General features: G+C 67.4%; 50 protein-coding genes and 2 riboswitches (2 of these 52 cut by a window edge). Of the genes, 20 read left to right on the top strand and 30 right to left on the bottom strand.

Going from position 1 to position 55,886, the window contains the following annotated elements; all coding sequences use genetic code 11:
- Together AC07M7_RS07200 and AC07M7_RS07205 are read right to left on the bottom strand one after the other, a co-directional pair.
- Positions 1–413, bottom strand: the 5' portion of a protein-coding gene (locus AC07M7_RS07200) for a DUF3106 domain-containing protein (protein WP_495207026.1). 163 nt of this gene lie to the left of the window's left edge; only the first 413 of its 576 coding nucleotides appear in the window; it begins with the start codon at positions 411–413; the stop codon falls past the left edge of the window.
- Positions 406–1,410: a hypothetical protein gene (locus AC07M7_RS07205; RefSeq protein WP_495207027.1), complete on the bottom strand. Its 1,005-nt coding sequence runs from the start codon at positions 1,408–1,410 to the stop codon at positions 406–408. Before AC07M7_RS07205 ends, AC07M7_RS07200 begins: the two co-directional genes overlap by 8 nt.
- A gap of 413 nt (positions 1,411–1,823) precedes the next feature.
- Between AC07M7_RS07205 and AC07M7_RS07210 the strand changes: the two genes are divergently transcribed.
- Positions 1,824–4,001 carry a primosomal protein N' gene (locus AC07M7_RS07210; protein ID WP_495207130.1) on the top strand — a complete coding sequence of 726 codons (2,178 nt, stop codon included), beginning with the start codon at positions 1,824–1,826 and terminating at the stop codon, positions 3,999–4,001.
- Positions 4,002–4,089: 88 nt separating this feature from the next.
- On the opposite strand, the gene AC07M7_RS07215 is transcribed toward AC07M7_RS07210, so the two are convergent.
- Positions 4,090–4,710: a glutathione S-transferase family protein gene (locus AC07M7_RS07215; RefSeq protein WP_046984253.1), complete on the bottom strand. Its 621-nt coding sequence runs from the start codon at positions 4,708–4,710 to the stop codon at positions 4,090–4,092.
- A 79-nt stretch (positions 4,711–4,789) separates the two neighbouring features.
- Between AC07M7_RS07215 and AC07M7_RS07220 the strand changes: the two genes are divergently transcribed.
- On the top strand, positions 4,790–4,981 hold the full coding sequence (locus AC07M7_RS07220) for a hypothetical protein (protein ID WP_046984252.1): 192 nt from the start codon (positions 4,790–4,792) through the stop codon (positions 4,979–4,981).
- A gap of 34 nt (positions 4,982–5,015) precedes the next feature.
- Here AC07M7_RS07220 and AC07M7_RS07225 read toward each other — a convergent pair whose 3' ends face one another.
- Positions 5,016–5,795 (bottom strand): NYN domain-containing protein, encoded by a 780-nt coding sequence (locus AC07M7_RS07225; protein ID WP_046984251.1) that lies wholly within the window; start codon positions 5,793–5,795, stop codon positions 5,016–5,018.
- Between the two features lie 122 nt (positions 5,796–5,917).
- Here AC07M7_RS07225 and AC07M7_RS07230 point away from each other — a divergent pair, with 122 nt between their 5' ends.
- The gene (locus tag AC07M7_RS07230) at positions 5,918–7,198 is read left to right on the top strand and encodes an NAD(P)/FAD-dependent oxidoreductase (RefSeq protein ID WP_428709730.1); all 1,281 of its coding nucleotides are present in this window, start codon (positions 5,918–5,920) and stop codon (positions 7,196–7,198) included.
- 41 nt (positions 7,199–7,239) lie between these two features.
- Here AC07M7_RS07230 and AC07M7_RS07235 read toward each other — a convergent pair whose 3' ends face one another.
- Entirely contained in the window at positions 7,240–7,671 is a 432-nt protein-coding gene (locus AC07M7_RS07235; RefSeq protein WP_495207028.1) for a nuclear transport factor 2 family protein, read from the bottom strand.
- A 72-nt stretch (positions 7,672–7,743) separates the two neighbouring features.
- Positions 7,744–8,001 carry a GIY-YIG nuclease family protein gene (locus AC07M7_RS07240; RefSeq protein ID WP_295380731.1) on the bottom strand — a complete coding sequence of 86 codons (258 nt, stop codon included), beginning with the start codon at positions 7,999–8,001 and terminating at the stop codon, positions 7,744–7,746.
- A 40-nt stretch (positions 8,002–8,041) separates the two neighbouring features.
- A riboswitch (glycine riboswitch) is annotated at positions 8,042–8,131 on the top strand.
- Between the two features lie 13 nt (positions 8,132–8,144).
- Positions 8,145–8,250, top strand: a riboswitch (glycine riboswitch).
- 82 nt (positions 8,251–8,332) lie between these two features.
- Here AC07M7_RS07240 and AC07M7_RS07245 point away from each other — a divergent pair.
- From AC07M7_RS07245 to AC07M7_RS07260, 4 genes are all read left to right on the top strand, one after another.
- Entirely contained in the window at positions 8,333–8,950 is a 618-nt protein-coding gene (locus tag AC07M7_RS07245; RefSeq protein ID WP_005411215.1) for a trimeric intracellular cation channel family protein, read from the top strand.
- A gap of 284 nt (positions 8,951–9,234) precedes the next feature.
- Positions 9,235–10,401, top strand: coding sequence for an MdtA/MuxA family multidrug efflux RND transporter periplasmic adaptor subunit (locus AC07M7_RS07250; RefSeq protein WP_253077945.1), 1,167 nt, complete (start codon positions 9,235–9,237; stop codon positions 10,399–10,401).
- Positions 10,398–13,532, top strand: a complete 3,135-nt coding sequence (locus tag AC07M7_RS07255; protein ID WP_495207029.1) for a multidrug efflux RND transporter permease subunit — start codon at positions 10,398–10,400, stop codon at positions 13,530–13,532. The genes AC07M7_RS07250 and AC07M7_RS07255 overlap by 4 nt, the downstream gene beginning before the upstream one ends.
- On the top strand, positions 13,529–16,633 hold the full coding sequence (locus AC07M7_RS07260) for an efflux RND transporter permease subunit (protein WP_495207030.1): 3,105 nt from the start codon (positions 13,529–13,531) through the stop codon (positions 16,631–16,633). Before AC07M7_RS07255 ends, AC07M7_RS07260 begins: the two co-directional genes overlap by 4 nt.
- 51 nt (positions 16,634–16,684) lie before the next feature.
- Here the strand turns inward: AC07M7_RS07260 and AC07M7_RS07265 are convergent, their stop codons facing one another.
- From AC07M7_RS07265 to AC07M7_RS07295, 7 genes are all read right to left on the bottom strand, one after another.
- Complete coding sequence (locus AC07M7_RS07265) at positions 16,685–17,758, bottom strand: 3-deoxy-7-phosphoheptulonate synthase (RefSeq protein ID WP_046984245.1); 1,074 nt, start codon at positions 17,756–17,758, stop codon at positions 16,685–16,687.
- A 295-nt stretch (positions 17,759–18,053) separates the two neighbouring features.
- The gene (locus tag AC07M7_RS07270; protein ID WP_046984244.1) at positions 18,054–18,311 is read right to left on the bottom strand and encodes a hypothetical protein; all 258 of its coding nucleotides are present in this window, start codon (positions 18,309–18,311) and stop codon (positions 18,054–18,056) included.
- A 112-nt stretch (positions 18,312–18,423) separates the two neighbouring features.
- Positions 18,424–18,762: a DUF6616 family protein gene (locus AC07M7_RS07275; RefSeq protein WP_046984243.1), complete on the bottom strand. Its 339-nt coding sequence runs from the start codon at positions 18,760–18,762 to the stop codon at positions 18,424–18,426.
- A gap of 51 nt (positions 18,763–18,813) precedes the next feature.
- Positions 18,814–19,560, bottom strand: coding sequence for a DNA alkylation repair protein (locus tag AC07M7_RS07280; RefSeq protein ID WP_495207031.1), 747 nt, complete (start codon positions 19,558–19,560; stop codon positions 18,814–18,816).
- Positions 19,557–20,057: a MarR family winged helix-turn-helix transcriptional regulator gene (locus tag AC07M7_RS07285; protein ID WP_495207131.1), complete on the bottom strand. Its 501-nt coding sequence runs from the start codon at positions 20,055–20,057 to the stop codon at positions 19,557–19,559. Before AC07M7_RS07285 ends, AC07M7_RS07280 begins: the two co-directional genes overlap by 4 nt.
- A 72-nt stretch (positions 20,058–20,129) precedes the next feature.
- Entirely contained in the window at positions 20,130–21,428 is a 1,299-nt protein-coding gene (locus AC07M7_RS07290; protein ID WP_136638560.1) for a sensor histidine kinase, read from the bottom strand.
- 32 nt (positions 21,429–21,460) lie between these two features.
- The gene (locus tag AC07M7_RS07295) at positions 21,461–22,168 is read right to left on the bottom strand and encodes a response regulator (protein WP_046984240.1); all 708 of its coding nucleotides are present in this window, start codon (positions 22,166–22,168) and stop codon (positions 21,461–21,463) included.
- A gap of 74 nt (positions 22,169–22,242) precedes the next feature.
- On the opposite strand from AC07M7_RS07295, the gene AC07M7_RS07300 reads away from it, so the two are divergent.
- Positions 22,243–23,202, top strand: a complete 960-nt coding sequence (locus AC07M7_RS07300; protein WP_495207032.1) for a retropepsin-like aspartic protease — start codon at positions 22,243–22,245, stop codon at positions 23,200–23,202.
- Between the two features lie 27 nt (positions 23,203–23,229).
- Here the strand turns inward: AC07M7_RS07300 and AC07M7_RS07305 are convergent, their stop codons facing one another.
- Both AC07M7_RS07305 and AC07M7_RS07310 read right to left on the bottom strand, forming a co-directional pair.
- On the bottom strand, positions 23,230–24,258 hold the full coding sequence (locus AC07M7_RS07305; RefSeq protein ID WP_495207033.1) for an LLM class oxidoreductase: 1,029 nt from the start codon (positions 24,256–24,258) through the stop codon (positions 23,230–23,232).
- Positions 24,259–24,271: 13 nt separating this feature from the next.
- Positions 24,272–24,907: a glutathione S-transferase family protein gene (locus tag AC07M7_RS07310; protein ID WP_495207034.1), complete on the bottom strand. Its 636-nt coding sequence runs from the start codon at positions 24,905–24,907 to the stop codon at positions 24,272–24,274.
- 248 nt (positions 24,908–25,155) lie between these two features.
- Here AC07M7_RS07310 and AC07M7_RS07315 point away from each other — a divergent pair, with 248 nt between their 5' ends.
- On the top strand, positions 25,156–26,043 hold the full coding sequence (locus AC07M7_RS07315; protein ID WP_253077952.1) for a LysR substrate-binding domain-containing protein: 888 nt from the start codon (positions 25,156–25,158) through the stop codon (positions 26,041–26,043).
- Between the two features lie 30 nt (positions 26,044–26,073).
- On the opposite strand, the gene AC07M7_RS07320 is transcribed toward AC07M7_RS07315, so the two are convergent.
- From AC07M7_RS07320 to AC07M7_RS07330, 3 genes are all read right to left on the bottom strand, one after another.
- A complete protein-coding gene (locus AC07M7_RS07320) occupies positions 26,074–26,685 on the bottom strand; it encodes a DUF6445 family protein (RefSeq protein ID WP_495207035.1) in 612 nt (203 codons plus the stop codon).
- A 134-nt stretch (positions 26,686–26,819) separates the two neighbouring features.
- Positions 26,820–28,469, bottom strand: coding sequence for a chaperonin GroEL (gene groL / locus AC07M7_RS07325; RefSeq protein WP_495207036.1), 1,650 nt, complete (start codon positions 28,467–28,469; stop codon positions 26,820–26,822).
- A gap of 83 nt (positions 28,470–28,552) precedes the next feature.
- Entirely contained in the window at positions 28,553–28,840 is a 288-nt protein-coding gene (locus AC07M7_RS07330) for a co-chaperone GroES (RefSeq protein WP_006396661.1), read from the bottom strand.
- 357 nt (positions 28,841–29,197) lie between these two features.
- On the opposite strand from AC07M7_RS07330, the gene AC07M7_RS07335 reads away from it, so the two are divergent.
- The 5 genes from AC07M7_RS07335 to AC07M7_RS07355 all read left to right on the top strand — a co-directional run bounded on the left by AC07M7_RS07335 (position 29,198) and on the right by AC07M7_RS07355 (position 37,092).
- Positions 29,198–30,988, top strand: a complete 1,791-nt coding sequence (locus tag AC07M7_RS07335; protein WP_495207037.1) for an endonuclease — start codon at positions 29,198–29,200, stop codon at positions 30,986–30,988.
- A gap of 68 nt (positions 30,989–31,056) precedes the next feature.
- Positions 31,057–31,395, top strand: coding sequence for a divalent-cation tolerance protein CutA (gene cutA, locus AC07M7_RS07340; protein WP_495207038.1), 339 nt, complete (start codon positions 31,057–31,059; stop codon positions 31,393–31,395).
- Positions 31,392–33,776, top strand: a complete 2,385-nt coding sequence (locus tag AC07M7_RS07345; protein WP_136638565.1) for a protein-disulfide reductase DsbD family protein — start codon at positions 31,392–31,394, stop codon at positions 33,774–33,776. Before cutA ends, AC07M7_RS07345 begins: the two co-directional genes overlap by 4 nt.
- Positions 33,773–34,336, top strand: coding sequence for a TlpA family protein disulfide reductase (locus AC07M7_RS07350; protein WP_495207039.1), 564 nt, complete (start codon positions 33,773–33,775; stop codon positions 34,334–34,336). Before AC07M7_RS07345 ends, AC07M7_RS07350 begins: the two co-directional genes overlap by 4 nt.
- A 233-nt stretch (positions 34,337–34,569) precedes the next feature.
- The gene (locus AC07M7_RS07355) at positions 34,570–37,092 is read left to right on the top strand and encodes a PepSY domain-containing protein (protein WP_495207040.1); all 2,523 of its coding nucleotides are present in this window, start codon (positions 34,570–34,572) and stop codon (positions 37,090–37,092) included.
- Positions 37,093–37,213: 121 nt separating this feature from the next.
- Here AC07M7_RS07355 and AC07M7_RS07360 read toward each other — a convergent pair whose 3' ends face one another.
- Positions 37,214–39,754 carry a methyl-accepting chemotaxis protein gene (locus AC07M7_RS07360; protein ID WP_495207041.1) on the bottom strand — a complete coding sequence of 847 codons (2,541 nt, stop codon included), beginning with the start codon at positions 39,752–39,754 and terminating at the stop codon, positions 37,214–37,216.
- Between the two features lie 205 nt (positions 39,755–39,959).
- Between AC07M7_RS07360 and AC07M7_RS07365 the strand changes: the two genes are divergently transcribed.
- Positions 39,960–40,802: an arylamine N-acetyltransferase family protein gene (locus tag AC07M7_RS07365; RefSeq protein ID WP_495207042.1), complete on the top strand. Its 843-nt coding sequence runs from the start codon at positions 39,960–39,962 to the stop codon at positions 40,800–40,802.
- A 64-nt stretch (positions 40,803–40,866) separates the two neighbouring features.
- Here AC07M7_RS07365 and AC07M7_RS07370 read toward each other — a convergent pair whose 3' ends face one another.
- Entirely contained in the window at positions 40,867–41,238 is a 372-nt protein-coding gene (locus AC07M7_RS07370; RefSeq protein WP_495207043.1) for a VOC family protein, read from the bottom strand.
- Positions 41,239–41,321: 83 nt separating this feature from the next.
- On the opposite strand from AC07M7_RS07370, the gene AC07M7_RS07375 reads away from it, so the two are divergent.
- Complete coding sequence (locus tag AC07M7_RS07375) at positions 41,322–42,038, top strand: transporter substrate-binding domain-containing protein (protein ID WP_495207044.1); 717 nt, start codon at positions 41,322–41,324, stop codon at positions 42,036–42,038.
- Between the two features lie 54 nt (positions 42,039–42,092).
- On the opposite strand, the gene AC07M7_RS07380 is transcribed toward AC07M7_RS07375, so the two are convergent.
- Together AC07M7_RS07380 and AC07M7_RS07385 are read right to left on the bottom strand one after the other, a co-directional pair.
- On the bottom strand, positions 42,093–44,705 hold the full coding sequence (locus AC07M7_RS07380; RefSeq protein WP_495207045.1) for a TonB-dependent receptor: 2,613 nt from the start codon (positions 44,703–44,705) through the stop codon (positions 42,093–42,095).
- A gap of 138 nt (positions 44,706–44,843) precedes the next feature.
- Entirely contained in the window at positions 44,844–45,986 is a 1,143-nt protein-coding gene (locus tag AC07M7_RS07385; protein ID WP_495207046.1) for an alpha-D-ribose 1-methylphosphonate 5-triphosphate diphosphatase, read from the bottom strand.
- A 100-nt stretch (positions 45,987–46,086) separates the two neighbouring features.
- On the opposite strand from AC07M7_RS07385, the gene phnF reads away from it, so the two are divergent.
- Positions 46,087–46,833, top strand: coding sequence for a phosphonate metabolism transcriptional regulator PhnF (gene phnF / locus AC07M7_RS07390; RefSeq protein ID WP_169050354.1), 747 nt, complete (start codon positions 46,087–46,089; stop codon positions 46,831–46,833).
- A gap of 40 nt (positions 46,834–46,873) precedes the next feature.
- Here phnF and AC07M7_RS07395 read toward each other — a convergent pair whose 3' ends face one another.
- The 4 genes from AC07M7_RS07395 to AC07M7_RS07410 form a co-directional block, all read right to left on the bottom strand.
- The gene (locus AC07M7_RS07395) at positions 46,874–48,028 is read right to left on the bottom strand and encodes a TIGR03364 family FAD-dependent oxidoreductase (protein ID WP_495207047.1); all 1,155 of its coding nucleotides are present in this window, start codon (positions 48,026–48,028) and stop codon (positions 46,874–46,876) included.
- An 11-nt stretch (positions 48,029–48,039) separates the two neighbouring features.
- A complete protein-coding gene (locus AC07M7_RS07400; protein ID WP_136639393.1) occupies positions 48,040–49,335 on the bottom strand; it encodes a DUF5690 family protein in 1,296 nt (431 codons plus the stop codon).
- The gene (locus AC07M7_RS07405; protein WP_495207048.1) at positions 49,332–50,021 is read right to left on the bottom strand and encodes an HAD family hydrolase; all 690 of its coding nucleotides are present in this window, start codon (positions 50,019–50,021) and stop codon (positions 49,332–49,334) included. The genes AC07M7_RS07400 and AC07M7_RS07405 overlap by 4 nt, the downstream gene beginning before the upstream one ends.
- Positions 50,022–50,110: 89 nt before the next feature.
- Complete coding sequence (locus tag AC07M7_RS07410) at positions 50,111–51,016, bottom strand: LysR substrate-binding domain-containing protein (RefSeq protein ID WP_495207049.1); 906 nt, start codon at positions 51,014–51,016, stop codon at positions 50,111–50,113.
- A 98-nt stretch (positions 51,017–51,114) separates the two neighbouring features.
- Here AC07M7_RS07410 and AC07M7_RS07415 point away from each other — a divergent pair, with 98 nt between their 5' ends.
- Positions 51,115–51,306 carry a hypothetical protein gene (locus tag AC07M7_RS07415; RefSeq protein WP_046986035.1) on the top strand — a complete coding sequence of 64 codons (192 nt, stop codon included), beginning with the start codon at positions 51,115–51,117 and terminating at the stop codon, positions 51,304–51,306.
- Here AC07M7_RS07415 and AC07M7_RS07420 read toward each other — a convergent pair.
- Positions 51,303–52,856, bottom strand: coding sequence for an alkaline phosphatase (locus AC07M7_RS07420; RefSeq protein ID WP_495207050.1), 1,554 nt, complete (start codon positions 52,854–52,856; stop codon positions 51,303–51,305). The genes AC07M7_RS07415 and AC07M7_RS07420 overlap by 4 nt on opposite strands.
- A gap of 120 nt (positions 52,857–52,976) precedes the next feature.
- On the opposite strand from AC07M7_RS07420, the gene AC07M7_RS07425 reads away from it, so the two are divergent.
- Positions 52,977–53,771, top strand: coding sequence for a D-alanyl-D-alanine carboxypeptidase family protein (locus tag AC07M7_RS07425; protein ID WP_495207051.1), 795 nt, complete (start codon positions 52,977–52,979; stop codon positions 53,769–53,771).
- A 5-nt stretch (positions 53,772–53,776) separates the two neighbouring features.
- On the opposite strand, the gene AC07M7_RS07430 is transcribed toward AC07M7_RS07425, so the two are convergent.
- Both AC07M7_RS07430 and AC07M7_RS07435 read right to left on the bottom strand, forming a co-directional pair.
- The gene (locus AC07M7_RS07430) at positions 53,777–54,370 is read right to left on the bottom strand and encodes a TetR/AcrR family transcriptional regulator (protein WP_495207052.1); all 594 of its coding nucleotides are present in this window, start codon (positions 54,368–54,370) and stop codon (positions 53,777–53,779) included.
- 16 nt (positions 54,371–54,386) lie between these two features.
- Positions 54,387–54,983, bottom strand: a complete 597-nt coding sequence (locus AC07M7_RS07435; RefSeq protein WP_046986038.1) for an NAD(P)H-dependent oxidoreductase — start codon at positions 54,981–54,983, stop codon at positions 54,387–54,389.
- A gap of 128 nt (positions 54,984–55,111) precedes the next feature.
- Between AC07M7_RS07435 and AC07M7_RS07440 the strand changes: the two genes are divergently transcribed.
- Entirely contained in the window at positions 55,112–55,642 is a 531-nt protein-coding gene (locus AC07M7_RS07440; RefSeq protein ID WP_046986039.1) for a hypothetical protein, read from the top strand.
- A gap of 75 nt (positions 55,643–55,717) precedes the next feature.
- Here the strand turns inward: AC07M7_RS07440 and AC07M7_RS07445 are convergent, their stop codons facing one another.
- Positions 55,718–55,886, bottom strand: partial view of an isocitrate lyase/PEP mutase family protein gene (locus AC07M7_RS07445; protein WP_495207053.1) — the final stretch only. The gene runs 659 nt beyond the window's last position; the window shows 169 of its 828 coding nt (coding positions 660–828); its start codon lies beyond the right edge, outside the window; its stop codon occupies positions 55,718–55,720.

Below are 55,886 nucleotides of genomic sequence, written 5' to 3' on the forward strand. Positions count from 1 at the left end.
GCCTCGCGCTGTTCCGGCGGCACGAAGCCGAACAGGCCGTGCAGCTTGGGGAATTCCAGGCCCAGCTGCGGGCCCAGCCGCCAGCCTTCGCGAAACGCCTGGTCCTGCGCCTGGAACTGCTGGCGCAGGCGCTGCTGCTGATCGGCCGGCAGTGCATTGAAACGCGCCGCAGCCTGGCGGACGCGTTCACGCTCGCCTTCCGGCAACGCCCGCCACGTGGCGTAGTCGGCACGGCGCTGGCGCTGCTGCTGCGCATCCAGGTGGGCAAACGTCGAAGGTGCCGCGGCCGGCGCCGGTGGCGCCGTCGTGGTTCCGGGCGAGGGCGGTGGCAGCGGCACGTTCACGGTCTGCGGCGTGGCCGACAGCGACAACGGCAGGGCCAGCAGCAGGCTGGCGAACACAGTCTTATTCATCGGCAGCAGCGGTTTCCAGCGTGGCGCTGGCCGGCTCCGGCCGGCTCGGCTTGGATTGCGATTCGTCCACCGGCAGCGGGCCGCCAGCGGCCGTCCACGCATACAGGTCGGCATCGGCCACCAGCGGATAGTCGCGGTCGGCCAGCATCATGGCGTCGTCGGCAGCCTGGGCCGGGGTCGCATCCGGCGCGGCTTCAACCTTGCTCGGCGGCAGCGCCTCCACCGTGACCGGACCGGCATCGCCCACCACCCCTTCCGGCAGCGGCGCATCGCTGCCGAGCACACGGCCCTGCCAATGGCGCCAGCCCAGCGCGGCGGCCAGCAGCACCGCCACGGTCAGCAACAGGATCAGCGGACCGCGCCAGCGCGGCTTGGCATTCACACGGCGGCGCTTGCCGTTGGCGGCCGCGCGCTCGTCACGCTGCGGTGCACGCCAGCTGGAGGTCGGGGTTTCATTGTTGGCGGCCGGTGCGGCCGGTTGTTGCAGCTGCTGCAGGCGCTTGGCCGGCAGGTCACGGATGCGCAGCTGCACCTGCTCGGCCAGCTGCCGCCAGGCCGAGGCATCAGGCTGGCCATGGGTATCGCGCGGGCAGGCATCGGCCAGCAATTGCTGGTAGCCGGCCTCGTCCTGGTCGAGCACGCGCATGGCAATGCCTTCATCCAGACTACCGCCTACCCGCAGCAACAGCGCCAGGCGCGGCAGCGGCCCCATCTCACCCAGCGCAGCCAATGGCGGTGCCCACTGGCCGCCCAGCGGTTCGCGTAGCGCCTGGCGCTGGCCCAGCAGGGTCCAGAAGCGGGTCGGCCATTGCGCCATGGGCAGGTCGCTGGCGACGGCGGCAAAGGCGCGCATCACCGCCACCAGGGTCTGTTCGGCACGGGCGGCTTCACCGCACTGCAGTTCAGCCACCACCAGGGCACGGCGTTCGACGCCACGCAGGAACGCCGACAGCGCGCCGGCCGCGGTCGAGGGAACAGGGGCGGGCACAGCCGTCATCGGTTACTCCAAAGGTCTGCCGGCATGATAGCGGCAGGCCATCGGCGCCCGGCAGGACTTGCGCCCGCAGGTACTTCGTGCTGCAGGTTGTGCACAGCACCACGGCCCTCGCACGGGAAACTGCGGCATCCAGCTGAATTCACTCTGTTTCAGCAATGTTTCACACTTAAGTCATTGATTTTGATTGTTTTTAAAGTATGGCGATTTTTTGACCAACCCAAGCGTGAGGCCGTCGCCATCGGCCTCCCGCGCGCCCGCCGACCGTTAACGCACAGTCTTATCCACAGAACATGTGGATAAGACTGAATCTCCAATGGACACCGATATTTAGGTGACATTTATGATTCAACGGGCGTCGCCCGGGCGCCTTCGCGCCTGCCATCCGCGTGCGCATGGCCCGTTACACTGGCCCGATGCTTTCACCGATTCCGACCCTGCAGGTCGCCCTGCCCGTCCCCCTGCCCCGCCTGTTCGACTACCTGTCGCCGGAGGGTGAGGCTCCCGCGGTGGCGGTTGGCTGCCGCCTGAAGGTGCCATTCGGCAACCGCGAGCTGGTCGGCGTGGTGGCCGGCCACGGCCAGACCGACGATGGCCAGGGCCTGCGCCAGGCGCTGGCGTGGTGCGACCCGCAGCCGCTGCTGCAGGGCGAGCTGTGGCAGAGCCTGCAGTGGCTGTCGCGCTATACCCATGCGCCGCTGGGCGAGGTGCTTAGCACCGCCCTGCCTGGCCCGCTGCGCCACGGTGAAGCCCTGCCCGACACCCATCACTGGGGCTGGCAGCTGACCGCCGAAGGACGCCTGCAGCGCGGGAAGCTGCGCGCTGGCAGCCGCCCCCGGCAACTGGCCGAGCTGCTGGCCGAGGCCACAGTGGACGAAGACGTGCTGGGTGAACGCATGCAGGACTGGCGCACCGCTGCGCGCAGCCTGGCCAAGCGTGAGCTGGCCGAGCGCGTCGCCCTGAGTGTGGCCCCGCAACACGCGCAACCGCTGCCCGGCCCCACCCTCAATCCGGACCAGGCCGAGGCCGTGGCCGCGATCAACGCCACCGAGGGTTTCCAGCCGTTCCTGCTGGATGGCGTGACCGGCAGCGGCAAGACCGAGGTGTACCTGCAGGCGATCATCCATTGCCTGGCACAGGGCAAGCAGGCGCTGGTGCTGGTGCCGGAAATCGGCCTGACTCCGCAGACCCTGGCACGCTTTCGCGGCCGTCTCGGCATCGCCGTGCACGAGCTGCATTCGGGCTTGAACGACAACGAGCGCGCACGCGTCTGGGCGGCCGCCTCTCGCGGTGAAGCTCGGGTCATCGTCGGCACCCGCTCGGCAGTGTTCACGCCGCTGCCGCAGGCCGGTCTGCTGATCGTCGACGAGGAACACGACGGCAGCTACAAGCAGCAGGACGGCATCCGCTACCACGCGCGCGATTTCGCCCTGGTGCGGGCCAAGGCATTGGGCATCCCGGTGCTGCTGGGCAGCGCCACGCCGTCGCTGGAAACCCTGCACAACGCCTATGCCGGGCGCTACACCCACCTGCGCCTGAAGCAGCGTGCCGGCGACGCACGGCCACCGCGCGTGCGCATCCTGGATGTACGCAAACGGCCGCTGCATGACGGTTTGTCGGCCGACGTACTGGCCGGCATCGGCGAGCATCTCAAGCGCGGCCAGCAGGTGCTGGTATTCAAGAACCGCCGCGGTTACGCGCCGGTGCTGCTGTGCCATGACTGCGGCTGGACCGCGCCCTGCAACCGCTGCGATGCTCCGATGACCGTGCATGGTGGCGGTCGTCGCCTGCAATGCCACCACTGCGGTGCGCGGCAACCGGCACCGCTGGCCTGCCCGGCCTGCGGCAGCCTGGCGCTGCAGCCGCAGGGTATCGGCACCGAACGCCTGGAAGAGCACCTCACTGCGGCCTTCGCCGAATTCCCGGTGGTGCGCATCGACCGCGGCACCACGTCGCGACGCGACGCGCTGGAACAGCAGCTGGCGAAACTGGGGGATCAGCCCGGCATCCTGGTCGGCACGCAGATCCTGGCCAAGGGCCACGACCTGCCCAAGCTGACTCTGGTGGTGGTGGTGGGCATCGACGAAGGGCTGTTCTCGGCCGACTTCCGTGCCAGTGAAAAACTGGCACAGCAGCTGATCCAGGTCGCTGGCCGCGCCGGCCGCGCACGCGATCCCGGCGAAGTCTGGCTGCAGACCCACCATCCCGGGCATCCGTTGCTGGAAACGCTGGTGAGCGGCGGCTACCACCCGTTCGCGCAGGCCGAGTTGAACCAGCGCGAGGCGGCTGGATTCCCACCGTTCGCGCACCTGGCGTTGATGCGCGCCGAAGCCCAGCAGGTGGAGCACGCCAATGCCTTCCTGCTGGCCGCGCGGCAGTTGCTGGGAGAACAGAACGTGGTCGAGGCCTATGGGCCGATGCCGGCGCCGATGCCGCGCCGCGCCGGCTACCAGCGCACCCAGCTGCTGCTGTCTGCGCTGCAGCGGCCGCCGTTGCACGGTGTGCTTTCGCACTTGGTGCCGCAGTTGTACGCGCTGCCGGAAGCACGCAAGGTGCGCTGGTCGCTGGATGTGGACCCGACGGATCTGTATTGAGGGCACGCGGACGGTAGCGCCGGGCCATGCCCGGCGGATTCTGCGCGCACCGCGTCCGCCGGGCATGGCCCGGCGCTACCGTTTCCGCTTACGTCAGCGGCGACATCACGCCGCGCTGGTACGCCGGGCGTTCGCGCAGGCGCGCGTACCAGTCGGCCAGGTGCGGCAGTTCCGGGCGCTGGATCGGCAGTTCGAACCACGCGTAGATCAGCGAGCCGAGTGGGATGTCACCCATCGCGAACGTCTCGCCCGACAGCCACGGCTGCCTGGCCAGCGTGGCGTCGGCCATCGCCAGGTAGTCACCGGCACGCACGATGGCGGCGTTGATCCGTGCTTCGTCGCGGTCCGCCGGGGCGGTGCGCATGATGCCCCAGATCAGGTCGGTGTACAGCGGCGCCATCCGCGAAGTGCTCCAGTCCATCCACTTCTCGGCCTGGGCGCGTTCCATCGGGTCCTCGGCGTACAGCGTGCCCAGCGCGTAACGCGCGCTCAGGTAGCGCACGATGGCGTTCGATTCCCACAGCGGCAGGCCGTGGTCCTCGATCACCGGCACCAGGCTGTTGGGATTCATCGCCTGGTATTCCGGCGTCTGCGTGCCGCCGTGGCTGCCACCGACTTCGATGGACTCATACGGCAGGCCGATCTCCTCGGCGCACCACAGCACCTTGCGGACGTTGCTGGAATTGCGACGGCCCCAGATCTTCAACATTTCGGATTTCCTTGCCAGCAGCGGTGCGCCACGGTGGCGCGGAAACGCTACGATACGCCGATCCACAGGGAGAGACGACGTGACGGGATGGGATGCTCTGAACTATGTTCTGCTGGCTGCAGGGCTGGTGATGCTGGTGCTGGGCTACCGCCGTTCCAGCCGCAACCAGTTGCTGTGCGCCGGGCTGTTGCTGCTGGCCTTCAACGGCGTCGAGGATTTCGCCGCAGGGTTCGCCGAGGGCTATTCGAATTCCGATGCGCGTGAGATCTGACCGGCGGTATTGATTCGCCGGGCAAGGCCCGGCGCTACCGGTTCTTCTTCGGCAGCGCGCGCACGTAGGAGGACTTGCCGTCCTTTTTCAGCTCGAACAGGCCAATCGCGGCCAGCAGGTCGCTGAGCTTGCCGTAACCGTAGTTGCGCGGGTCGAACGAGGCCTGGTTGCCGATCTGGCTGCCGACCGGGCCCAGGTGCGACCAGCCATCCTCGCCCTCGGCCGAGGACACCGCGCGTCGCAGCATCTTCACCAGACGCGTATCGCTGCGCATTTCCGCGCCGCTCTTGCGCGGACGCGCATCGTCGTTGGCCACCGGCTCGTTCGGTGCCTGTTCGTTCGATGACTGTTCCGCATCCTGCACGCTGGCATGAGTCTGCCCCAACGCCTCCAGATAGGTGAACTTCGAGCAGGCGTTGACGAACGGCTCCGGCGTCTTCTTTTCGCCGAAGCCATAGACCTTCACACCATCGGTCAGCAGGCGCATCACCATCGGGGTGAAATCGGCATCGCTGGACACGATGGCGAAGCCATCCAGATTGCGCGCGTACAGCAGGTCCATGGCATCGATCACCATCGCCATGTCCGAAGCATTCTTGCCCTTGCTGTAGGCGAACTGCTGGATCGGACGGATCGCGTACTCGTGCAGCACCGCCTCCCATCCCTTCAACCGTGGGCTCTTCCAGTTGCCATAGGCACGGCGAACGTTGGCCACGCCGTAGCGGGCGACTTCGGCCAGGACCTCGTCGATTTTCGATGCCGGCGCATTGTCGGCGTCGATCAACAGGGCGATGCGCTTTTCCGGTTCGCTCATGGATTCCTCGCGGGCGGTTGCCTGAACCCGAGTATCGCCGATCCGCGCGGGCGCTGACGTGACAACCGCCTGCCGTGCGAAGATGCCAAGCGCTTCCCCCATGCCCCCACTGGAGTGAGTCGATGAGTCGCGAGCGCGTTCCCCACCTGGTTGTTGTCGGCGGCGGTTTTGCCGGTCTCTGGGCCACCCGTGCCTTGGCCCGCGAGCGCATACGCATCACCCTGGTCGACCGCCGCAACCACCATCTGTTCCAGCCGCTGCTGTACCAGGTGGCCACCGCCGGCCTGTCCGCGCCGGATATCGCCGCACCGCTGCGCCACATCCTCGGCCACCAGCGCAATGTGGAAGTCCGTCTCGGCGAAGTGGTCACCATCGACAAGCAGGCCCGACAGATCCGCATGGCCGATGGCAGCACGCTGGACTACGACACCCTGCTGCTGGCCACGGGCGCCACCCACGCCTACTTCGGCAACGACCAGTGGGCCGATGATGCCCCCGGCCTGAAGACCCTGGACGATGCCATCGCGCTGCGCCGCAAGCTGTTGCTGGCGTTCGAACGTGCCGAGGCCGAACCGGACCCGGCGAAGAAGGCGGCGTGGCTGAGCTTCGCCGTAGTCGGCGGTGGCCCCACCGGTGTTGAATTGGCCGGCACCCTGGCAGAAATCGCGCGGCATACGCTGCGCAACGAGTTCCGCCATATCGATCCGGCCAGCGCCAAGGTGCGGCTGGTCGAAGCTGGCCCACGCGTGTTGTCTTCGTTCCCGGAAGTGCTTTCGCTGAAGGCGCGCCGGCAGCTGGAAAAACTGGGCGTGGAAGTGTTGACCGGTACCCCGGTGAGCGACATCGACAGCCAGGGCTTCAAGCTCGGTGATCAGTTCGTGCCGGCGCGCACCGTGGTCTGGGCCGCCGGCGTGGCCGCCTCACCGCTGGCGCGCACGTTGGACGTGCCGCTGGACCGCGCCGGACGCGTACAGGTGCAACCCGACCTGACACTGCCTGGCCATCCGGAACTGTTCGTGGCCGGCGATCTGGCCGCACTGAACCAGGCCAACGGCAAGCCGGTACCCGGCGTTGCGCCCGCCGCCAAGCAGATGGGCAAGTACGTGGCCGAGGTGCTCCGCGCGCGCCTGCACGACAAGCCGGCGCCCGGTCCCTTCAAGTACGCCGACTTCGGCAACCTCGCCACCATCGGCCGCATGGCCGCGATCGTGCACCTGGGCCGGCTGCAGCTGTCCGGCGTGCTTGCCTGGTGGTTCTGGCTGGCCGCGCACGTCTTCTTCCTGATCGGTTTCCGCAACCGCATCGTGGTGCTGCTGAACTGGGCCGTGGCGTACTGGAGCTACCAGCGCAGCGCGCGCATCATCTTCGGTGATGACCAGGAAGACCGGCGGCCGAGGCGCTAGGGCCGCACGCATGTTCCTGTAGAGCCGAGCCCATGCTCGGCTCACGGCGCCTTCGGCTTCGGGTACCACAGCGCGTTGACGATCACCCAGCGCTGGTCGAAGCGCCCCATGTGGAAGTAGTCGACGAACCACGGCGTTTCCAGCCGCACCGAGGCCGCGTTGCCGGTCACGTCCAGCACGGTGCAGCGGCGGTCCCATTGATCCTTCGTGGTCTTCAGCGCGCCCTGCTTCGTCAGCGAGACCAGTTCTTCCTTCGACATCCGGCGCAGGCCCAGGCGTTCGTCCGGTGTATCACCGAGCACCGCACGTTTGGCCAGGTCCGGGTGCAGGGAACGGGCGACACGCTGCGGGTCGGCCTCCAGCTGGCCATCCACATAGTCATGGCAGGTGGCTTCGATGGCTGCGATCGTGGCGGCGTCGGCGGCAGGGCTTGCTGCTGCGGAAAGTGCGAACAACAGGGCAACGGTGGACATCCGGGTCTCCAGCGCTGAAGGCTGGGCGATCATGGCATGGCCTGATGCGCCCCATCCACGCATGGCGTGGATCTACTGCAACAGCCAGGCCAGTTTGCGTTCGCGCGGCTGCCGCTTGAGCTCCCATTCGGCACGTGAGGCCGCTGCTCGGTCCGGGTACTCGCGCACCGCCAGGACCCGCAGTGGTGGCCGCGACCGGGTGTAACGCGCGCCCTTTCCGGCCTGGTGGGCAGCGAAACGCGCGTCCACGTCGGTGCTGATGCCGGCGTAGTAGCTGCCATCGCGGCATTCGAGCAGGTACAGGAACCACGGGCGGAGGGACGGTGCCATGCCCGGATTATGCCGTGCTGCACTGCAGCGGATATACTGGCGCCCGAATGCAGGAGAGAGGCGCCGCGCTGGCGCCCGCCGAAGGCGCAGGCTCCCATGATCGCTCAGGCCGGTGGGCTGGAATCCCACCAACCATGCATTCGACTCGCCGAGCTGGAGAGAGGTCACCGGGCACGCCCGGGACGATCCGCCGAAGGGGCACGCGGCCCATGCCGCTGAACTCTCAGGTAAAAGGACAGCGGGAGCGGCACCGGTCATCGTCATCCCGTCATTGCGCAGGCAATGGCGATAGTGGCGCATGGCCGGCCCCACCGCGCCCGGAGCCTGTACCATGCTGTTGTCCATCATCTACCTGATCGCCATTTCCGCCGAAGCCATGACCGGCGCGCTGTCCGCCGGCCGCCGCCGCATGGACCTGTTCGGTGTGGTCATGATCGCCTGCGTCACCGCCCTCGGCGGCGGATCACTGCGCGATATCCTGCTCGGCCACTATCCGCTGGGCTGGGTGAAGCATCCCGAGTACCTGGGCTTCACCGTGTGTGCGGCGCTGATCGCCACCTGGGTCGCACGCTGGATGCACCACTTCCGCCGCACCTTCCTGGTGCTCGATGGCCTGGGCCTGATCGCCTTCACCCTGATCGGCTGCTCGATCGCACGTGAGGCCGGCCATGCCATGCCGATCGTGCTGATTGCCGGCATGCTGACAGGCGCCTTCGGCGGCGTGCTGCGCGACATCCTCTGCAACGAGGTACCGCTGATCTTCCAGAAAGAGCTGTACGCGATCATCGCGCTGCTGACCGGCGCGGCCTACCTGTTGCTGCTGCACTGGGGCGTGGCCGACGCTACCGCGATCCTGTGCTGCCTGGGCGGCGGCTTCGCGCTGCGCCTGCTGGCGATCCACTACCGCTGGGAAATGCCGAAGTTCGTCTATCACGACGAAGTGCATTGATTGCTTGACGGTAGTGCCGGCCGCTGGCCGGAAACACGGCACACGCCCGCAGATTCCAGCCGGTTGCCGGCCAGCGGCCGGCACTACCGATTGCGTTGCATGACGATGGTCATGCGGCATTGGCCAGGGTGATTGGCTACCATTGTCGCCCCGTCGCTGCCGCGACGGCATCCAGCCACGCCGCGCCCGCGGCCCCGCCAGACACTCCCTCCCCGCTGCCCGTGGTGCCGTGAACGCACCGACGGGCCCGCATGTCCCTGCGCGCGCAGGGCGCAGGATGCCCCATGTCTGTCGCCGAAAACTCCCGCTTCCGTCGTGCCCGCCCGTTGCTGATCGTGCTGGGCGTTGCCCTTGCCGGCGGCCTGCTGTGGGGGTTCTGGCCACGCACGGAGGCCGGTGCCGGCGACGATGCACCCGGCAAGACGGTACCCGTGCGCATCGCCCGCGCCAGCGCCGAGCCGCTGGTGCTGCGCCTGAAGGCGGTCGGTACGGTCACGCCGCTGCACAGCGTGGTGGTACGCAGCCGCGTGGATGGCGAACTGCTGCGACTGCATTTCCAGGAAGGCCAGCAGGTGAAGGCCGGCGATCTGCTGGCGCAGATCGACCCGCGCCCGTATGAAGTGAAGCTGGCGCAGGCCAAGGGCACCCAGCAACAGAACCTGGCCGAGCTGGAGAACGCCGAGCGCCAGCTGCAGCGCTACCGCGAACTGCAGAAGCAGAACTACGTGTCCGGGCAGGAACTGAGCGACCAGCAGAGCAAGGTGCGCCAGCTGCAGGGCCGCCGCCTCAGCGATCAGGCGTCTGTTGACGAGGCACGCCTGCAGCTGCAGTACACCCGCATCACCGCACCGGTCAGTGGCCGCGTCGGGCTGCGCCGGTTGGACGTGGGCAACCTGGTACGCGCCAGCGATGCCGAAGGCCTGGTGACGCTGGCACAGACCGCACCGATCAGCGTTCTGTTCACCGTGCCCGAACCCGAGCTGCCGGCGCTGCTCGATGCCGTGCAGGTGCAACCGGCGCTGGCAGTGGAAACCTGGGACCGCGAAGAAGGCCGGCAGCTTGCCAGTGGCGCGCTGTCCAGTGTCGACAACCGCATCGATACCGCCACTGGCACGCTGAAACTGCGTGCGCACTTCGACAACCACGATCTGGCGCTGTTCCCCAACCAGTTCGTCAACGTCCGCCTGCAACTGGGCGAGCAGCGCGCGCTGCTGATTCCCGATGCCGCCGTGCAGTTCGGCAGCCAGGGCAACTACGTGCATATCGTCGACAAGGACAACAAGGCACAGCGCCGCAACGTGGTGCTCGGTCCGGCCGACGATGGACGCGTGGCCGTGCGCTCCGGACTGGTGGCCGGCGACCAGGTGGTGATCGAAGGCATCGACGGGCTGGAAGACGGCACGGCGGTGGAGATCATCACCGAGGAGGCCGCGATCAAGGCCGGCGCATGAATCTCTCGCGCCCGTTCATCCTGCGCCCGGTCGCAACGACTCTCCTGATGGTGGCGTTGCTGCTGTCCGGTGTACTGGCCTACCGCCTGCTGCCGGTGGCCGCACTGCCGCAGGTCGACTATCCGATCATCCAGATCACAACGCTGTATCCGGGGGCCAGCCCGGAACTGACCACACGCACCATCACCGCGCCGCTGGAACGCCAGCTCGGGCAGATTCCCGGTCTGAAACAACTGTCGTCGACCAGTTCCGGCGGCGCCTCGGTCATTACCCTGCAGTTCGGGCTGGAGGTGTCGCTGGGCGTGGCCGAGCAGGACGTGCAGGCCGCCATCAACGCGGCAGGCAGCTTCCTTCCCGGAGACCTGCCGGTACCGCCGGTGTACCGCAAGGTCAACCCGGCCGACACACCGATCCTGACATTGGCGGTGACCTCGCAGGGACTGTCGCTGCCGCAGGCGCACGATCTGGTCGATACGCGCATTGCCCAGCGTCTGGCGCAGCTGCCCGGCGTCGGGCTGGTCAGCCTGGCCGGCGGCCAGCGCCCTGCGGTGCGCATCCAGGTCAATCCAGCGGCACTGGCCGCCAACGGCCTGGGCATGGACCACATCCGTACCGCGATTGCTGCGGCCAACGTCAACCTGCCCAAGGGCAGCTTCGATGGCCCGATCCGAGCGGTGATGCTCGACGCCAACGATCAGATGCGCAGCGTGGCCGAATACCGCGCGCTGGTACTGGCCTGGCGTGACGGCGCGCCACTACGGCTGGGCGATGTGGCCACCATCAGCGATGGCGCTGAGAACCGGCAGCTGGCCGCCTGGAGCGGCACTACGCCGGCAGTTCTGGTGAACATCCAGCGCCAGCCCGGTGCCAACGTGATCGCCGTGGTCGAGCAGGTGCGAGCATTGCTGCCGCAGCTGCAGGCCACGCTGCCGGCCGGCGTGCAGATGGACGTGCTGAGTGACCGCACCGAATCGATCCGCGCGTCGGTGCGCGGCGTGCAGAAGGAACTGGTGCTGGCCATCGCGCTGGTGGTGCTGGTCACCTGGGTGTTCCTGCGCAATCTGCCGGCCACACTGATTCCCAGCGTTGCAGTGCCGCTGTCGCTGGTCGGCACCTTCTCGGTGATGCTGCTGGCCGGCTATTCGCTCAACAACCTCACGCTGATGGCACTGACCATCGCCACCGGCTTCGTGGTGGACGACGCCATCGTGATGCTGGAGAACATCGCCCGCCATCTGGAGGACGGCGAAAGCCCCCGCGAGGCGGCGCTCAAGGGTGCAGCGGAAATCGGCTTCACTCTGGTCTCCTTGACGGTCTCGCTGATCGCGGTACTGATCCCGCTGCTGTTCATGGCCGACCTGGTGGGCGCGCTGTTCCATGAGTTCGCGGTGACGCTGGCGGTAGCCATCGGCATCTCGCTGCTGGTCTCGCTGACGCTGACGCCGATGCTGTGCGCGCGCTTCCTGAAGCCGCATGCGAAGGGGTCAGAGCCCCACGGGGATCTGACCCCGGTCCAGGGGTCGGATCCAGCCAGGGCTCCGACCCCAAAACAAGATGTCTTCGACCGCGTCATCACCCTTTACGACCGCCAGCTGCGCTGGGTGCTGCAGCGCCAGCCGCTGATGCTGCTGGCCACGGTGGCGACGCTGGCACTGACCGTAGCGCTGTACTTCGCCGTGCCCAAGGGTTTCTTCCCGGTGCAGGATGCCGGCCTGGTGCAAGGCATCAGCGAGGCACCACAGGCTATCTCGTTCCAGGCCATGCGCGAGCGCCAGCAGGCGCTGGCGGCGGCCATCGAAGCCGACGAGGCAGTGGCCAGCGTCTCGTCCTACATCGGCGTGGACGGCAACAACGCCACGCTCAACACCGGCCGCCTGCTGATCGAACTGAAACCGCATGGCGACCGCGACGGTGCCGCCGTCGTGATGGAACGGCTGCAGCAGCGCGTGGCGAAGATTCCCGGCATCACCCTGTACCTGCAACCGGTGCAGGAACTGGGCATCGAAGACCGCATCAGCCGCAACCAGTACCAGTTCACCCTGACCACGCCGGATCTGGAAGCGCTGGAAAGCTGGACACCGAAGCTTCTGCAGGCCTTGCGCCAGTCGCCGGCGCTGCGTGATGTGGCCAGCGATCTGCAGATGCAGGGGCGGCAGGCGCGCGTGGCGATCGACCGCGATGCGGCGGCGCGCCTGGGCGTAAGCGTGGAAGCGGTAGCCGATGCCCTGTACGACGCCTATGGGCAGCGCCAGATTTCAACCATCTTCACCCAGGCCAGCCAATACCGGGTGGTGCTGGAAGCCGATCCGTCGCGCCAGCCGGGACCGGAAGCCATCACCGGCCTGCGCGTGCGCAACAGCGCCGGGCAGACCGTGCCGCTGGGTTCGGTAGCGCGTGTAGAGGTGGGTCCGTCCGCGCTGCTGCGTAATCACGTGGGCCAGTTCCCGGCGGCTACGCTTTCGTTCAATCTTGCCCCGGGCGCTTCGCTGGGCGAAGCGGTGGATGCCGTGCTCGCCGCGCGCGCGCAGGTGAATCTGCCGCAGAGCATCGAACTTCGCCTGCAGGGCGCGGCGGCCGCCTTCAGCAGCTCGCTATCGTCCACGTTGTGGCTGATCCTGGCGGCCGTGGTAGTGATGTACATAGTGCTGGGCGTGCTCTACGAGAGCTTCATCCATCCCATCACCATCCTGTCCACCCTGCCCTCGGCCACCGTGGGTGCATTGGCCGCACTGTGGCTGAGCGGACGCAGCCTGGATCTGATCGCGGTGATCGGCATCGTGCTGCTGATCGGGCTGGTGAAGAAGAACGCGATCATGATGATCGACTTCGCGCTGGACGCGCAGCGCACACGCAGCATGTCACCACGCGAGGCGATCCATCAGGCCGCGCTGCTGCGCTTCCGGCCGATCCTGATGACCACGCTGGCCGCACTGTTCGGCGCGGTACCGCTGATGCTGGCCAGCGGTTCCGGCGCCGAGCTGCGGCAGCCACTGGGCTGGGTGATGGTGGGCGGACTGCTGGTCAGCCAGGTATTGACGCTGTTCACCACGCCGGTGATCTACCTGGCCTTCGACCGCCTGCAGCGTGGCCGTGCAGCGGCCCCGACGGGCGCTGACGAGGCACGCGCGTGACCCCCATCGCGCGCCTGGCCCAGGCCTGCGTGCAGCGCCCGGTAGCAACGATCCTGCTGGCGGTGGCACTGGTGCTGGCCGGCCTGCTGGCGCTGCGGCTGTTGCCGGTGGCGCCGCTGCCACAGGTGGACTACCCAGCCATTGAAGTCAGTGCCAGCCTGCCCGGCGCCTCGCCCGAATCGATGGCCGCCACCGTGGCCACGCCGTTGGAGCGTGCGCTGGGCAGCCTGCCCGGCATCTCGCGCATCGATTCGGCCAGCACCCAGGGCCAGACCCAGATCGAACTGAAGTTCGTGCTCGGCCGTGATATCGATGAGGCCGCACGTGAAGTGCAGGCCGCGATCAACCTCGCTCGCGGCCAGCTGCCCAGTGGCATGCCGGGCATGCCGCAGTACCGCAAGGTGAATCCTTCGCAGGCACCAATTCTGGCACTGGCACTGACTTCGGACACGCGCTCGCCAGGCCAGCTGTATGACCTGGCCTCCACCGTGCTGGCGCAGAAGCTGTCGCAGGTACCAGGCGTGGGCGAAGTGCAGGTGGGCGGCAGTGCCTTGCCGGCAGTGCGTGTGTCGCTGGATCCGAACGCACTGAACCACGCCGGGCTGGCGCTGGAAGACGTAGCCCAGGTCATCGCCCGCGCCAATGCGGTGCGCCCGTTGGGTGCGGTGGGGGATGCGCACCAGCAGTGGCAGCTGGAAGCGCCACTGCAGCTGCGCCAGGCCGCGCAGTATCGCGAGTTGGCTCTTAAGGTAAGCGACGACCGCACGCTGCGGCTGGGCGATGTAGCCGCCGTTGCCGATGGCGTGGAGGACCGCTATGCCAGCGGCTTCCACAACGAACGCCCGGCCGTGCTGCTGATCGTCAGCCGCCAACCCGGCGCCAACATCATCGCTACCGTCGATGCCATCCAGGCGCAGCTGCCCCAGCTGCATGCACTGCTGCCCTCCGGCGTGGACATGCGGCTGGTGATGGACCGCTCACCGGTAATCCGCGCCACCCTGCATGAGGCAGAGGTCACCCTGGTGCTGGCGATCGTATTGGTGGTGCTGGTGGTGCTGGCCTTCCTCGGCCACTGGCGTGCTGCACTGGTGCCCAGCGTGGCGATCCCGGTGGTGCTGTTCGGTACGCTGGCGCTGATCGCGCTGATGGGCTTCTCGCTCAACACGCTCTCGCTGATGGCGTTGATTGTCGCGGCGGTGCTGGTGGTGGACGATGCCATCGTGGTGCTGGAGAACATCGCCCGCCATCGCGAACTCGGCGCGGACCGCTGGCAGGCGGCGGTGCGTGGCGCATCGGAAGTCGGTGCCACGCTGCTGTCGATGAACGTTGCACTGGCCGTGGTGTTCGTCGCCATCCTGTTCCTGGATGACTTCGTCGAACGCCTGTTCCGCGAATTCTCGCTGACTCTGGTGGCGGCAATGACGGTCTCCGTGCTGGTCGCGCTGAGCCTGGTTCCGATGCTGTGTGCACGATTGTTCGTGGATGCCGCGCAGCAACCCTCGCGTTGGCAGCGCGGCAGCAATGCACTGTTCGAGCGCGTGCGCGGCGCTTACCTGCGCACGCTGCAGGCCAGCCTGCGCCGGCTGCGCTGGCCGTTGCTGGCCTTCGTTGCAGTCATCGCGCTCAACACGTGGCTGTTCCAGCAGGTGCCCAAGGGCATCGTGCCCAAGCAGGACACCGCGCAGCTGCGCGGCTTCGCCCGTGGCGATGACGGCCTGTCCTTTCAGGCCATGCAACCGAAGATCGATGCGTACAGGAAGCTGTTGCTGTCCGACCCGGCCATCGAGGACATCATCGGCTACATCGGTGGCAGCAACGGGGTCAACAACGCCTTCATCATGATCAAGATGAAGCCTCTGGCCGAGCGAAAGGTCTCCAGCCAAGAGGTGATTGACCGCCTGCGCGCGCGGCTGCCCAAGCTGCCCGGCGGCAATCTCTATCTGTGGGTGGACCAGGACATTCGCCTGGAGGGCGCAGGCAGCAGTGGCAAGTACGAGTTCCAGCTGCTGTCGGCCGATACAGCACCGCTGCGCGAATGGGCGCCGAAGGTGGCTGCCGCGCTGCGTGGCCTGCCCGAACTGGTGGACGTGGAAGCACAGGGCGAAGCAGGCATGCGCCAGGTGATGCTGGACATCGACCGCGAAGCAGCCGCGCGCCACGGCGTGGACCTGCGCACGGTGGCCAACATGCTCAACAACTCCTTCAGCCAGCGCCAGGTCGCCACGCTGTACGACAGCCTCAACCAGTACCGCGTGGTGATGGAGCTGGACCCGAAGCACACCCAGGACCCGGGCACGCTGTCACGCCTGCAGGTGATCGATGGCAACGGCCAGCGCATTCCGCTGTCGAGCATCGCCAGCTGGCGCTATGGCATGGCACCGGACCGGGTGTACCACAGTGAGCAGTTCGCCTCGATCTGGATCGAGTTCGCGCTGGCACCGGGGGTGGGCCTGGAACAGGCCACGCAGGCAATCGATGGTGCGATGTCGAAACTGATGCTGCCACGTTCGGTACAGGGCAGGCTGTCCGGTGAGGCCGGCGGCCTGGAGCAGCTGCGTTCGCGCCAGCTGTGGCTGGTGCTCGGCGCCACGCTGGCGGTCTACCTGGTGCTGGGCATCCTCTACGAGAGTTTCATGCAGCCGCTGGTGATCCTGTCCACCTTGCCCTCGGCCGGCATCGGCGCACTGCTGGCGCTGTGGCTGTTTGGCAACGAACTGAACCTGATCGCGCTGCTCGGTCTGTTCCTGCTGGTCGGTGTGGTGATGAAGAACACCATCCTGCTGGTGGACTTCGCGCTGGCCGGCGAGCGGCGTGGCCTGACTGCACGGGACGCGGTGATGGAAGCAGCGCGATTGCGCCTGCGGCCGATCCTGATGACCTCGCTGGCGGCGCTGCTGGGCACGCTGCCACTGATGCTGGCCAACGGCGAAGGCTGGGAACTCCGGCAACCGCTGGGAATCGCCATTGTGGGCGGGTTGCTGGTCAGCCAGTGGCTGACGCTGTACACCACCCCGGCGATGTACCTGGCGCTGTCGCTCATGCGCAGCGCCAGGCGCATCGCCGGTGCAGATGGGCCGGTCTCCAACTCCGACCGGCCCTGATCGCGGCCGCACCCCCGCAGGCGCTGGCCGCCATCCACACACGTGCCGCACTCAGGCGGCTTCGGACACCTTTACGTCGCGACGGGCGCGCACGGCCGCAGCCAGTCGCTCCAGCACCGTCACGGTGGTGTCCCAGTCGATGCAGCCATCGGTGATGCTCTGCCCGTAGACCAGCGGCTGGCCTTCCACCAGCTCCTGGCGACCACCGACCAGATGGCTCTCGATCATCACGCCAACGATGCGCTGTTCACCGTCTTCCAGCTGAACGGCGATGTCGTCGATCACCTTCGGCTGGTTCTCCGGGTTCTTCAGGCTGTTGGCGTGGCTGGCATCGATCATCAAACGCGTCGGCAGCTTGGACTTGGCCAGCACCTGGCAGGCCTCGGCAACGCTGCCCGCGTCGTAGTTCGGCTGCTTGCCACCGCGCAGGATCACATGGCAATCCGGGTTGCCGGTGGTCGACACGATGGCCGTGCCGCCCTGCTTGGTGACCGACAGGAAGTGATGCGGATTGGATGCCGCACCCACTGCGTCAGCGGCGATCTTCACGTTGCCATCGGTGCCGTTCTTGAAGCCGACCGGGCACGACAGCCCCGAAGCCAGCTCGCGGTGTACCTGGCTCTCGGTGGTACGCGCACCGATCGCGCCCCATGCCACCAGGTCGGCGATGTACTGCGGCGAGATCACGTCGAGGAACTCGACACCGGCAGGCAGGCCGAGCTTGTTGATGTCGCGCAGCAGGCCGCGGGCGATGCGCAGGCCCTTGTCGATCTTGAAGCTGCCGTCCAGGTCCGGGTCGTTGATCAGGCCCTTCCAGCCCACCGTGGTGCGCGGCTTCTCGAAGTACACGCGCATGACGATTTCCAGTTCGCCGGCCAGTGCGTCGCGCAGCGGCTTCAGGCGCTGGGCGTACTCAATGGCAGCGTTCGGGTCGTGGATCGAGCACGGGCCCACCACCACCGCCAAGCGGTCGTCACGGCCGTGCAGGATCTGGTGCAGGGCCGCGCGCGAGGCGCTGACGGTGTCGGAAGCTTCATCGTCACAGGGCAGCATCGCCAGCAGCTGGGCAGGCGGTGTCAGCGGTTCGATGGTGCGGATACGCAGGTCGTCGGTGTGCGGGGGCATTGCGGGAGATCTCCGGAACGTTGGGGGTCCCCAGCGTGGCGGCATGAAAAAAGCCGCCAGGTTCGCTGGCGGCTTTCGGGAATGCGTCTGAAGCTTTCTTCAGGGTGAGCGCAGTCCTTCCTCCGCCAGTGGCTTCGGAAAGTAATACCAGTAAAAGCTGGTGGGGGCTGCGTTCATGGGTTGTATTGATAGCACAGCTTTTGCGCAGTGCAAAATGTTTCATCCGCAACTGGGAACGCGGTTCAGCGATGGGCCCGTCTGGGACGACTACGCGGCGGCACGCATGCGAAGTCGCTCATCTGCCATGCACTTCCACGTCCAGCAGCAGGCCTTCATGGATGTCCGCCCAGCGCTCCAGCACGCGGTCCAGCTCCTGCCTGGCTTCGTCCAGCTGCTCGGGGTTGAGCAGGGAGCGCGCGGTGTAAAGATCGGAGACCAGCTGCCGCAGGGTCGCTTCCGGAATGGCCACCGACGGCCCTTCCTGCCCCGGCACCTGCAGCGCCGGGCTGGCACCAAGAGGGCCGAACAACGTGACCTGGAGCTTGCTCTGCATGATCAACTTCCCTGCGGACGGACATGGGCAATGCACTGTTTACCGTGTCTCGGTGACAGGCGCATGTGCCATCCATGCCGTGGGCTGGGCCATGCGAGCGCTCTTCGCGTCGTTACAGCGCAGCCAGATCAGCCAAGTGCTGGGCCATGCCGTCCACCGCGCCTACCGCATGGGTGGTGGTGAAGTAGTCGTGCCAGCCGGTGGCGGCGATGCCCGCCACCAGCGCGTCGGCCTCCTCGCGGCTGGCGCAGCGCCAGACCGCGTAGAACTGCTCACCACTGCCGCGCGGTACGCCCGTGGCAATGCGGCCCATCGCCAGCGGCATGATGCGGGCCGGATCGAACTGCTGCATACCGGCGCCGATGAGGGCGAAGAAGGCCGCGCGTTGTTCGGGAGGCAGCGTGGTCCAGGCGGGGGTGGCGCTGTAGAGCTCGATGAGCGTGTGCGGCATGGTGGTCTTCCCTGAGGTGGTCGATTGGCGTCCGCCGGGCATGGCCCGGCGCTACCGGGATTGCAGCGAGCGCAGTGCGCGCTTGCGGATGTAGGCATTGGCAGCGCTGTCGCGTTCGCGCTGCCAGCGTGTGCAGAGATCAAGCAGCCACTGCGGCTGCGTCCTGCCAGCATCGTTGAGCCAGTTGCCAACCGAATCCTGCACATAGCGCTCGGGATCGTCGGCGAGTGCTTCCAGCACCGGCAACGCAAGTTCCGGACGCTGCTTGAACAGCGCGATATGCGTGGCCCAGACGCCGCGCGGGCGCAGCGCCTCGCAGGCGAAGCGACGCAGGTACGGCGATGCGTCATGCGTCCACGGCTGCAGGTACTCAAGCGCCTGCATCGGCGCAGCAACGATGTCGGCACGCAATGCCAGCCACGCCCATTCGCGCACGCCGAAGTGCGGGTCATCGGCCAGCGGTCGCATCGCCTGCAGCTTCGTTGCCAGCGGTGTAGAGGCATCGCTGCCGATCAGATAGCAGGCCCAGCCGCGCACGGTGTCAGAGCTGTGAGCCTGCCAGCGCGCAGGTGTGCCCTGCCCCGCCCCGCGCAGCAGCTGTGCGGCCAAACCCATGCGTCGGGTGATGCCCTTTCCCGCAGCGTCGCGCACGCGTTGCAGCAGGTCCGGTCCAAGTGCGGGGGCTACCACCTGCAGCAGCGCAGCGAAGTCCACTGCAAGGCACTCGGCCAGATGGGTCGTCGCGACGCTGCCACGGTTGAGCGCACGCAGGCGCTCTGCGGCGATGGCACCGCTCATGCCGCAGCCTCACGCCCGGCGTCGGTGTGCTGCCAGACCTTGTGCAGCAGCTGCGAAAGCTGCTGCTGTTCGCCAGCTTCGAGCCCATTGAACAGGCCACCGATCCACTGCGTGTGCTGGTCGAACAATGACTCGGCCAGACGCGCGCCCTTTGCGGTCAGCACGATCTGCAGGCGGCGGCCATCCTCGGCATCGCTGCGACGCTGCAGCAGGCCTTCGCGCTGCAGGCCATCAAGCAGGCCGCTGATGGTGGCGCGGGTGACGCCTGCGCGCTCGGCAAGTTCATGCGGCGGCAGCGTGCCACCTGCACCGTGCAGCAGGAACAGCACGATGAAGCGCCCCTCGCTGAGACCCTGTGGCGCCAGACGTGTGGCGCAGTCGCGATCGATCGACGATGACAGCGACAGCAGCTGGAAGCAAAGGCGCAGCTGCGCGACGTTGGCATGGCCTCGTCGCTGTGCCTCGTCCAGCAGGGCATGGTGCTTGGCTTCGAGCATCATCGATACCCACATGATTAGACGCCTAATCATAAACCAGGAAGATGACGTCCAGTCAATCGACATGCGATGTCAGGAGGCCGATCCCAGCACCAGGCGTGCGATCAATCCCCCTCCGTCACGTTGCAGCAGCTGCAGTTCACCCGCATGCCGCCGTGCCACGTTGGCCGCGACGGCCAGACCGAGGCCGGTCCCACCGGTGGCACGACTGCGCGAGCTTTCGCTGCGCTGGAAGGGTTGCAGCAGGCGCACGCGATCGGCCTCGGCGATGCCCGGTCCGCGATCCATCACGTCCAGCTGCACGCGATTGCCTGCCATGGCAACCCGCAGGTGCACGGCACCGGCATAACGAGCGGCGTTGTCGATGAGGTTGTCGATGGCCCGCCGCAGCAGGAGCGCATCCCCCTGCCACGGCAGCACGTCCGGTCCCTCTGCTGAAATATCGACACCGCGCAGCAAGGCGCTCTGCACGCATTCCTCCAGCAACGCGGCCACGTCCAGTGCTCGCAACTCCAGCGGTTGCAGCTCCCCGCGTGCGTAATCGAGCACCTGCTCGATCATCGTGTCCATGCGCTCGATGTCGGCCACCATCCGCGCTGCCTGTGGCGGCGGTGCAAACTCCGCACGCAGGCGCAGGCCGGTCAGCGGCGTGCGCAGGTCGTGCGCCACGGCCGCCAGCATGCGGGTCATGTCCTGCGCCTGGTCGCGCAGGCGCTCACGACCGCTGCTGATCGCTGCGGCCAGCACCTGCACCTCGCGTGGGCCATCGTCCGGCAGCGGCGTCCCGTCCTGCAGATCAACCCGCGCGCTGGCTTCGGCCAAGCGGCGCAGGGGCCGCCCGATGCGGAGCGACGCCCAGGCCGCCAGCGGCGCCAGCAGCAGCGTGCCGGCCAACAGTGCAAGCAGAACCTGACCGCGCCAGGCCGCCAGATCACTGTGATCGCTGCCGACCACCTGCCAGCGATCATCGGCCCGGCGCACACCCAGCTCGAACGGCGGCCACTGCATGGCGGTCAGCAGGGCCGCCTGTGACGTCAGCACTCCGGCACGCCCTGAAGCATCCAGCACCGTACCGCCCTCGATGACCTGCACATCGGGGGCCTTGCCCTGCCCGGCCCAAACCAGGCGCACGTGATCCACCGGTACACCCAGCTGCAAGGCGGCCAGCTCGGTCAGCCAGTCGCTGCTGCGGCCTTCCGGTGCCGAACTGACGACCGATAGATGCAGCCCCAGCGGCGCCGCCGCACGTTCCCCCCGCAGCACCTGCAGAGCCTGATCCAGGCGCATCGGCGGCGGCGCCGGTCGTGGCATCCAGCCCACCACCGCCACGCTGACCAGGGTGGCCAGCAGCAGGCTGGTGAGAGCCAGCATCGCGATCCAGCGCGCAGTGGACCAACGGGCACTCACAGCACCTGGACCTCGGCATTGAAGCGATAGCCTTCGCCGCGCAATGTCTGTACCAGGGCTTCAGCGCCGGGCGCGGCCTGCCCCAGCTTCCGACGCAGGCGGCTGATTGCCAGGTCGATGGCACGATCCACGCTGTCGCTCGGCTCGCCGCGGCTCAGCTGCAGCAGCTGCTCGCGCGCCAGCACCCGCCCGGGACGTTCGGCCAGCACCAGCAGCAGAGAGAACTCACCGCGGCTCAGTACCAGCTCCGCTCCATCCGGCGCGATCAGGCGGCGTTGTTCGGGCAGCAGCCGCCAGCCGGCGAAGCGCAGCTCACTCGCCACCTGGGTGCGCAGCTTGTCCTGCCGGCGCAGCAGCGCACGCACCCTTGCCAGCAGCTCACGCGGGTCGAACGGCTTGGCCAGGTAATCATCCGCGCCCATTTCCAGACCGATCACCCGGTCCGGGGCACTGCCCATCGCCGACAGCATCAGGATCGGGATGGCCCGTGCCTGCAGCCGGCGGCAGACCGACAGGCCATCCTCGCCGGGCATCATCCAGTCGAGGATGATCACATCCGGTCGTTCGGCCTGCAGCAGCATATCCAACGCCATAGCACCGGCCGCCACGCGCACCTGGTAGCCATGCAGCAGCAGGCAGTCGGCGATGGCATCTCGGATGCTGGCGTCGTCATCGACGACGATGACCCGGGCGGGAGCGTTCATGTGCTCAGTATCAGCCAGCTGTGTATCAGGACGGTATCAACGCCGATATTCCCGCGATACGCCCGTGCCCGCCAATGGTCTCTCCACCCTCACTGCGGAGACATCCCGTGCGCCTCACCTTGCTTCCCCTGCTTGCTGCCTCGCTGCCTGCGCTGGCGGCCGATGCTCCCGAACACGTACTGCCGATGTGGATGCAGGGGGGTCATCCAGCCGTGGCTGTCTCGCTGGACGGGCGCGCCGAACCACTGCGTTTCGTGGTCGACAGTGCGGCCGGTGCAACCCTGGTGGATGACCGTGTGGCCCGGCGCTATGGCCTGGAAGACACCGATGCGGCGGTTTCACATGCCCAGGGTGCCAGCGCAAAGGCAGCCGCGCTGCGGAGGATGCGCACCACCTCCTGGCGGCTGGGCAGCTGGCAGCTGCAGGCCAGCGGCACGCAGGTCGACCTGTCCTCGTTGGCGAAGGACGATGAAGCGGCCATTGATGGCCTGGTCGGCAACGACCTGACCGGGCGCTGGGACACGCGCTGGGACTTCGGCCGTGACGAGCTTGCCTTGTGGGCGCCGGGGCGTCTCGCGCTGGATGGAAACGGCTGCCAGGCCAATGCCCTGCCCGATCGCAGTGCCGGGCTGCGCCAGTTCGGCTTCATTACGCTGGCACTGGGCGAGACCGGTGTGGAGGCCATCGCCGTGGTCGATACCGGCGCGGCGCAGACCGTGCTCAATGCCGAAGCCGCCCGTGCGCTGGGCGTGCGCACCGATGGCAGCGACATCCGCGTGCGGGTACGTGAGAAGGGCACCGAGGGCCTGGGCGGCGGGAAGCAGGCCACCTGGCTGTACACCCTGCCGAGCATGACCAGCGCTGGCTGGCGGCATCCACCGATGGAAGTGCGGATCAGCGAGCTTTCGGTGTTCAAGGCCCTTGGCCTGGAGGCGCGGCCGGCGCTGATCCTCGGCGCCGATGCCATGCGGGGTGGGCAAGTGGACATCAGCGCCGGGGCGTCACGCATCTGCCTGCGCCGGCCGGCCCGCTGAGCGCCGGCCGACGCCATTCCTACTGCGCTACCAGTCCATCACCCGCGGCGTCGGCCCAGGGTGCGACGGGAACAATGGCAGCACCTCTTCGGCCAGTTCCTGCAGCACCTCATCTGCGGGCCGCTCGGCGAACTGGATGCCCAGCGCGGCGTGGTTGACGCCTGCCCGCTGCCAGGCCTGCAGCAGGTCGATCAGGCCCTTGCGGCCGGTGCGCAGGGTATAGCCCCCTTGCAGCGGCGTGCGTGGATGATCCGGGTCATCCACCAGGTCGATCCATTCGTTGGTCATGTGCGGGCGGAAGCCGCCGTCCGGGATCAGCGCGCGCCACGCGCGGATCTTCGCGGCCAGCCGTTGCGGACCGGCATCGTCATGGGTGGCCTCGGGATAGGTCAACCAGCCATCGGCATGCTGGCCGATCCACTCCAGCGGCTGGCGTGCGCCACCGGTGACAACCAGCGGAACGCGGCCGTTGACCGTGGGCGGCAGCAACTGCAGGCCCTGTTCGGCCCAGGCATGCGTCATCCGCCCGTCCGCGCCCGGCTGCAGCCAACGCCGCATCTCACCCATCGCGCTGGCGAAGCGCTCACCGCGCGCCGCGTGCTCCAGGCCGTAGGCGGGAAACTCCAGCGGACGATCACCGGAGGCAACGCCCATCACCAGGCGCCCACCGGACAGCTGATCGACCGACGCCGCCGCCTTCGCCAGATCGATCGGATGGCGCAGTGGCAACACCACGCTGCCGGTGGCCAGAGCTACGCGCTGCGTGCGCGCCGCCAGCCACGCAAGGTAGGTGAATGGATCGAACAATTGGCCCGCATCGCCGAACATCGGGTCGTACAGCGGCACATCACGCACCCACACCGCGGCAAAGCCGTGGCGGTCGATGTCCTCCACCAGCCGCGCCTGGCCCTGCAGCACGGCCATGTCGCCCTGATAGAAGCGCAATGGCAGGTAGATGCCCAGGGTCAGTGCATCGGCACGGAACATGCGCTGGTAGCCTGGGTGCGTGGCAAAGGCCGGGGCTGACGCGCCCGGCATCACGATGGCGTCGTTCATGAGCGTTGCCTCCTTACGGGCCGGTGGCCGGTTCAGGCAGCTGCACGCCGCGCTGCACGGCAGGGCGTGCGGCAACGCGCGCGTACCACGCGCTCAGATGGCGATGCTGCGAGAAATCGATATCGATGATGTGGGCGATATGCAGCCAGCCGAAGTGGGCGATGTCGGCGATCGAATACTGATCACCGGCCAGCCACTCGCGCCCGTGCAGGCGCTGGTCGAGCACGGCGAAAAGATCGTCGCTCAACCTGCGATAGCGTTCGATTGCGGCCATGTCGGGCTGTTGCGCGAAGTGCTCGAAGTGCACGCGCTGGCCGAGGATCGGGCCGACGCTGGCGGCATGGAACATCAGCCAGGTCAGTGTCTGCCAGCGTGCAGACGGCTCGGAAGGCAACAACGCGTTGCCCTGCTCGGCCAGGTACATCAGGATCGCCGCGGATTCGAAAATGACGATGCCACGCGCGTGATCCTCCAGCACCGGTATGCGGCCATGCGGATTGAGCTGCAGGAAATCGGGATGTCGGTGCTCGCCCGCGTCGATGCGGACGTGATGCAGGCGATACGGCAGGCCCAGTTCTTCCAGCGCGATGGTGGCCTTGAAGCCATTGGGCGAGCTGTCGGTGTACAGGTGCAGCGAAGGTTCGTTCATGGGGTTCCTGGACGGCAGGGAGCGACGGCACGCGCCAGCCTTCGATGCACGAGGGCCGACGATGCGGAAACAGGCGCTGCAGCAGCCGTGCAGGCAGTCTAGGAAAGGCCGCCGTGGCGGGGAAACGATGTCTTCTGCACGGGGAGTTGAGCCTGGCTCAACTTGCGCGACGGGTGCGCGACAGCCTGCGCCGCGGTCGATATGCTGTCGCCGCGCGGTGGATGCCGGCGGAGCAACGGGAGAACGGAATGGGTGCGGTGTTGCCGCTGCTGGGCCTGCGGGCCTTTGTTGAAACCGGCCGCCACGGCAGCCTGACCGCTGCCGCCGAAGCGATGGGAGTAACACCCGGCGCAATCAGCCAGCAGCTGCGGCAGCTGCAGGAACGCCTGGGCGTGAACCTGTTCGATCGCACCCGTCATGGCGTGGTGCTCAGCGCGGCGGGCGCGCGCGTGTACCCGGAACTGCTGCTGGCTTTCGAGCAGATCGCACAGAGCCTGCAGACACTCGAACGCTGGGAAACGCGGCGCACGCTGCGTATCAGCGCCGCACCCAGTTTCGCCGCGCAATGGCTGGCGCCACGCCTGGGTGAATTCAGCGCACTGCAACCGCAGGTGGACGTGCAGCTCGATGCCAGCCCGGCGCTGGCCGACCTGCGCCGCGATGGCGTGGACATCGCGATCCGCCACGGGCTGGGGCGCTACCCCGGACTGCATGCCGAGCATCTGCTCGCGCCGGTGCTGCTGCCAGTGGCCAGCCCTGCGCTGCTGGCCAGCGCGCCCGCCGTGGGCACCGTGCAGGATTGCCTGCAGCTGCCGCTGCTGCAGGATGCCGATCGCAGCGACTGGCGGCTGTGGTTCCAGGCACAGGGTCTGGCGGCCGATGAGCGGCTGGAGCGCGGCCCTGCTTTCGATGACGACCTGTTGCTGATCCGTGCGGCGGTGGCCGGGCAGGGCATCGCGCTGGTACGCGACATCCATGCGGCCGAAGAACTGGCCAACGGGCGCCTGCAGGTGGTGATCGACCAGCCATGGCCGCAGGCCTTCGCCTACTACGCAGTGACGCGCGCCGATGCAGATGGCAATCCGGCGCTGCCTGCCTTCCTGGCGTGGTTGCGCGCAGCGCTGCAGGGCCAGTAGATCCACGCCATGCGTGGATGATTCCGCCGCCTACCGCGCCTGCTCGAAGAACATCAGGTACACCAGCCGGCCGTTCTCCGGCCGGTCGCCGAACGCCGGCCCGGCGGTGTGCCAGAACCAGGGCCGCAGCAGCACCAGCCGGTTGAAGCGCATCGGAATGCGCATCGTCATCTCCCACTGGCTGTCGTCGCTGCTGTCGCGCTCGATGATGTCGCGATGCATGTCGCCGCCATTGGCATAGCCCAATGCGGCCAGCTCGCTGGCATCCAAGGCCATGCGTTCGGTGTTGGTGCGGCGGTGACGGAAGAACTCGGTACCGCCTTGGCAATGTTCGGGCGCGCTCAGGTAGAGGATGCCGGACCAGTGAGAATGGTCTGTGTGCACTTTCGCGCGGCCGACATCCCCGGCCAGGGTCAGACGGAACTTGCCGTGCGACTGCAGTGGGTTGACCGGTCGCAATGGTTCATTGACCAGCCGCGACGCAGCTCCGGACAGGCCGTCCAGCTCCAGCCGCTCCAGGGAGTTGCGGCCGGGGAATGCGCCTTCCTGTGCCGGATAGGTCAGGCCCAGCGCCGCCTGGCGCAGGCCGTGCGCATCGGCGGGAGAAAGGAAGTCGTCAACGACGATGAACGAGGTAGGCATGGTCGCCGAGCGTAGCGATGCGTTGACGCGGCGGCAACCGGGCAACGAAAAACCCCGCCTTGCGGCGGGGTCTTTCACAGCAGCAGAGAAGCGTGCCGGCCCAAGGCCGGCCGCTTCCGGTGCAGCACAGGACCTTAGAAGTCCATGCCGCCCATGCCACCCATGCCGCCCATGCCACCGGCGCCACCCATGGCCGGCTCGTCCTTCTTCGGAGCTTCGGCAACCATGGCTTCGGTGGTGATCATCAGGCCAGCGATCGAGGCTGCGTTCTGCAGCGCCGAACGGGTCACCTTGGTCGGGTCCAGGATGCCGAACTGCAGCATGTCACCGAACTCGCCGGTGGCGGCGTTGTAGCCGAAGCTGCCGGTGCCTTCCTTGACCTTGTTTACGATGACCGACGGTTCTTCGCCGGCGTTGGCAACGATCTCGCGCAGCGGGGCTTCCATCGCGCGCAGGGCGATCTGGATGCCGTGGTTCTGGTCTTCGTTGGCACCCTTCAGGCCGGCCAGCGCGGAGACCGCACGGACCAGGGCAACGCCGCCGCCCGGGACCACGCCTTCTTCAACGGCTGCACGGGTGGCGTGCAGGGCGTCGTCGACGCGGTCCTTCTTTTCCTTCATTTCGATTTCGGTCGAGGCACCGACCTTGATCACGGCAACGCCGCCGGCCAGCTTGGCCACGCGTTCCTGCAGCTTCTCGCGGTCGTAATCCGAGGAGGTGTCCTGGATCTGGGTCTTGATCTGCGCAACGCGCGAATCGACCGCAGCCTTGTCACCCACGCCATCGATGATGGTGGTGTTTTCCTTGGAGACCTGCACCTTCTTGGCGCGGCCGAGATCCTTGATCGTGGCCTTTTCCAGCGACAGGCCCACTTCTTCGGAGATCACGGTGCCGCCGGTCAGCACGGCCATGTCTTCCAGCATCGCCTTGCGACGGTCGCCGAAGCCCGGAGCCTTGACGGCCACGACCTTGACGATGCCACGGATGGTGTTGACCACCAGGGTCGCCAGCGCTTCGCCTTCGACTTCTTCAGCGACGATCAGCAGCGGCTTGCCGGCCTTGGCGACGCCTTCCAGCACCGGCAGCAGGTCACGGACGTTGGAGATCTTCTTGTCGTGCAGCAGGATGAACGGGTCATCCAGGTCAGCGGTCTGCGACTGCTGGTTGTTGATGAAGTACGGGGACAGGTAGCCGCGGTCGAACTGCATGCCCTTGACCACGTCCAGCTCGTTGTCCAGGCCCGAGCCTTCTTCAACGGTGATCACGCCTTCCTTGCCGACTTCCTTCATCGCGTCAGCAATGATCTGGCCGATCGACTCGTCCGAGTTGGCCGAGATGGTGCCGACCTGGGCGATCGCCTTGTCGTCAGCGGTCGGCTTGGAGATGGTCTTCAGCTCGTTGACGGCGGCCACGACGGCCTTGTCGATACCGCGCTTGAGGTCCATCGGGTTCATGCCGGCGGCCACAGCCTTGGCGCCTTCGCGGATCAGGGCCTGGGCCAGCACGGTGGCGGTGGTGGTGCCGTCGCCAGCGTCGTCGTTGGTGCGGGAAGCAACTTCCTTCACCATCTGCGCGCCCATGTTCTCGAACTTGTCAGCCAGTTCGATTTCCTTGGCGACGGAGACGCCGTCCTTGGTGATGGTCGGAGCGCCGAAGCTCTTTTCCAGCACGACGTTGCGGCCCTTCGGGCCCAGGGTGGCCTTGACGGCATTGGCGAGAACGTTGACGCCGCGCACCATGCGCGAACGGGCGTCTTCACCGAAACGAATATCCTTGGCAGCCATTGCAGTTACCTCTTTGGTAGCGCCGGGCGATGCCCGGCGGCTGGGAATTGGAGATCAGGGGATGAAGCAGGTCGCGCCGAAGCTCAGCCGATGACGGCGAGCACGTCGTCTTCGCGCAGGACCTTGTACTCGACGCCTTCGCTCTTGTACGAGCTGCCGGCGTACTGGCCGTAGATGACCTTGTCACCGACCTTCAGCGACGGAGCGCGCACGCTGCCGTTGTCCAGCGGCTTGCCCGGGCCCACGGCCACGACTTCACCCTTGGTGGACTTTTCCTTGGCCGAATCCGGGATCACGATGCCACCGGCGGAGATTTCGTCGGCTTCGATCGGCTTGACCACAACGCGGTCGTGCAGCGGCTTGATGCTCATGAGAGACCTCTTAAGTTATTGATTGGTCTGAAAAAGTCTGGCGATGTTAGCACTCACCCAAGGTGACTGCCAGCATTGCTCGCGAAAAAGCCCGACGAATCGGGAGCAGGACAGAGATGGAGCTGGCCCCGGGCCTTTCAAGGCCGATCCCGCAAAAAAATTCACCGCCCGGCAAAGGCGCACCCAGGTGCTGCGTGAAGGCGGGGTTCCGCGTGCAACGCGACAAGCGGATGCCCGCAACCCTCGACATTTGGTGATACGCGTCGCACTGTCAGATATCTGACGTTCATTTACGACAAAGTGTCACTGGATCGGCCTTAGGCTCGGCCGCGCATTCCCAATCACAAGGAGTAGTCGATGCGATTGCTGTCCCCGCTTGCCGCTGCCTGCCTGCTGGCACTGGCCGCCGCGCCGGCCCAGGCCGAGGTCTTCATCAACGAACTGCACTACGACGACAGCACCGCCGCCGGCGACGTCGGCGAAGCGATCGAGGTCGTGGCCACCGCCGGTGAGGATCTGTCCGGCTACCGCCTGTACCTCTACAACGGCAGCAATCCGTCGGCCGCCACGGTCTACGCCAACAATCCGGTTCCCGCCGGTACCGCTGTAGGCTGCGGCAGCGCCAGCATCGCTGTGGTCACCTACCCCACCAACGGCCTGCAGAACGGCCCGAACGATGGCATTGCGCTGGTCGACGCCAGCGGCAAGGTGGTCCAGTTCCTCAGCTACGAGGGTGCCATCACAGCGTCCGGCGGGCCCGCGGCCGGCATGACCAGCCAGAACATTCCGGTGGCCGAGACCAACAGCACGGCCCCGGGCACCTCGCTGCAGCTGACCGGCAGTGGCAGCCAGTACGCCCACTTCACCTGGGCCGAGTCGGCCAGGCAGACCTTCGGCAACTGCAACAACGGCCAGACCTTCAGTGGTGGCGGCACCCCGGGCCCGAACACGCCGCCGTCGGTGTCCACCACCACCCCGGCCCAGGGCAGCAGCACCTTCCCCGCCGCCGCCGACCTGGAAGTGGTGTTCAGCGAGACGGTGAACCTGGCCAGCGGCGCGTTCGCCCTGAGCTGCGGCACTTCCGGCAGCGTACCGCTGACTTTCCCGTCCAGCGGCCGCAGCGTGAAGCTGTCCACCAACACTGCGCTGGTGGCCGGTGAAGCCTGCCGCTTCGACATCCGCGCCGCGCGCATCACCGACCTGCAGGGCGCACACCCGGCCGCCGACAGCCGCATCGCCTTCGCCGTGGCCAGCACCGGTGGCAATCCGGACCCGGGCAACCCGGGCGTGCCGGCCGGTTACTACTCCAAGGTCAACACCAGCAGCCCCAGCCAGCTGCGCTGTTCGCTGCACGCCACCATCAAGGGCCACACCGCCTACCCGTACAGCGGCTCGGGCACCAGCACCTGGACCATTCTGGAGATCGCCGACGAGGATCCGAACAACAGCGGCAGGATCCTGGATGCGTACCGCAACCGCAGCTACGCCAAGGTGACCGATCGCGCCGGCAGCGGCGGCGGCCTGAAGTACAACCGCGAGCACACCTGGCCGAACTCGCTGGGCTTTGCCAGCACCACCGGCGACAAGGGCATGCCGTACGCGCCATACACCGACACCCACATGCTGTACCTCACCGACGCGCAGTGGAACGCCGACCGCGGCAACAAGCCGTTCGGCAAGTGCGACGCCAACTGCGGCGAGCGTGCCACCGAGGCCAACAACGGCCAGGGCGGCGGCAGCGGAGGCTATCCGGGCAATTCGAACTGGGTACGTACGCCGGACGGCAACGGCGGCACCTTTGAGGTGTGGGGTGCGCGCAAGGGCGACATGGCGCGTGCGGTGCTGTACATGGCCATCCGCTACGAGGGCGGCAAGGATGCGGCCACCGGCCAGTCCGAGCCGGACCTGGAGCTGACCGATGACCGCAGCAAGATCGTCAAGACCAGCAGCTCGCCGGCCTACATGGGCCTGCTGTCGACGTTGATCGACTGGCACCTGGCCGACCCGCCGAGCGCTGCGGAACGCGCCCGCAATGACGTGATCTACAGCTTCCAGGGCAACCGCAACCCGTTCATCGACCATCCCGAATGGGCCACCCCCGCCCTGTTCACCTCGGCCAAGCCGGCCACCTGCCAGCTGGCCAACTGACCGCGCAACGCAGCGGTCCATTGCCGCCGCCGGGCCCTGACCCGGCGGCGGCCCTATACTCGACGGTCATGTCGACCGTCGATCCCGTCCTGCTGTTGTTGACCACCTGCCCGGACCGGGCCAGTGCCGAGCGCATCGCGCACGCGCTGGTTGGCGAGCGCCTGGCCGCGTGCATCACACGACTGGAGGGCGCGCAGTCGACCTACCGCTGGCAGGGCGAGGTCACCACCGACACCGAACTGCAGTTGCTGGTGAAGACCACCGCGAGCCGCGTCGATGACGCAATCGCCCGGGTCGTCGAACTGCATCCGTATGAACTCCCGGAGTGCATCGCGGTCGAAACCCGGGCCGGCCTGCCGGCGTATCTGGACTGGATCCGGGCACAGACCCGGGAGGACACTGATTGAAGACTTTGTTTGCGCGTGGCGCCGCCCTGTGCGCCCTGTTGTGGCTCTCGCTGCCGGCCTTCGCGCTGGATGAGAAGGACCTGCTGCCGGTGGACCAGGCGTTCGCGCTGACCGCGACCGCCCCCGAACGCGGCCAGGTGCAGCTGCAGTTCAAGATCGCACCGGGCTATTACCTGTATCGCCACCGCACCAGCGTCAAGGCCGACCCGGCCTTCAACGCAGGCGCGCTGCAGATGCCCAAGGGCGACAAGCACCACGACGATTTCTTCGGCGAGGTTGAAACCTATCGCGAGCGGCTGCAGGCCACCCTGCCCGGCGCACCGACCGATGCAGCCGGCACCATCAGCCTGGAAGTGCGTTACCAGGGCTGCGCCGACGCCGGTGTCTGCTATCCGCCGCAGAAGCGCGTGGTGCAGGTCACCCTGCCCGGCGGCGGTGCACAGGCGGCGGCCCCGGCCGCACGCCCCGGTGCGGCCAGCCCGTTCAACAACCCGCTGGCCGGTGCCGGCAACAGCGGCGGCCTGCGCCTGCCGGGTGCGGCCAGCAACAGCCAGGCGCTGCCACTGCCGTCGGAGCAGGCATTCGGCTTCGATGCCATTGCCAGCGATGGCAACACCCTGCTGCTGCGCTTCAGCCCGGCGCCGGGCTACTACCTGTATCGCGACCGCACCTCGCTGAAGCTCGAAGGCAGCGCCGGCGTGCTGGCCGACAAGCTGCGATGGCCGGCCGCTCAGTCGCATCGCGACGAGCACTTCGGCGATGTCTCGGTGTATTTCAACCAGGTGGAGGTGCCGCTGCCGCTTCGCCGCTCCGTCGCCGACGCGGTCGACAGCACCCTGGTGGTGACCTTCCAGGGCTGCCAGACCGACGGCATCTGCTACCCGCCGATGACGCGGCGGGTGAAGCTGTCGATCCCGGCCGGCAGGATCAACGCCAGCGCCAACCAGGCGCCGCCGCGCAGCGAGGTGATCAGCCCGCTGCCGACCGCCACCGGTGCTCCGCGCGAGGCTGCCAATGGCGCGCCGCTGCGCCTGCTGCCGACCGTGCCCAACGCCGATGCCGGCACGCCGGCCGGCGCTGGCAGTGCCGCCGCTGACAACGCGTTCGCCGCCGACGCGCGCGGCGACAACGCCATGCGCACGCGCCCGCCAGCGGCCACGCCGAACCCGGACCGTTCGTTCCTGTGGGTCCTGCTGCTCGCCCTGGCCGGCGGCCTGGTGCTGAACCTGATGCCGTGCGTGCTGCCAATCCTGTCGCTGAAGGTACTCGGCCTGGCACAGAGCGGTGAAAGCCCGCAGCGCGCGCGCAGCCATGCGCTCTGGTACACGCTGGGCGTGCTGGTTGCGTTCGCGGTGATCGGTGCGTTGATGGTCGGCCTGCGCGCGATCGGCAACGCGGTCGGCATCGGCTTCCAGCTGCAGCACCCGGGCGTGGTGGCCGCACTGGCCTACGTCATGTTCGCAGTGGGCCTGAGCCTGTCCGGGGTGTTCACCCTCGGCGGTGGCCTCGGCAACCTCGGCCAGTCGCTGGCCAGCCGCAGCGGCCCGGCCGGGGACTTCTTCACCGGTGCGCTGGCCTGCGTGGTCGGCAGTGCCTGCGTCGGCCCGTTCATGGGCGGTGCGGTGGCCTATGCGTTCATCGCGACGCCACTGCAGGCGATGACCGTGTTCCTGTTCCTCGGCCTCGGCCTGGCCCTGCCGTTCCTGCTGATCGGCTTCGTGCCGGCGCTGGCACGCCGCCTGCCCAAGCCGGGCCCGTGGATGGAAACGCTCAAGCACGTGCTGGCTTTCCCGATGTATGCCACCGCGCTATGGCTGCTGTGGGTGCTGGGCAAGCAGCGCGGCGTGGACGGCATGTCGCTGGTGCTGGGTGGCCTGCTGCTGTTCGCTTTCGGTCTGTGGCTGTTCGAACGCAACCGCTGGACCGGCCCGCGTGCCGTTGCCCTGCTGGGCGTGCTGCTGGCCATCGCCGCACTGGTGCCGGCCTGGGGCGTCACCCAGCTGGCACCGCCAGCGCGCGCCGCACAGGCGGCCAGCGACAACGTGGTCGAATACTCGCCGCAGCTGCTGGACCGCCTGCGCGCCGACAAGCGCGTGGTGTTCGTCAACATGACCGCCGACTGGTGCGTGAGCTGCAAGGCCAACGAGCGCGCTGTGCTGTCGCGGCCGGAGTTCAAGGAACTGCTCAAGCGCACCAATGCGGTGTACATGCGCGGTGACTACACCAATGTGGACCCGCAGATCACCACGTTCCTGGAAGAGCACAAGGCCGTGGGCGTGCCGCTGTACGTGGTGTACGGCCCCGGCGCGCCGCCGACCGTGCTGCCGACCCTGCTGACCCAGGCGGTGGTCGAGGAAGCGCTGCTGCGCACCGCACGATGAAATGGCAACGGCCAGCGCTGCTGTGGACAGCGGTGCTGGCCGCCGGCCTCGGCCTGTGGGCCGGGTACCGGCTGGCACCAACGCCGGCTGCACCTGCCGTAGCGCCGGCCGCTTCCCCTGCAGCCCTCGCGACGCCTGCGCTGCAGGTGGGTGACCCACTGCCTGCACTGACGCTGCCGGATCTCGAGGGCCGACCGCTCGACCTGCGCCAGCGCTTCGCCGGTCGCCCGCTGCTGATCAATGTCTGGGCCAGCTGGTGCGCCCCCTGCGTGGAAGAGATGCCGGAGCTGGCACGCTTTGCCCATACCCAGGGCAGCGAAGGCGTGCAGGTGCTGGGCCTGGCATTGGATACGCCGGAAGACGTGCGCCGCTTCCTGCAGCAGGTACCGGTGGACTACCCGATCGTGATCGAGACCCCGGGCCCGCGCGATGCCAGCGTGCAGCTGGGCAATACGCAGGGACTGCTGCCCTACAGCGTGCTGTTCGACGCACAGGGGCGATTGCAGAAGGCGAAGCTGGGACCGTTCACCCACGGCGAGATCGACAGCTGGGTGAAGTGAGGGTCTTGGCAGGGTTGCACCCTGCACCCGCGGTAGTGCCGGCCGCTGGCCGGCAACCTCAGAAACAACAGCCAAGGCAACAGCAACAGCGGGCTTTCCGAGGGGTGCCGGGCGCCGCCCGGCCGATACCCCCTGCTTGACCACAGCCGGAGCGCCACGGAGAATTCCGCGACTAATTCTCATTTGCTGTTGCGCAGGATGCGGGCGGCAGCCTTCCAGGCCCTCCTCCTTCGATGTTCAAGAACGTCCTGTTCCAACTGCACTGGCTGCTGGGCATCACCGCTGGTGCCGTACTGGCCGTTATGGGTCTCAGCGGCGCCGTGCTGTCCTTCGAGGACGAACTGCTGCGTGCCGCCAATCCCGGATTCGCCGCGATCGCCGAGCACCATGCCGACGGCCAGCCACCGCTGGCGTTGAGCGAGCTGATGCCTTTGCTCCAGGCAGGAAGCGAGCGCCCCCTGCAGCGCCTGCGGATCGACGCCACCGGCCAGCGGCCCTCGGTGGCGCGGTTTGCCGGAGGCAAGGAACACTGGGTGTACTTCGATCCGTACAGCGGCGAGCGCTTCAGTGCCCTGCGCGGGCAGGCCTTCTTCGACTTCATCGAAGACCTGCATCGGCACCTCGCTGCCGGCGAGCGGGGCAAATGGATCACCGGCAGCTGTGCGATCGCGCTGCTGTTCTTCACCCTCTCCGGTCTCTACCTGCGCTGGCCCCGGCGCTGGTGGCACTGGCGCAGCTGGTTGGCGGTGGAGTGGAAGCGCAGCGGCCGTGGCTTCCTGTGGAGCCTGCACTCGGTGGTCGGCACCTGGGTGCTGCTGATCTACCTGATGAGTGCGTTGACCGGCCTGTGGTGGTCGTTCGACTGGTACCGCAGCGCCGCCAACACGCTGCTGGGCGTGGCGCCGGCAGCGAAGCACAAGGTCGCCACCGACGCGGCACTGGACCTGGATCGCATCGAGGCCACGCTGTATGCGTTGCCGGGCGTGCGCACCGGGTACATCGACCTGCGCCTGCCGGAGAAGCCCGGGCAGCCACTCAATGTACGCGTGATGGCCGGTGATCCGGCGCGGCGCGGTGGCCACCACGATCGTGCACATGACCTGCTGCAGCTCGATCCGGCCAGCGGTGCGATCCTCGATGCCCGTCCGTATGCACGCCAGGGCGCCGGCGGACAGCTGGCCACCAGCGTGTTCGCGCTGCATTCGGGAAGTTACTTCGGTGCACCCGGGCGCGTGGTGGTGATGCTCAGCAGCCTGGGCATGAGCCTGTTCTTCATCACCGGCTGGATGCTGTACCTGGACCGCCGCCGCAGCCAGCGCGCCGCGCGCGGGCTTCGCCAGTCGCTGCCGGTAGCCACTGACGATGGCAGCAACATACCCTGGCTTGTGGTGCATGCCAGCCAGAGCGGGCTGGGCGAGCAGCTGGCCTGGCGCGCGGCGGCGCTGTTGCAGGCCGCCGGACATGCGGTGCAGGTGCTGCCATTGGACCGCGTCGACGGCTCACAGCTACAGCAAACCGTGCAGGCCCTGTTCGTGCTCAGCACCTTTGGCGACGGCGAACCACCGGATGCGGCGCGACGCGCTTCGCGACTGCTGCTCGCGCAGCGCGTGGACCTGTCGGGCCTGCAGTTTGCCCTGCTCGCGCTGGGCGATCGCCAGTACCCACACTACTGCGGCTTCGGCCGCCAGGTCGATGCCTGGCTGATCGGCAACGGCGCGCGCCCGCTGTTCGAGCGCATCGATGTCGATGCTGCCTCGGTACCGTCCCTGCGCCAGTGGCAGCAGCAGCTGGCTGCATTGACCGGCATCACCACCGATGACAGCGTGCTGCCGGCTGCCACGCAGATGCATGACTGGCGCCTGCTCGGCCGCGACCGTCTCAACCCTGGCAGCATCGGTGGCGCGATCTGGCGTATCCGCCTTGCCGCGCCCGCCGAGGTGCGGTGGCAGGCCGGTGATATCCTGCATATCGCACCCCGCCACAATGCAGGGCACGCCAGTGCAGTGCTGAAGGCGCATGGGCTGGATCCACTGCAACCACTGCTGGTGGAGGGCAACCCGCGCACGCTGTTGGCCCTGGCCAGCGAGCGCGAGCTACCCGATGCAGACGCCGCGCTGGCGGTGCAGGATGCCTGCCTGTGGCTGCGCGGACTGCCGTTGCTGCCCGGCCGCGAGTACTCGATCGCCTCGTGCACGGATGACGGCGCAGTGGAACTGGTGGTGCGCCTGGTACATGACGCCTCCGGTCGGGCTGGACTGGGTTCCGGGTGGCTGTCACTGCATGCACCGATCGGTGCCAGCATCGTCGCCCGCGTACATCGCAATCCCGGCTTCCACCGCGTGCCGGGTGCACCGATGGTGCTGGTCGGCAACGGTACTGGCATCGCTGGCCTGCGCAGCCTGTTGCGCGAAGCCGCCCATGCTGGCGAGCATGGGCATTGGCTGCTGTTTGGCGAACGCCAGTGCGCGCACGACTTCCTGTTTGCCGAAGAAATCGAGGCCTGGCAGGCCGATGGCCATCTGTCGCGGGTGGACCTGGCGTTCTCGCGCGATGGCGACGGTGGCTACGTGCAGGATCGACTGCACGCTGCAGTCGATGCGCTGCGCGAATGGATGCAACGTGGCGCGGTGATCCATGTCTGCGGTTCGCTGCAGGGCATGGCCGAAGGCGTGGACCAGGTACTGCGCGCTGCGCTGGGCGATGACGCGGTGGAAACGCTGCTGGAGAACGGGCGCTACCGGCGCGACGTGTATTGATTCCTGCCGCCGAACGCTGGCGTGAGCCGAGCATAGGCTCGGCTCTACAGTGTTCCTGCAGCCGATGTAGAGCCGAGCCTACGCTCGGCTGATTCCCCGCCAGCCGACAAGGAACCGCAAGCTAGGCCGCCGCAGCGCGCGCCCGCGGCATCGACTGCAGGCGGAACGCCCCCACCGCCTCGGCCAAGGCATGCACCTGCGCCTGCATCTGTGCGGTCGAGGCGCCGGCCTCTTCCACCAGGCTGGCGTTGCGCTGGGTGCTGGCTTCCATCTGCACGATGGTCTGGTTCACCTGCGCGATGCCTGCATGCTGGTCCTGCGACGCGCTGCGAATGCCGGCCAACAGCTCGGCCAGCTGCTGCACGCTGCCGACGATCTCGCCCATCGTGGTGCCAGCCTGTTCGGCCTGCTGGTTACCCTGGCCGACACGCGCCACCGAATCCTCGATCAACCCTTTGATCTGCTTGGCCGCCTCGGCGCTGCGCTGTGCCAGCAGGCGCACTTCGGCGGCCACTACAGCGAAGCTGCGACCCTGCTCTCCGGCGCGCGCCGCTTCCACCGCCGCGTTGAGCGCGAGGATGTTGGTCTGGAAGGCGATGCCATCGATCAGCTGGGTGATGTCACCGATGCGTCGAGACGCCTCGCTGATGCCATGCATGGTTGCCACCACTTGGCCGACCGCCTCACCGCCGCGCTGGGCCACTGCCGCCGCGCCCTGGACAAGTGCATCAGCGCGGCCTGCGGCATCGGCGTTGCGGCCGACCGTATCGGTCAATTCATGCATCGATGCTGCAGTCTCTTCCAGGTTGGCCGCCTGCTGCTCGGTGCGCTGTGACAGGTCGTGGTGACCGGCGACGATTTCGCCAACACCCGTATCGAGGCTGGACGTAGCCTGCTTGATGCGGGTGACGATGCGGCCCAGCTGCGCGACGGTGGTATTGGCATCGTCACGCATGCGCGCGAACACGCCCTGCAACTCACCTTCCATGCGCACGCTGAGATCGCCGCGTGCCAGTGCCGCCAGCAATGCCTGTAGATCGCCGAGATTGGTTTCGAAGGTCACCAGAAGCCGGTTGATGCTGGTCGACAGCGTACGCACGAAGCCTTGCTTGCCGTCCAGCGCAATACGTCCGTGCAGGTCACCGTGTGCGGCGGCATCGACCAGGGCTGCCACCTCGGTTTCCAGCAGGGTTTCCAGCGCGCGGCTGCGCCATTCCACCGCGACACCAAGGAAATGGCCCTCGTCGATGATGGCGTTGGCGATCAACTGGTAGCGCACGCCGGCGTGCCCGATCTCGCGCTCCTCGCGCTGGCGCACGCCGGCCAGGCTGGCCAGCGCCGGGTGCAGGCGCACCGCGTCACCGCCCACCAGGTCTTCGGCCTGCAGATCCAGCAGCTGCAGCAGCGCAGGGTTGGCATACGCCACCTGGCCTTCGGCATCGACCACCATCAAGCCGGTCTGTGCGCTGTCCAAGGCCTGTCGCACGCGGGTATTGCCGCGCGCTACCGCCCGCTCGGTTTCGATACGCGCGCGCAGGCGCTGCTGCATGTGGACCAGGCGCTGGGCCAGCTGGCCGATCTCGTCGTTGGCGTTGTACACACGCAGCATGGTGTCCAGGCGGTCTTCGGCAATGTCGCTGGCGAAGCGCAGGGTGTCCTGGATCGGCTGGCGTACCGCGCGCAGCACCAGTATCAGGCTGGTGATCAGCACACCGGCGACCAGCAGCAGGGTCACTGCGAACAGCACGCTCATGGTGCGTGCACCGGCCTGCTGGCGCGCCTGTGCCTTGCCCAGCGCGGCGACCTGGGCCTGCTGGAAGGCGCTCAGCGCCGGTGCGACGCTGGCCGCGGTGTCCAGCAGCGACTGTGCTTCCACATCCAGGCCAACGCGGGCGGCGGTATAGCCCAGCAACGCGACCTGATAGGCCTCCATGCCGTTGCGAAGGGCATCCTGCGCATCGGTCGGCAGGCCCACCAGCCCGAGATCGAATGGCAGTTTCTCTTCGCTCGCACGGTCGGCATGGGTGGAGTCGCCATCGAGCAGCAGCAGTGCTTCCTGTCGGCGCATCTTCTGCAGGGACAGCGCCAACGACGGCCGCTGCAGCGCATCCACCTGCGCCTGCAGGGTGTCAGCGGCCTGCTGCAGCTGCGCGGCAAGGCCGGCATCGCCACGACCCATCTCATCGACGCGTTCGAACAGGGCGGCCACACCCTGCGAGAACGCGCCGGCGGCTTCGGTCAGCGCCCGCAGCGCCTTGCGCCGTCCGGCGTCCATCGGCATCGCGCGAAGCGCCTGCAGATCGGCCTGCAGCGCCTTCTGCGTCGCCAGCAGCTGCGCGCGGTCGGCATCATCGAAACTGCGTGCATACTGGGTCTGCAGACGACGCGCCTCGGCCACCCGCGTGGCCAGGCTCGCGGCCAGATCGCTGCCGTGCTGGTAGCTGGCCTGGCTGCGCGCTGCCTGCGTGCTGGCATGGCCGGTCCACGCGTAGACGGCGGCAATCGCGATCAGGCCCAGGCCACAGACCCACAGGGTCGCCTTGAGCTTGTTGGCCACGCTGAGCCGGTGCGGCTGCAGCCACAGCAGCAGGCCGGGGGACGCCGAGCGCAACGCGGCAAGCCGCATGCGCAGGGACCGGAGGTGGGGGACAACGGCCGACATGACAGACTCCAGGCGGAAGGACGCACCTGTATCGGCTGGATATGGGGCAACTTTAGGTTTTTTTTGGTTCAGTCCCACCGGTTGCTGGCGGACGCGGCCTTTGTACCCGGCATAGGCGACGGGGGGATGACACCCGCGCACTGCTTGACCTCAACCCCGGTTGGGGGAACACAGTGGACCTCCCCCCCCCCCGACCGGTGGCCGCATGACGACGCTCGATGTCCCCCGCTACCTGCAGCGCCTGCAGTTGGATGCACCGCCACCGCCAACGCTGGCGGGCCTGGCCCTGCTGCAGCAGCGCCACAACGCACTGCTGCCATTCGAAACCCTCAGCTGCCTGCTGCGCGATGCAGTGCCGATCGACCTGGACAGCGTGCAGCGCAAACTGCTCGATGAACGTCGTGGCGGCTACTGCTTCGAACTCAACGGCGGCCTGCTGGCGCTGCTGCAGGCGCTGGGCTTCGATGCGCAGCCGCTGAGCGCGCGCGTTCTACTGGCGGCACGGGACGGCGAGCTCACGGCGCGCACCCACCTGCTGCTGCGCGTGCACGTGGACGGTGACGAATGGCTGGTGGACGCCGGCTTCGGCAGCCTGACCCCGACCGTACCTCTGCGCCTGCAGGGTGCGCAGCCGCAGGCAACGCCGCACGAACGCTATCTGCTGCAGCGGCTGCCCGGCGACGGAGACTTCGTGCTCTCCGCCGAGTCCAACGATGGTTGGCGGGCGATGTATCGCTTCGACCTGCAGTCACCGGCCCCGATCGACAACGTGGTGGGCAACTGGTACGTGTGCACCCATCCGGATTCGAGCTTCCCCGGCCAGCTGCGTGCGTCGCTGACCGGACCGGACTGGCGCCGCACCATTGGTAGCGGCAACTACACCGAGTACCGGCCCGGGCAGGCACCGGACAAGCGCCCGTTGCACGATGTCGGCGATGTGCGCGAGGTGCTGCAGCAGCACTTCGGCATGCAGCTGCCGAACGACCCGCGGCTGGACCCGGCGATCAGCGAATGGTTGCAGCGCTCGCGGGCCGCGACCCACTTGTAGCGTCGAGCCAGGCTCGACTGGTGCATTGACGGCGCGACCAACAGCAGCCGAGCATGGCTCGACTCTACAGAATCGCGCGCGCCTGCAACGCAATGCGGTTGCCTTCGCTGTCGCGGATCTCGGCCACGCGCCAGTCACCGGCATCAGCGGGGCCGAAACACAGTTCGGCTCCAACCTGCAAGGCTCGCTCGAGGCTGGCATCAAGGTCATCGACCCCGATGTAGATGCGCGCGCCCTGTTCTGACGGCCGGTAGTCCGCCCCCTGCACCAGCGCCATGCTGGCCCCTGCCGCTTCATCGCCGAACGGCAGGTAGGCCATCCGGCAATCGTGCAGCAGGATCGGTTCGTCCACCTGCACCTGCAACGACTGCTGGTAGAAGGTGATGGCACGGGCCAGGTCACTGGCTGGGATCTCGACATGCAGGATCGGATTCATCCGCGCAGGATAACCGGACGCTGACGCTGCCTGCGCAGCAGCACTGGCATGCTGGACACCCCCCCTGTTCCGCGGAGCCCTGCATGTCCCTGGCCGATCATCGAAGCACACTGGCACCGCGAGGCTTTCTGCGCGTAGCGATCAACCTGGGCAACCCAGTGCTGACGCAGGGTGATGCCCGTTCACCGCGTGGCCCTTCACTGGAGCTGGCCACAGCGATGGCGCAGCGGATGGGCGTGCAGGCCCGTTTCACCTGCCACGACGCTGCGGCGTCGGTGGTCGCCGCAGCGGCCGAAGATGCATGGGACCTGGCCTTCCTGGCCATCGATCCGGCGCGGGCCGACCGCATCGCCTTCAGTGCCCCATACGTGGAGATCGAAGGCACCTACCTGGTGCGCGAGGACAGCCCCTCGCAACAGGTGGCCGACCTGGACCGCGACGGACTGCGCATCGCGGTCGGCCGCGGTGCGGCCTACGACCTGTTTCTCAGCCGCGAACTGCGCCACGCCAGGATCGAGCGGGCAGAGACGTCGGCGGCGGCGATCACCCTGTTCGAGCAGCGGCGCCTGGATGCCGCCGCCGGCGTGCGCCAGCCGCTGGAAGCCTGGGCACAGATCCATCCTGGCCGCCGCGTGCTGGCTGACCGCTTCACCGCGATCCAGCAGGCGGTGGCAGCGCCGGCCTCCCGCCCGGCCGACGCGCTGAGGGCGTTGTTCGAGGAAGTGGAGGCGATCAAGGCCGGCCCGTTGCTGGCTGAGGCCTTCGCCCGTGCCGGGCAGGCGGTCACGCTGGTGCGATGATTGAAGAGCAGAAGCAGTCGAGCTTGGCTCGACTCTACAGAACGCCGGTACGGCTCACTGGAACAGATACTTCAGGCCGATCTGCGCACGACGGCCGTAGTACTCCACCTGCAGCGGGCGCTGCGGGCTGCCTTGGTAGTACTTCAACGGCTCGTTGGTGAGGTTGCTCAGCTCGGCGAACACCGTCCAGCGATCGAAGGTATAGGAAGCGCTGAAGTCGACCGAGGTGTTGGCGCCGTACCAGGCGTCGGTGACGCTGCTGTCGCCGTGCGCTTCGATGTAGGCACCCTTGTGATTGGTGGCCAGACGGGCAGCGAAGGCGCCGTCGTCGTAGTACACGGTGACGTTGTACAGGCGGTCGGCCTGGCCGGTTATCGGCACGTTGCCGTTACGAGCCGGAATGCGCATGCGCGAGTCCATCAGGGTCAGGTTGGCATTGATGCCCAAGTTGCTCCACAGGCCTGGCAGGAAATCGAAGCGGCGCACGAAGGCGAACTCTGCGCCCCACAGCTTGGCATCGTCACCATTCTCGGGCCGGTAGAAGGTGACGTTGGGGTTGCCGTTGAAGCTGCCGGTGCTGCTGCTCTGGAACACCGGATTACTGATGTTCTTGTAGAACACCCCGCCGGACAGCAGACCCAGCGGACCGGCATACCACTCGGCCATCAGGTCCAGGTTGTCCGAATAGGTCGGGTCCAGGTTGGCGTTGCCGGAGGTGAAGGTGCCATCGGCTTCCATGAACGAGCCACCCGGGTTGATGTCACCAAAGTTCGGGCGGGCGAAGCTGCGGGTCAGGCCCAGCCGCAGGTTGAGATCGCTGCGCGGTGAGAAACGCACGTTGAGCTGCGGCAGCGCCGAGGTGTAGCGCTTGCGGCCCAGGTTGGGCACCAGCGCGCTGCTGCCATCGGCGTCACGCTCCAGCACCAGACCGCGCACGTCGGTGGCGGTGCGTTCCAGGCGCACGCCGCCAACCACGTCCCAGCGCTCGTCCGGCTTCCAGGTGGCCATCGCATAGGTCGCGTACTGCTTCTCGGCCACGTCGAAGTTGCGACCCAGCGCCGCGCCGTTGGCCACCAGTGCCGAATCGCCCGGCACCAGCACCAGGTGCTGCTTGTTCTGCCGGTACCATTCGGCCAATGCCTGCACCGGTACCACCTGCGAGAAATCGCGGGCGTAGTCACGTCCATTGCCGACGTCGTAGCCACTGCGGTCCGGCTGGTCCATCAACGGGAAGTCAGCCAGGGTCGGTACCGGCCCGCCGGTGGCGGAGTTCCAGGCATAGAACTCGTCGGAGAAGCGCGCGCGGCGCTGCTTGTCGCGGTACTTGGCCCCCATCTTCCAGGTCAGCGTGTCGCTCGCGTCGAAACTGAAGTCCAGCTGCGCGACCGCCTTGTCCTTCTCATTGATCGCCACCCGATACAGCTCCACCGCGCTCAGCGACATCTTCCGCGGATCCATTGCGAAGCTCGGCGGCAGATGGGTTTCGGGGGTGTCGGCGGCAACGTTGCCGCCATCGAGGGTGTTGTACGAGTTGCGGCCCACACCACGGTCCTGCAGGCCCTGGTAGCCGACCTTGCCCTGGTTGAACTGGACCACGAAGTACGCGTTGTCGGCACAGGTGGGAATGCAGCCATAGCGGAAATCGTTCTCGGCACTGGCCAGCTTCCAGTCCACCTGGACCCGGCCGAAGGTGTGCTGGCCGCCGAATTCGAACGTCTTGAATTCGGTGATCAGCTCGTTGTGGATGTTCTGCAGCTCCACGCGGTCCTTGTCGAACCGGTAGCGGTGCTTGTAGTGGGTCTCATCGTCGCTCAACTCGCCATACTGGCCACGCACGTACAGGCGATGGCCATCGGCCGGAAGGAATTCCATGCCACCGTTGACGCCGCGCGTGGTGCGCTCGCCGGTGTAGTCGCGCAGCTCCAGCCGGTAGACGCCCAGGCCGTCGGCACTGCGGCGCGGCTCGAAGTTGTCGGTCGCCCACGGGCGCTTCCAGTAGGTACCGTTGATCAGGAACCCGAAGCGTCCATCGGCGCTGCGGTCGCCGTACAGCACGTTCGCGCTGGTGCCGGTGTCGACTGCCTTGTCGTTGTAGTTGCCGGCCACGCTGGCGGCAAACGTGCGCCGTGTCGGTGCGGTGCGGGTGACGAAGTTGACCTGGCCACCGATGGCGTCGCCTTCGCGGTCGGGCGTGAGCGTCTTGCTCACTTCGATGCGCTCGATCAGCTCGGTCGGGAAGAAATCGAATGCCGTGGCACGGCTGGTGGTTTCCTCTTCGGCGGTCGGCAGACGGTCACCGTTGAGGGTGGTTGAGTTCCACTGTGCCGGCAGGCCACGCACGGCAACGAAGCGGCCTTCGCCCTGGTCGCGTTCGATCGACACACCGGGAACCCGCTGCACGGCTTCGGCAGCGTTGTGGTCGGGCAGCTTGCCGATGCCGTCGGCACTGATCACGTTCATCAGATGGCTGGCTTCGCGCTGTGCATCCAGCGCCTGTTTCTCGCCACTGACGATGCTGCCGACCACGGTGACGGTGTCCAGGTCGACGGCGGAGGTGGTGGGCACGGTGTCGGTCGCGGCTGGCGTGGCGGCCTGGACGGCCAGCGGGGCATGCAGCAGGGCGAGCAGACCCAGGGTAAGCGGATGGCGCGAAGGCAGTGTGGACATGGCGATGGCGGCGGCAAGGGAAAGTGGGCCACTCCGGCGGGAGCGGCGATGGCGGCCACTTTCGATCAGTGCGGTGAAGCGCAGGCGGCATCCACTAGGCAGGTCGGGGCAGCTGTCTAGGTGTTCGCACCGCGGCGGCTACTGGGCCAGCAGGCGACGGCCGGCCACCCAGACCTCGGCCACGTAGTCCGGCGTGGACCCACGCACCCGCAGCAGGTCGGCGCGCAGGCCTTCGCCGATGCGACCGCGATCCTGCAGGCCCAGCGCCTGCGCCGGCGCATGGCTGACCGTGGCCACCGCACGTGGCAGGCTCCAGCCCAGCTGCGCGCACAGCACGCCCAGCGCCGGCAGCAGGCTGGCGGGCACATAGTCGGAGGACAGCACATCGAGGCAGCCGGCACGTGCCAGTTCCAGCGCCGCCACGTTGCCGGAATGCGAGCCGCCCAGCACCAGGTTGGGTGCGCCGGCGACGATTGTCAGACCGGCTGCACGTGCGGCGGCAGCGGCCTCCAGCGTGGTCGGGAACTCGCAGATGCGTGCACCACAGGCCACGGCTTCATCTACATCCGCAGCCACCGTGTCGTCGTGGCTGGCCAGGCACAGGCCGCGGCTGCGCCCCCACTGCAGCACCTGTTGCAGGTGTGCTTGACGATAGCGCGCCTGTTGCGCACGGCGTGCCTGCAGCAGCTTATCCAGGTAACCGGTCTCCGTGTCGGTCGGCAAACCGTAGTAGGCCGCATAGCGCTGCAGATTCCGGAACTGGCGCTGCCCCGGCGTGTGATCGGTCAGCGACAGAAGGCGCACCGCCGGATCATCCAGCAGTGGCTCCAGCAATGGCAGCAACCCGGAATACGGCAGCTCGGCACGCAGGTGCAGGTAGTGGTCGCTGCGCAGGCCGCCGGCGCGGTGCGCCTCAACCAGCGCCGCATGGGCGGCCTGCAAACTGCGCACGCGCACGCTGTCGGCTTCCACGTCGCCCACCGCCAAGGCATCGCAGGCCGTGGTGATGCCAGCAGCCAGCAACTGTGCATCGTGCGCCTGCACGGCCGCCGCGGCGGGAAACGCCACGCCCGGGCGCGGCACCAGGTGCTTCTCCAGATTGTCGGTATGCAGCTCCACAAACCCCGGCATCAGCCAGTCGCCGCCACAGTCTTCTGCGCCCGGCAGCCCCACCCGCCCCCGCCCCACCGCGCGGATACACGGCCCGTCCAGCACCACGTGGCCGTGCACGACCTCGTCGGCCAGCACCAGCTTCAGGTTGTCGAGAATGCGCTCGCCCATGGATTTCGCCGTCTGTGTCATGCCGTTGCAACCGCAACGCGTTGATATGCCCGCACGTGCAGTGCACCTGTCTAGTCCAGCAGCCGCAGATGGAGGTTTGATGACCATGACCGACCCGGCCTTGACGCCGCGCGATTCGGCGCTGCCGCTGTGGCAGCAGATCGAACAGGCGCTGCTGCGGCAGATCCGCGAACGCCAGCTGGTGGAAGGCGACCAGCTGCCCTCGGCGCAGGACCTGGCCACGCGCTTCGCAGTCAACCGCCATACCGTGCGGCGCGCGATCGAGGCGTTGGAGGAGCGCGGCTACATTCGCACCGAAACCGGCCGCGGCAGCTTCGTGCAGGAGCATCCGTACCACTACCCGATCAGCCGACGCACGCGTTTCGGCCGGGCCATGCATGACCTGAACGTAGAAAGCCACTACACCCTGATCGATACCCGGGTGCAGGTGCCCAGCCGCCAGGTAGCGCGCGCGCTCGGCCTGATCGCTGGCGAGCGCGTGCATCGGGTGGTGTACTCCAGCCAGGTGGAAGACCGTACTGTGGACCACAGCGAAGCCTATTTCCCGGCCACCCGCTTCCCGGGGCTGGGCGAGGTGTTCGCACGCACGCCATCGGTGACCCGCACGCTGGCCGCATTCGGGGTGACCGACTACCTGCGCCGGCACACCACGGTGATGGCGCGCCTGCCCGATGCCGAGGTCGCGCGCGTGCTCGGGCAATCGACGCGACGGCCGGTGCTGTGCGTGCATTCGCTGAATGTCGATCCACAGGGGCAAGCGGTGCAGTTCGGCATCACCTGCTTCGCCGGTGACTGGGTGCAGCTGATGGTCAGCAGCGACCTCTAGCGAAAGCGCGGCGGGCATTGCACCCGCCGCGTGCAGCGCCTCAGGCTGCGCGCCGCAGCGCCGTGTAGCGGCCGTCCACCAGCTCTTCGGCCAGACCGAAGCTGAGCGTCATGCCCAGACCACCGCCACCGATGGCGTTGACGATGGTCACGCCCGGTGCCGGCTCGGCGACGAATTCGCTGCTGCCATCCAGCAGCTTGGGATAGATGCCGTGCCAGGTCTGCGCAATGCGCGCGTCGGGTACCTGCATGAAACGGGACAGGTAATCGAGCACCTTCTGGTTGATGGCGTGCTCATCGAACGGATCGTGCGTATGTGCGTAGGCATGCGAATCACCAATGGTGATTTCACCCTGGCCGTTCTGCGCGGCCATCACGTGGATGCCGAGCTCGATCAGGTCGGCATGCTCGGCCTGGTAACGCGCCTGCAACGGCGCGACATCGGCGGCCTCGCGGAATCCGGCGTAGTGCACCAGCGACAGGCCGCCACAGAGGGCCGCACCCAGGCGGAACCCGGACGGCTGTGCGGCCAACCGCAGCATCTGCAGCTTGCAGCGGGTCAATGGTGCTGCCGCGTACCGCTCCGGATACAACTGCTCGAACTCCGGACCGCTGCAGACGAACACCTGATCCGCCTCGAACAGGCGGCTGCCGGACCACACCCGACCGCTCTCCACCGCCGTTGCCGGCGTGCGCCAATGGAACTGCACACCGTGCTGTTCATGCAGCACGTCCGGCAGCGCGCGGATCGCCTGGCGCGGATCGACCACCAGCTCATCGGCATTGAACAGCGCGCCGCGCAGCTCGCGCGCCACCAATGCCGGCGACTTCGCCAGCGCCGCATCCCGATCCAGCAGGCGGCATGGGCGCAGCTGCGCATTGGCCGTCGCATACTGCTGCAGCACGGCCCATTCGTCGTCGGCATGGGCCACATGCAACGAGCCACTGGGATCGTGCCAGAGGCCGGCCACGTCGATCAGCTCCTGCCAGATCTGCCGCGAGCGCAGCGCGCGCTCATACAGCGGTCCATTGGGCACGCCGATCGGCCAGACCATGCCGAAGTTGCGGATGGAGGCGCCGACAGCGCGTTCATGGCGCTCCAGCACGGTGACCTTGCAGCCACGCACGGCCAGCGCGCGGGCCACGGCCAGGCCGACGATGCCGGCACCGACCACGAGGGCGGTTGTGTTCTTCATGGGGGATGGACTCAGACGGAGGCGAGTGCTGGCATGCGGGCCAGGCGCAGCGCCTTGTGGTGGAAGTACAGCAGGGACAGCAGCAGGCAGGCACCGCCCAGCAACGACAGATGGATGACCGCACTGGAGAAAAAGCGCACCCACGACAGCTGCAGGCCAGAGAATTCGTGGCCAAGCAGGACCAGCACACTGCCCAGGTAGCCGAACGCATCGGCCAGGTACATCACGAAGCCGACGTTGCCAGCGACCTTGAAGGTGGCGATCAGGCGTTCGAAGAACACGCAGTTGAAGGGCACGTAGGCCAGGTACAGGCCGAAGCCCACCAGGCCCAGCCACGCCAGCGGATGCAGCATGCCTTCGCGGAACGCCAGCGTGCTCAGTCCTGCAGTGGCCAGGCCGATGAACATCAGCGCGTGCAACGCCATCAGGCCGTTGAGGTTGTTGCGGAACCAGGTCAGGCCGGCGGTCAGTGCCAGCACCGCGAACGCCACCGGCGTTTCGATGGCGGCGAACACGCCGGCGCTGCCACCGTAGCCCAGCTCGCGGAACAGCTCGGCTTCAAAGCTGTCGCGGAAATCGCGGACCACGGTCAGGCACACGTAGCACAGGATCATCAGCGCCAGCCCCGGCAGGAAGCGGCGCACGAAGGCGCGACGCTGCGCGCGGTCCATCGGTAGCCGCGGCGAGCGCTCACGCAGGTCGGCGGCATCCGGGGCGGGAATGCGTTCCAGCATGCGTACCGACACCAGCAGCAGCGGCAGGAACAGCAGGCCGCACAGGAACGGCATCCAGAACTCGCTAACGCCCTGCAGCAGCAGCCATTTTCCGACCGACTTCACCACGCCGGAGGCCATGATGAAACTGGAGGCAAGGATCGCGCCCATCGCTTCGGTGGTCCGTCGCCCTTCCAGGTAGCTGAACACCAGGCCCCACACCATGCCCAGCGGCAGGCCGTTGAGGAACAGGAACGGGATGTTCCACGGCGCCGGCACCAGCGCGAAGCCGAGCAGTGCCAACCAGGAAATGCCGATCAGGCCCAGCAGCAGGCTGGCGCGGCGCTCGGCGCGCAGTTCGCCGATCACCCGCACGCCGATGAACTTGCTGCACATGTAGCCCAGCACCTGCGCCACCACCAGCCACACCTTGTAGTCGGCGCCGAACAGATGCTGGTCATCGAACGATGCGGCGGCGAATGGCTTGCGAAAGGCATACATGCACGCATAGGTGGACAGCGCGGCACTGCCGGCGAACACCGTCAGCGCCAACCGATGCCCCTGCAGCCGAGCCCGCAGCGAGGGCCGGCTCATGCAGCGGCGACCGTGCCGGAACGTGCCAGGCCGAGCAGCGCCGGCAGGCGGTCGAGGTGGTCGATGATGTGATCCGGACCATGCGGCAGCAGTTCGGAACGGGTGAACGCACCGGTTGTGACCGCGATGTTCAGGCCGACGCCGGCATTGCGGCCTTCGTTGATGTCGACCTCGGTGTCGCCCACCTTCACTACAGCGGCGGCGTCATCCACATCGGTGCGCTGCATCAGCGCATGGATCATGTACGGCGCGGGGCGACCCATCGGGACCTCATCGCTGGCCACCAACGCATCGATGCGATCCTGCCAACCGAGCCGCTCGATGATCACCTCGGCAATGTCACGCGAGAAGCCGGTATCCAGGCCGATGCGGATGCCGTGCGCGCGCAGTGTTTCGAACAGTACCTCGGCACCCGGCAGCGGCGCGATGCCCGATGCATGGCGGTAGCACTCGAGCATGCGCGCCACGAAGTCGGCATGGATCGGCGCCACGTGCGGGTCGTCCACCGCAGTCCCCAACAGGCGGGCGATCGCCTGTGGCTTGGGGTAGCCCATCAACGGGCGCACGTGCTCTACGTCGATGGCGTGGCCGGCGGCGGCCATCGCTTCAACGAAGGCGCGGGCGACCAGTCCCGGGTCGGCAACGGTGGTTCCGGCGATATCAAGAACGGCGAGGCGGTAGCGCATGGCGGCAGGCGGTGTTGGGTGGAGGTGCCCAGCTTCGCCGCGGCCGGCCACGCCCTGATGACAGCAGCCGGACAGGCCGGTGCACCTGTCTAGCCGGGCGGCCCTTGCCCTGCCATGTGCCGCACGTGCTCGGCGGCCTGCGCATGCAGCCAGTCGCGGAAGGCAAGGAAGCCACGATGGCTGGCCGAGCGCTGCGGGTACACCAGCCAATGCGGCCACGCCGTCTTCAGGCGCTGGCTGGACAGCGCAACCAGCTGGCCGGATTCCAGCAGCAGGCGTGCCCGGGTCACCCGTCCGAGCGCCGCGCCCACGCCATCCAGCGCCGCGCGATGGTGCGCTTCCGAATCATCCAGCACCGCCACGAAGCGCGGCGGCGGGCTCTGCCCGCTCAAGGCGAACCACGCGCCCCACGCGCCGTCAGGATCACCCAGCAGTGGCCACTGGGTCAGCGGTACGCGGTCGATACCGCCCATGCGTTCAATCAGCGCCGGGCTGGCCATCGGCAGCAGCCACTCGTCAAACAATGGCTCCACCACCAGCCCGGGCCAGTGCCCGCTGCCCAGCCGCAGCGCCGCGTCGAACTGCCGCTGACGCTCGAAATCCACCAGGCGCTCACTCGACTGCAGGTTGATCTCGATCTGTGGGTGCTCAGCCACGAAGTGGCCCAGGCGCGGCACCAGCCAGGCCGACGCCATCGATGGCACCGCGCTGATCGTCAGCACGTGCTCGGCACGCGCGGCATAGGGCTGGAAGGCTTCGTTGATCGCATCCAGGTGCGGACCCACCTGGTCGAGCAGGCGCTGCCCCTCAAGGGTGAGGGTGACACCACGTGGCTGGCGGACCAGCAGCGGCTGCCCGAGCCGCTCTTCCAGCTGGCGCATCTGATGGCTGAGTGCACTGACGGTCAGGTTCATCGACGCCGCCGCGCGCGACAGGTTGCCAAGCCGGGCGGCAGCCACGAAACCCTGCAGGGCATGGAGGGGTGGGCGGGACATCAGGCTTGAATTCCTCTCAAGGCAAGCTTGCGGAAATGTCGCTTTTTCGCCTTCCATGCTGCCCGTATCGTGCAATCCACTCAAGTGGAGGTACGCACATGAACATCTTCAGCGGCCTGTTGTTCCTGCATGGCCATGTGACCAACGCCGAGCTGGCGCGGCAACTGGCCAGCCCTTCCCCGTCGCCGTCCCCGCCGCCCAGCAGCACTCCCGGTAGTGCCGGCCGCTGGCCGGCAGCGGCAAGATGCCCGGTCACCGAGGTTGCCGGCCAGCGGCAGGCACTACCCTAGCGCTGCAGTGCTTCCTGCACCGCCGCAGCCACGTCGGTGTTGTCGATGTAACTGCCGTCGTTCCAGCGCACATGCTGGCGGTAGCCCTCGTCGACGCCCCGCACGCGCTGGCCCAGCAGCTCCGACCCTGCCCCCTTGGCCCACAACGGCACCAGTGCATTGGAATGGTTGCCGGTGGGACGGAAGCTCATCCCCGGCATGCGTCCACGGCCGTTGTTGCGCACCGGCTCGAAGGCCACGCTCTGTGCATCCGGGCCCATCGGCATGCTGTTGTCGTGGTCGGTGGTGACGATCAGCAGGGTGCGTTCCCAGCCACCGTTGCGTTCGATCCACTCGATCACTGCTGTCACCGCGTCGTTGAACTCCACGGTTTCCTCGATCAGCCGGCCGTACTGCGGCTGGTCGCCGCACTGGCCGTAGTGCCATTCGGTGCCGCAGGCGCTGGTATGCGCGGCCCAGTCGGTAGCGCCACCTTCCACCATCAGGAACAGGCCCTCGGCCGAACGCTGCTGCAGGAACTGCAGCGCACCGCGGGTCATGGTTGCAAGATCCGGCACGCTGTCGATCTTCCTCACACCAGAAGGCGTGGCCGCATCCTTGCCCAGCACCTGCAGCTGGCGCGCCTGCTGCAGCGTGTTGGCCACGCGCGGCACGCCGATCAGCGGCCGGTCGGTCGGCAGCCGTCCCTGCGCCAGCGCAGCGAACGCCTCCTTGCTGCGGATCAGGCGCCACGGCCCGGACGGATTACCGGCGATGGTGCTGCCCGCTTCCAGCTGCTGCCAATCCTGCTGCGACACCCACTCCCACGGGTTCGCACAGCCCTCGGCCTTCACCGCGCCCGCGCCCGCGCCTTCGTCACAGGCATGGCCATCAACGCTGTAGCCGGGACCACCAGTACCCATCACCAGGTCCATGTGGCCCTGCGCCAGCATCTGGTGCGCAATGGCGTGATAGTTGTTGCGCGATTCGTTCTGCGCAGCGAACGCGGCCGGCGTGGCATGTGCGAACGGCACCGAGGTGACCACGCCGGTGGCCATGCCCAGGCGCTTGGCATGCAGCGTATTGAATTCGACCGCGTTGCCATCGTTGCTGTAGTTGATGGCGTTGTTGTAGGTCTTGATGCCCGAGGACAACGCCGTGCCCGCCGCTGCACTGTCGGTGGCGACCGCGGCCAGGTACTGGTAGCCGGCGAACGGCAGGTCCTGCGCGGGAACCGGGGAGTCATCCCATGCTTTGGCCGCGTCGTAGCCGAGGGTCTGCGCGTTGTCGCGGGTCGGCTGGCTGCTGGCGTTCAACGGATAGGTGGTCACGGCGAGGCGCTGCGGGAAGTCCGCATAGGGGGCGCCTTCGCGGCTGCCGTACTGCCAGTAGGCAGCCGCGTCCCAGGTGCCCCAACCGGCACCGTCGTTGATCATCACGATCACGTTGTGCGGGCGCGTGGTGCTGGCCGCAGCGGTATCGGCGCGCAGGTTCGGCTGACAGCCACCGAGCGCGAACAGCGCGAGCAGCAGAGAGGAAGGGAGCCAACGGCGTGGCATGTGTGCAGTCATCGGAGGTCCCGTCAGGCCAGTGGCGGCCCATTATTTCGAACGTTATATCATTTCAATATTGCAGCTTCATGCAGCCGATGCGCACTATCCTGCGAGCTTCCCCTCGCCGCCGCAGCATCCATGCCGTCTTCTTCCCCTGCACGCGCGCCTCTCTCCTTCATCACCCTCGATGCCGCCACCTTCGAGGTGATCCATCAGGACAACGCCGGGGTCGCGCGGCAGCCGGCGTCGCTGACCAAACTGATGACCGCCTACGCAGCGTATGCGTGCATCGAAGAAGGGGGTCGCACATGGGACGAGGCGGTCACCATTGCCGCCGAAGACGTGCACGCGGTGGCCGATGATGAAACGCGGATGGGCCTGGTGCCCGGCGAAAGGATCAGCCTGGCACGCTTGCTGGAAGGGTTGATGATCGTCTCCGGTAATGATGCGGCGCTGGCCATCGCGCGTCATCTGGACGGATCACAGCCTGCATTCCTGGACCGCATGAACCGGCACGCACGCCAGCTCGGCCTGCGCAGCACCTGGTTCGCCAGCGTCTCCGGCATCACCACGCCACACCATGCGTCCAGCGCCCGCGACATGGCAGTGCTGGCGGCCTGCCTGCTGAACGATCATCCGCAGATTCTGGCCGTCACCGCACAGCGCGCGTTCGCGCACGGCAGCTTCAGCCGCAACAACCAGAATGCCCTGCTTGGCGATGACGGCGTGGATGGCTTGAAGACCGGCTACACCCAGGCCGCGGGCTTCTGCCTGGCCGCCACCGCCTGCCAACCTGTGCCACGGCGCGCGCATCCGGTACGGCTGATCACAGTGGTGCTTGGCTCGGACAGCCGCGACGCACGCGATGCTCTGGTACGCGAACGGCTGGCCGCCGGATTCGCTGCGCTGGCCGGCAGCAGCGCCGACGCCTGAGCGGCTCAGCGCCGTTTGACGGTGGCCACGATCAGGCGTTGCAACTCATGTTCGGCCTCCATCTTGTCCAGGGCACCGGCGGCTACCCCTTCTGACAGGGTTTCGGCAGCACCGAGAATCGCCCAGCGTCCCGCCAACGGCACGGTGCCATCGGCGGCGAACGGGCCCAGCCAGGCGTCGCAGTTGTTGATGAAGTCCTGCTGGTAACGCCGCCGCACTTCGTGCAGTTCCGGCGCGCCCACCAGCGCTGCGAGGATGCCCTGCACTTCACTGCCCTGGCTGAGGATGCAATCGATGTAGCCGGAGGCGACGGCTGCCGCGCGGTCGGCCAGCTGCGCCCGGGCGCGGCCGATGCGCTCGTGGAACACCATCGTCTGCCGGCCGTCGTAGTCATCGTAGAGCGCGGCCAGCAATCCGTTGCGGGTTACGAAGTGATCGTAGGCCACCGGCTTGGTCACGCCCGCGGCCTCGGCCAGCCGCCCCAACGTCAGCGCGTCGGTACCTTCGTCGCCAACCAGCGCCCAGGCCACATCCAGCAACTGGCGGGCGCGTTGCTCGCGGGTCAATCGGCGGCGCGTGGGAGCGGCGTTGGCAGGCATCGGCGGGACACGGCGATCAGTGCATTGGAGTTCCGATTTTACGGCCGATCTCCCCTGCCGACTGCAGATGCGCTTCGGCCGCACCGGAATCAGCGTCCAGCAACAGGTCAGACGACAGCACGCGCGCGCCGCAATAGTCGAAGATGCCCATGTCGATCTGGGTCTTCATCGCCGCGCCGTAGCCGCGTCGTTCGATCATGTCCGCGCCCGCGCCGCCGATCCCGACCAAGTGCACGCGCAACCGTCGCAGCTTCTTCTGCACCTTGCCATCGGCACCGTCCTGGTAGGCCCAGCCTTGGGCGAATACACGATCGATCCATCCCTTCAGCAGCGCGGGGAATGACCACCAGTACAGCGGGTAGACCAGTACCAGTGTGTCGGTGGCGTCCAGCCGCGCCTGCTCGGCGGCGACGTCGGCCGGAACTGCGCCGGTGCCACGGAACAGGGCCTGGTCCTGTGGGTTGAAGCGTGGATCGAAACCTTCGGCCATCAGGTCGGCGTGGGTCACGGTGTTGGCGGCATCCGCCGCGGTGATGGCTTCGCCGATGCGCTTGGCGATGGCATGGGTCAACGAGCCGGATTCAGGATGGGCGGTAACGATGAGGCTGTGCATGGGGGATGTCCGGAATTCACTAACTACCAATAGTAAGTAGTGATTGTCGGGATACCAGCGCCATGCGTGGGACGCTGTTTCCGCATCCGCCGTATAGTGCGGCGGTTCCCCCCCAGAGATAGCCGAGAATGGATCGACGCCCGCTTCTCCCATTGCTGGCCCTGCTGCTGTCGGTAGTGCTGCCATCGGCCTTCGCAGGCGAACTCAGCCCCAGCGATTCAAAGGCATTGCGTCAGGACGTGCAGGCGATGCTGGATGCGTTCGGTCGCGGCGATGCGGAGATGATCATCGCGCGCACCCACCCCAGCCTGAAGCAGCTGGCCGGCGGCGATGATGCCTATGCACGGATGACCCGCGATACCGTGAAGGAACTGCGCAAGTCGGTCACCGTCATCAGCGACGAAGCCGGCATGCCCGGCCGCACCTACGCCGCTGGCGGCGAAGAGGTCAGCTTCGTGCCACGCCAGTCACTGTTGCGCGTGCGTGAATCGCCGATACGCAGCACCTCGTTCATGGTCGCTGTACGCCGCGTGGGAACTGCGGACTGGCGTTATCTCGATGGCACTGCGCTGCTGGACAACCCCGGGCTGCTGCGGCAACTGCTGCCGGCGCTGGAGCCGGAAGTGTCCATGCCCAAGGGCGGGATCGAGGCGCTGTAGTCGCGGGCTCATCCGTCCACGCATGGCGTGGACCTGCTGCCAATCTGCTCACCTGGGCCGGCACCCAGGTTTCCGTCAGCGGAACAGCGTATTCAACGCCGCGCCCGAGGCCGCGTGCTGCAGGCCATCGAAGCGGCCGTCCTGCACGATAGGCTGGGTGGCCTGCATCAAGCCACCCCACGCCGCACGCGCCAGCGCACCGCCGAGACTGACCCGGCGCACGCCGAGTGCGGCGATGTCCTGC

The organism is Stenotrophomonas sp. GW821-FHT09E08 (assembly GCF_059416125.1).

What these genes read in the sequence shown, in the direction of transcription:
- AC07M7_RS07205 (WP_495207027.1), bottom strand. Translation starts at nt 1,410, where the DNA reads ATGACGGCTGTGCCCGCCCCTGTTCCCTCGACCGCGGCCGGCGCGCTG.
- AC07M7_RS07210 (WP_495207130.1), top strand. Translation starts at nt 1,824, where the DNA reads ATGCTTTCACCGATTCCGACCCTGCAGGTCGCCCTGCCCGTCCCCCTG.
- AC07M7_RS07215 (WP_046984253.1), bottom strand. Translation starts at nt 4,710, where the DNA reads ATGTTGAAGATCTGGGGCCGTCGCAATTCCAGCAACGTCCGCAAGGTG.
- AC07M7_RS07225 (WP_046984251.1), bottom strand. Translation starts at nt 5,795, where the DNA reads ATGAGCGAACCGGAAAAGCGCATCGCCCTGTTGATCGACGCCGACAAT.
- AC07M7_RS07230 (WP_428709730.1), top strand. Translation starts at nt 5,918, where the DNA reads ATGAGTCGCGAGCGCGTTCCCCACCTGGTTGTTGTCGGCGGCGGTTTT.
- AC07M7_RS07235 (WP_495207028.1), bottom strand. Translation starts at nt 7,671, where the DNA reads ATGTCCACCGTTGCCCTGTTGTTCGCACTTTCCGCAGCAGCAAGCCCT.
- AC07M7_RS07240 (WP_295380731.1), bottom strand. Translation starts at nt 8,001, where the DNA reads ATGGCACCGTCCCTCCGCCCGTGGTTCCTGTACCTGCTCGAATGCCGC.
- AC07M7_RS07245 (WP_005411215.1), top strand. Translation starts at nt 8,333, where the DNA reads ATGCTGTTGTCCATCATCTACCTGATCGCCATTTCCGCCGAAGCCATG.
- AC07M7_RS07250 (WP_253077945.1), top strand. Translation starts at nt 9,235, where the DNA reads ATGTCTGTCGCCGAAAACTCCCGCTTCCGTCGTGCCCGCCCGTTGCTG.
- AC07M7_RS07255 (WP_495207029.1), top strand. Translation starts at nt 10,398, where the DNA reads ATGAATCTCTCGCGCCCGTTCATCCTGCGCCCGGTCGCAACGACTCTC.
- AC07M7_RS07265 (WP_046984245.1), bottom strand. Translation starts at nt 17,758, where the DNA reads ATGCCCCCGCACACCGACGACCTGCGTATCCGCACCATCGAACCGCTG.
- AC07M7_RS07270 (WP_046984244.1), bottom strand. Translation starts at nt 18,311, where the DNA reads ATGCAGAGCAAGCTCCAGGTCACGTTGTTCGGCCCTCTTGGTGCCAGC.
- AC07M7_RS07275 (WP_046984243.1), bottom strand. Translation starts at nt 18,762, where the DNA reads ATGCCGCACACGCTCATCGAGCTCTACAGCGCCACCCCCGCCTGGACC.
- AC07M7_RS07280 (WP_495207031.1), bottom strand. Translation starts at nt 19,560, where the DNA reads ATGAGCGGTGCCATCGCCGCAGAGCGCCTGCGTGCGCTCAACCGTGGC.
- AC07M7_RS07285 (WP_495207131.1), bottom strand. Translation starts at nt 20,057, where the DNA reads ATGCTCGAAGCCAAGCACCATGCCCTGCTGGACGAGGCACAGCGACGA.
- AC07M7_RS07290 (WP_136638560.1), bottom strand. Translation starts at nt 21,428, where the DNA reads ATGCTGGCTCTCACCAGCCTGCTGCTGGCCACCCTGGTCAGCGTGGCG.
- AC07M7_RS07295 (WP_046984240.1), bottom strand. Translation starts at nt 22,168, where the DNA reads ATGAACGCTCCCGCCCGGGTCATCGTCGTCGATGACGACGCCAGCATC.
- AC07M7_RS07300 (WP_495207032.1), top strand. Translation starts at nt 22,243, where the DNA reads ATGGTCTCTCCACCCTCACTGCGGAGACATCCCGTGCGCCTCACCTTG.
- AC07M7_RS07305 (WP_495207033.1), bottom strand. Translation starts at nt 24,258, where the DNA reads ATGAACGACGCCATCGTGATGCCGGGCGCGTCAGCCCCGGCCTTTGCC.
- AC07M7_RS07310 (WP_495207034.1), bottom strand. Translation starts at nt 24,907, where the DNA reads ATGAACGAACCTTCGCTGCACCTGTACACCGACAGCTCGCCCAATGGC.
- AC07M7_RS07315 (WP_253077952.1), top strand. Translation starts at nt 25,156, where the DNA reads ATGGGTGCGGTGTTGCCGCTGCTGGGCCTGCGGGCCTTTGTTGAAACC.
- AC07M7_RS07320 (WP_495207035.1), bottom strand. Translation starts at nt 26,685, where the DNA reads ATGCCTACCTCGTTCATCGTCGTTGACGACTTCCTTTCTCCCGCCGAT.
- groL (WP_495207036.1), bottom strand. Translation starts at nt 28,469, where the DNA reads ATGGCTGCCAAGGATATTCGTTTCGGTGAAGACGCCCGTTCGCGCATG.
- AC07M7_RS07330 (WP_006396661.1), bottom strand. Translation starts at nt 28,840, where the DNA reads ATGAGCATCAAGCCGCTGCACGACCGCGTTGTGGTCAAGCCGATCGAA.
- AC07M7_RS07335 (WP_495207037.1), top strand. Translation starts at nt 29,198, where the DNA reads ATGCGATTGCTGTCCCCGCTTGCCGCTGCCTGCCTGCTGGCACTGGCC.
- cutA (WP_495207038.1), top strand. Translation starts at nt 31,057, where the DNA reads ATGTCGACCGTCGATCCCGTCCTGCTGTTGTTGACCACCTGCCCGGAC.
- AC07M7_RS07350 (WP_495207039.1), top strand. Translation starts at nt 33,773, where the DNA reads ATGAAATGGCAACGGCCAGCGCTGCTGTGGACAGCGGTGCTGGCCGCC.
- AC07M7_RS07355 (WP_495207040.1), top strand. Translation starts at nt 34,570, where the DNA reads ATGTTCAAGAACGTCCTGTTCCAACTGCACTGGCTGCTGGGCATCACC.
- AC07M7_RS07360 (WP_495207041.1), bottom strand. Translation starts at nt 39,754, where the DNA reads ATGTCGGCCGTTGTCCCCCACCTCCGGTCCCTGCGCATGCGGCTTGCC.
- AC07M7_RS07365 (WP_495207042.1), top strand. Translation starts at nt 39,960, where the DNA reads ATGACGACGCTCGATGTCCCCCGCTACCTGCAGCGCCTGCAGTTGGAT.
- AC07M7_RS07370 (WP_495207043.1), bottom strand. Translation starts at nt 41,238, where the DNA reads ATGAATCCGATCCTGCATGTCGAGATCCCAGCCAGTGACCTGGCCCGT.
- AC07M7_RS07375 (WP_495207044.1), top strand. Translation starts at nt 41,322, where the DNA reads ATGTCCCTGGCCGATCATCGAAGCACACTGGCACCGCGAGGCTTTCTG.
- AC07M7_RS07380 (WP_495207045.1), bottom strand. Translation starts at nt 44,705, where the DNA reads ATGTCCACACTGCCTTCGCGCCATCCGCTTACCCTGGGTCTGCTCGCC.
- AC07M7_RS07385 (WP_495207046.1), bottom strand. Translation starts at nt 45,986, where the DNA reads ATGGGCGAGCGCATTCTCGACAACCTGAAGCTGGTGCTGGCCGACGAG.
- phnF (WP_169050354.1), top strand. Translation starts at nt 46,087, where the DNA reads ATGACCATGACCGACCCGGCCTTGACGCCGCGCGATTCGGCGCTGCCG.
- AC07M7_RS07395 (WP_495207047.1), bottom strand. Translation starts at nt 48,028, where the DNA reads ATGAAGAACACAACCGCCCTCGTGGTCGGTGCCGGCATCGTCGGCCTG.
- AC07M7_RS07400 (WP_136639393.1), bottom strand. Translation starts at nt 49,335, where the DNA reads ATGAGCCGGCCCTCGCTGCGGGCTCGGCTGCAGGGGCATCGGTTGGCG.
- AC07M7_RS07405 (WP_495207048.1), bottom strand. Translation starts at nt 50,021, where the DNA reads ATGCGCTACCGCCTCGCCGTTCTTGATATCGCCGGAACCACCGTTGCC.
- AC07M7_RS07410 (WP_495207049.1), bottom strand. Translation starts at nt 51,016, where the DNA reads ATGTCCCGCCCACCCCTCCATGCCCTGCAGGGTTTCGTGGCTGCCGCC.
- AC07M7_RS07415 (WP_046986035.1), top strand. Translation starts at nt 51,115, where the DNA reads ATGAACATCTTCAGCGGCCTGTTGTTCCTGCATGGCCATGTGACCAAC.
- AC07M7_RS07420 (WP_495207050.1), bottom strand. Translation starts at nt 52,856, where the DNA reads ATGACTGCACACATGCCACGCCGTTGGCTCCCTTCCTCTCTGCTGCTC.
- AC07M7_RS07425 (WP_495207051.1), top strand. Translation starts at nt 52,977, where the DNA reads ATGCCGTCTTCTTCCCCTGCACGCGCGCCTCTCTCCTTCATCACCCTC.
- AC07M7_RS07430 (WP_495207052.1), bottom strand. Translation starts at nt 54,370, where the DNA reads ATGCCTGCCAACGCCGCTCCCACGCGCCGCCGATTGACCCGCGAGCAA.
- AC07M7_RS07435 (WP_046986038.1), bottom strand. Translation starts at nt 54,983, where the DNA reads ATGCACAGCCTCATCGTTACCGCCCATCCTGAATCCGGCTCGTTGACC.
- AC07M7_RS07440 (WP_046986039.1), top strand. Translation starts at nt 55,112, where the DNA reads ATGGATCGACGCCCGCTTCTCCCATTGCTGGCCCTGCTGCTGTCGGTA.